At 65.9% G+C, this 54,872-nt stretch carries 58 protein-coding genes, 2 tRNA genes and 1 pseudogene (1 of these 61 running past the window's edge); 33 read left to right on the top strand and 28 right to left on the bottom strand.

Annotated features, from left to right (window positions below):
* The 6 genes from ACTJK0_RS12960 to mctP form a co-directional block, all read left to right on the top strand.
* A protein-coding gene (locus ACTJK0_RS12960) for a hypothetical protein (RefSeq protein ID WP_440745444.1) crosses the window boundary here: on the top strand, positions 1–1,221 show its 3' portion. The gene continues 60 nt to the left of window position 1, outside the view; 1,221 of the gene's 1,281 nt are visible here — the last part of the coding sequence; the start codon falls outside the window, past its left edge; its stop codon occupies positions 1,219–1,221.
* A 47-nt stretch (positions 1,222–1,268) separates the two neighbouring features.
* Positions 1,269–1,670: a ribosome silencing factor gene (rsfS, locus tag ACTJK0_RS12955; protein ID WP_110540860.1), complete on the top strand. Its 402-nt coding sequence runs from the start codon at positions 1,269–1,271 to the stop codon at positions 1,668–1,670.
* 115 nt (positions 1,671–1,785) lie between these two features.
* Positions 1,786–1,858: transfer RNA gene (locus tag ACTJK0_RS12950), tRNA-Ala, on the top strand.
* Between the two features lie 153 nt (positions 1,859–2,011).
* Positions 2,012–2,084: transfer RNA gene (locus tag ACTJK0_RS12945), tRNA-Ala, on the top strand.
* Between the two features lie 195 nt (positions 2,085–2,279).
* Complete coding sequence (locus ACTJK0_RS12940; protein WP_110540859.1) at positions 2,280–2,651, top strand: DUF3311 domain-containing protein; 372 nt, start codon at positions 2,280–2,282, stop codon at positions 2,649–2,651.
* Complete coding sequence (gene mctP / locus ACTJK0_RS12935; protein WP_440745443.1) at positions 2,648–4,324, top strand: monocarboxylate uptake permease MctP; 1,677 nt, start codon at positions 2,648–2,650, stop codon at positions 4,322–4,324. Before ACTJK0_RS12940 ends, mctP begins: the two co-directional genes overlap by 4 nt.
* A gap of 59 nt (positions 4,325–4,383) precedes the next feature.
* Here mctP and ACTJK0_RS12930 read toward each other — a convergent pair whose 3' ends face one another.
* Positions 4,384–5,751, bottom strand: a complete 1,368-nt coding sequence (locus ACTJK0_RS12930; protein ID WP_440745442.1) for a class I SAM-dependent methyltransferase — start codon at positions 5,749–5,751, stop codon at positions 4,384–4,386.
* A 46-nt stretch (positions 5,752–5,797) separates the two neighbouring features.
* Between ACTJK0_RS12930 and ACTJK0_RS12925 the strand changes: the two genes are divergently transcribed.
* The 6 genes from ACTJK0_RS12925 to ACTJK0_RS12900 all read left to right on the top strand — a co-directional run bounded on the left by ACTJK0_RS12925 (position 5,798) and on the right by ACTJK0_RS12900 (position 12,622).
* Positions 5,798–6,880 carry an FAD-dependent oxidoreductase gene (locus tag ACTJK0_RS12925; RefSeq protein ID WP_440745441.1) on the top strand — a complete coding sequence of 361 codons (1,083 nt, stop codon included), beginning with the start codon at positions 5,798–5,800 and terminating at the stop codon, positions 6,878–6,880.
* Between the two features lie 50 nt (positions 6,881–6,930).
* Positions 6,931–8,103 carry a class I SAM-dependent methyltransferase gene (locus tag ACTJK0_RS12920; RefSeq protein WP_440745440.1) on the top strand — a complete coding sequence of 391 codons (1,173 nt, stop codon included), beginning with the start codon at positions 6,931–6,933 and terminating at the stop codon, positions 8,101–8,103.
* A 203-nt stretch (positions 8,104–8,306) separates the two neighbouring features.
* Positions 8,307–9,509, top strand: coding sequence for an ROK family transcriptional regulator (locus ACTJK0_RS12915; RefSeq protein WP_110540854.1), 1,203 nt, complete (start codon positions 8,307–8,309; stop codon positions 9,507–9,509).
* Between the two features lie 5 nt (positions 9,510–9,514).
* Positions 9,515–10,867, top strand: a complete 1,353-nt coding sequence (locus tag ACTJK0_RS12910) for an extracellular solute-binding protein (RefSeq protein ID WP_440745439.1) — start codon at positions 9,515–9,517, stop codon at positions 10,865–10,867.
* A gap of 1 nt (position 10,868) precedes the next feature.
* Positions 10,869–11,750: a carbohydrate ABC transporter permease gene (locus ACTJK0_RS12905; RefSeq protein WP_110540852.1), complete on the top strand. Its 882-nt coding sequence runs from the start codon at positions 10,869–10,871 to the stop codon at positions 11,748–11,750.
* Positions 11,747–12,622, top strand: a complete 876-nt coding sequence (locus tag ACTJK0_RS12900) for a carbohydrate ABC transporter permease (RefSeq protein WP_110540851.1) — start codon at positions 11,747–11,749, stop codon at positions 12,620–12,622. The genes ACTJK0_RS12905 and ACTJK0_RS12900 overlap by 4 nt, the downstream gene beginning before the upstream one ends.
* On the opposite strand, the gene ACTJK0_RS12895 is transcribed toward ACTJK0_RS12900, so the two are convergent.
* Positions 12,619–12,816 carry a hypothetical protein gene (locus ACTJK0_RS12895; RefSeq protein WP_440745438.1) on the bottom strand — a complete coding sequence of 66 codons (198 nt, stop codon included), beginning with the start codon at positions 12,814–12,816 and terminating at the stop codon, positions 12,619–12,621. The genes ACTJK0_RS12900 and ACTJK0_RS12895 overlap by 4 nt on opposite strands.
* Before the next feature lie 148 nt (positions 12,817–12,964).
* Between ACTJK0_RS12895 and ACTJK0_RS12890 the strand changes: the two genes are divergently transcribed.
* From ACTJK0_RS12890 to ACTJK0_RS12860, 7 genes and pseudogenes are all read left to right on the top strand, one after another.
* Positions 12,965–13,957, top strand: a complete 993-nt coding sequence (locus tag ACTJK0_RS12890; RefSeq protein WP_440745437.1) for an AAA family ATPase — start codon at positions 12,965–12,967, stop codon at positions 13,955–13,957.
* Between the two features lie 7 nt (positions 13,958–13,964).
* Positions 13,965–14,885, top strand: a complete 921-nt coding sequence (locus tag ACTJK0_RS12885) for a DUF58 domain-containing protein (protein ID WP_440745436.1) — start codon at positions 13,965–13,967, stop codon at positions 14,883–14,885.
* Positions 14,875–15,345, top strand: coding sequence for a hypothetical protein (locus tag ACTJK0_RS12880; protein ID WP_110540847.1), 471 nt, complete (start codon positions 14,875–14,877; stop codon positions 15,343–15,345). The genes ACTJK0_RS12885 and ACTJK0_RS12880 overlap by 11 nt, the downstream gene beginning before the upstream one ends.
* A complete protein-coding gene (locus ACTJK0_RS12875; protein ID WP_440745435.1) occupies positions 15,336–17,321 on the top strand; it encodes a VWA domain-containing protein in 1,986 nt (661 codons plus the stop codon). Before ACTJK0_RS12880 ends, ACTJK0_RS12875 begins: the two co-directional genes overlap by 10 nt.
* Positions 17,318–18,028, top strand: a complete 711-nt coding sequence (locus ACTJK0_RS12870; RefSeq protein WP_110540845.1) for a hypothetical protein — start codon at positions 17,318–17,320, stop codon at positions 18,026–18,028. The genes ACTJK0_RS12875 and ACTJK0_RS12870 overlap by 4 nt, the downstream gene beginning before the upstream one ends.
* A gap of 321 nt (positions 18,029–18,349) precedes the next feature.
* Positions 18,350–19,312 carry a methylenetetrahydrofolate reductase gene (locus ACTJK0_RS12865; RefSeq protein WP_440745434.1) on the top strand — a complete coding sequence of 321 codons (963 nt, stop codon included), beginning with the start codon at positions 18,350–18,352 and terminating at the stop codon, positions 19,310–19,312.
* Positions 19,311–19,634 (top strand): annotated as a pseudogene (locus ACTJK0_RS12860) (5-methyltetrahydropteroyltriglutamate--homocysteine S-methyltransferase); the annotation flags it as partial. The gene ACTJK0_RS12865 and the pseudogene ACTJK0_RS12860, both read left to right, overlap by 2 nt.
* A gap of 63 nt (positions 19,635–19,697) precedes the next feature.
* On the opposite strand, the gene ACTJK0_RS12855 reads toward ACTJK0_RS12860, so the two are convergent.
* The 3 genes from ACTJK0_RS12855 to ACTJK0_RS12845 form a co-directional block, all read right to left on the bottom strand.
* The gene (locus tag ACTJK0_RS12855) at positions 19,698–20,417 is read right to left on the bottom strand and encodes a hypothetical protein (protein WP_440745433.1); all 720 of its coding nucleotides are present in this window, start codon (positions 20,415–20,417) and stop codon (positions 19,698–19,700) included.
* An 81-nt stretch (positions 20,418–20,498) separates the two neighbouring features.
* Positions 20,499–21,005: a DUF2004 domain-containing protein gene (locus ACTJK0_RS12850; protein ID WP_110540842.1), complete on the bottom strand. Its 507-nt coding sequence runs from the start codon at positions 21,003–21,005 to the stop codon at positions 20,499–20,501.
* A gap of 45 nt (positions 21,006–21,050) precedes the next feature.
* Entirely contained in the window at positions 21,051–21,968 is a 918-nt protein-coding gene (locus ACTJK0_RS12845; protein ID WP_110540841.1) for a LysR family transcriptional regulator, read from the bottom strand.
* A 96-nt stretch (positions 21,969–22,064) separates the two neighbouring features.
* On the opposite strand from ACTJK0_RS12845, the gene ACTJK0_RS12840 reads away from it, so the two are divergent.
* From ACTJK0_RS12840 to ACTJK0_RS12800, 9 genes are all read left to right on the top strand, one after another.
* Positions 22,065–23,456 carry an NAD(P)/FAD-dependent oxidoreductase gene (locus tag ACTJK0_RS12840; protein WP_440745432.1) on the top strand — a complete coding sequence of 464 codons (1,392 nt, stop codon included), beginning with the start codon at positions 22,065–22,067 and terminating at the stop codon, positions 23,454–23,456.
* Entirely contained in the window at positions 23,453–24,184 is a 732-nt protein-coding gene (locus ACTJK0_RS12835) for a DUF1365 domain-containing protein (RefSeq protein WP_440745431.1), read from the top strand. The genes ACTJK0_RS12840 and ACTJK0_RS12835 overlap by 4 nt, the downstream gene beginning before the upstream one ends.
* Positions 24,181–25,539 (top strand): class I SAM-dependent methyltransferase, encoded by a 1,359-nt coding sequence (locus ACTJK0_RS12830; protein WP_440745430.1) that lies wholly within the window; start codon positions 24,181–24,183, stop codon positions 25,537–25,539. The genes ACTJK0_RS12835 and ACTJK0_RS12830 overlap by 4 nt, the downstream gene beginning before the upstream one ends.
* 385 nt (positions 25,540–25,924) lie before the next feature.
* Positions 25,925–26,170 (top strand): glutaredoxin-like protein NrdH, encoded by a 246-nt coding sequence (nrdH, locus tag ACTJK0_RS12825; RefSeq protein WP_043451057.1) that lies wholly within the window; start codon positions 25,925–25,927, stop codon positions 26,168–26,170.
* Between the two features lie 127 nt (positions 26,171–26,297).
* Complete coding sequence (gene nrdI, locus ACTJK0_RS12820) at positions 26,298–26,780, top strand: class Ib ribonucleoside-diphosphate reductase assembly flavoprotein NrdI (RefSeq protein WP_440745429.1); 483 nt, start codon at positions 26,298–26,300, stop codon at positions 26,778–26,780.
* Between the two features lie 20 nt (positions 26,781–26,800).
* The gene (gene nrdE / locus ACTJK0_RS12815) at positions 26,801–28,921 is read left to right on the top strand and encodes a class 1b ribonucleoside-diphosphate reductase subunit alpha (RefSeq protein WP_110540837.1); all 2,121 of its coding nucleotides are present in this window, start codon (positions 26,801–26,803) and stop codon (positions 28,919–28,921) included.
* 98 nt (positions 28,922–29,019) lie between these two features.
* Positions 29,020–29,994: a class 1b ribonucleoside-diphosphate reductase subunit beta gene (gene nrdF, locus ACTJK0_RS12810; protein ID WP_110540836.1), complete on the top strand. Its 975-nt coding sequence runs from the start codon at positions 29,020–29,022 to the stop codon at positions 29,992–29,994.
* 217 nt (positions 29,995–30,211) lie between these two features.
* Entirely contained in the window at positions 30,212–30,610 is a 399-nt protein-coding gene (locus tag ACTJK0_RS12805; RefSeq protein WP_181422306.1) for a DUF4259 domain-containing protein, read from the top strand.
* A gap of 134 nt (positions 30,611–30,744) precedes the next feature.
* On the top strand, positions 30,745–31,143 hold the full coding sequence (locus ACTJK0_RS12800; RefSeq protein ID WP_440745428.1) for a DUF7793 family protein: 399 nt from the start codon (positions 30,745–30,747) through the stop codon (positions 31,141–31,143).
* 104 nt (positions 31,144–31,247) lie between these two features.
* Here the strand turns inward: ACTJK0_RS12800 and ACTJK0_RS12795 are convergent, their stop codons facing one another.
* The 7 genes from ACTJK0_RS12795 to ACTJK0_RS12765 form a co-directional block, all read right to left on the bottom strand.
* Complete coding sequence (locus tag ACTJK0_RS12795; RefSeq protein WP_440745427.1) at positions 31,248–31,988, bottom strand: alpha/beta fold hydrolase; 741 nt, start codon at positions 31,986–31,988, stop codon at positions 31,248–31,250.
* Between the two features lie 160 nt (positions 31,989–32,148).
* Positions 32,149–32,643, bottom strand: coding sequence for an SRPBCC family protein (locus ACTJK0_RS12790; protein ID WP_440745426.1), 495 nt, complete (start codon positions 32,641–32,643; stop codon positions 32,149–32,151).
* Positions 32,644–32,691: 48 nt separating this feature from the next.
* Positions 32,692–33,084, bottom strand: a complete 393-nt coding sequence (locus ACTJK0_RS12785) for a nuclear transport factor 2 family protein (protein ID WP_440745425.1) — start codon at positions 33,082–33,084, stop codon at positions 32,692–32,694.
* A 341-nt stretch (positions 33,085–33,425) separates the two neighbouring features.
* A complete protein-coding gene (locus tag ACTJK0_RS12780; protein ID WP_110540830.1) occupies positions 33,426–33,836 on the bottom strand; it encodes a hypothetical protein in 411 nt (136 codons plus the stop codon).
* 107 nt (positions 33,837–33,943) lie between these two features.
* Positions 33,944–34,165 (bottom strand): hypothetical protein, encoded by a 222-nt coding sequence (locus ACTJK0_RS12775; protein WP_110542042.1) that lies wholly within the window; start codon positions 34,163–34,165, stop codon positions 33,944–33,946.
* A gap of 566 nt (positions 34,166–34,731) precedes the next feature.
* Complete coding sequence (locus ACTJK0_RS12770; RefSeq protein ID WP_110540829.1) at positions 34,732–35,766, bottom strand: AAA family ATPase; 1,035 nt, start codon at positions 35,764–35,766, stop codon at positions 34,732–34,734.
* Between the two features lie 170 nt (positions 35,767–35,936).
* Positions 35,937–36,116, bottom strand: a complete 180-nt coding sequence (locus tag ACTJK0_RS12765; RefSeq protein WP_110540828.1) for a hypothetical protein — start codon at positions 36,114–36,116, stop codon at positions 35,937–35,939.
* A gap of 239 nt (positions 36,117–36,355) precedes the next feature.
* On the opposite strand from ACTJK0_RS12765, the gene ACTJK0_RS12760 reads away from it, so the two are divergent.
* A complete protein-coding gene (locus ACTJK0_RS12760) occupies positions 36,356–37,279 on the top strand; it encodes a phosphotransferase family protein (RefSeq protein WP_440745424.1) in 924 nt (307 codons plus the stop codon).
* Between the two features lie 16 nt (positions 37,280–37,295).
* Here the strand turns inward: ACTJK0_RS12760 and ACTJK0_RS12755 are convergent, their stop codons facing one another.
* The gene (locus ACTJK0_RS12755; RefSeq protein ID WP_440745423.1) at positions 37,296–37,862 is read right to left on the bottom strand and encodes a hypothetical protein; all 567 of its coding nucleotides are present in this window, start codon (positions 37,860–37,862) and stop codon (positions 37,296–37,298) included.
* A 101-nt stretch (positions 37,863–37,963) separates the two neighbouring features.
* Here ACTJK0_RS12755 and ACTJK0_RS12750 point away from each other — a divergent pair, with 101 nt between their 5' ends.
* A complete protein-coding gene (locus ACTJK0_RS12750) occupies positions 37,964–38,248 on the top strand; it encodes a hypothetical protein (RefSeq protein WP_110540826.1) in 285 nt (94 codons plus the stop codon).
* A 253-nt stretch (positions 38,249–38,501) separates the two neighbouring features.
* On the opposite strand, the gene ACTJK0_RS12745 is transcribed toward ACTJK0_RS12750, so the two are convergent.
* The 6 genes from ACTJK0_RS12745 to ACTJK0_RS12720 all read right to left on the bottom strand — a co-directional run bounded on the left by ACTJK0_RS12745 (position 38,502) and on the right by ACTJK0_RS12720 (position 45,020).
* Positions 38,502–39,020: a DUF2087 domain-containing protein gene (locus ACTJK0_RS12745; protein WP_440745422.1), complete on the bottom strand. Its 519-nt coding sequence runs from the start codon at positions 39,018–39,020 to the stop codon at positions 38,502–38,504.
* A gap of 93 nt (positions 39,021–39,113) precedes the next feature.
* Positions 39,114–40,634, bottom strand: coding sequence for a glycoside hydrolase family 32 protein (locus ACTJK0_RS12740; protein ID WP_440745421.1), 1,521 nt, complete (start codon positions 40,632–40,634; stop codon positions 39,114–39,116).
* 3 nt (positions 40,635–40,637) lie between these two features.
* Complete coding sequence (locus ACTJK0_RS12735) at positions 40,638–41,525, bottom strand: carbohydrate ABC transporter permease (protein WP_110540823.1); 888 nt, start codon at positions 41,523–41,525, stop codon at positions 40,638–40,640.
* Position 41,526: 1 nt separating this feature from the next.
* A complete protein-coding gene (locus tag ACTJK0_RS12730; protein ID WP_110540822.1) occupies positions 41,527–42,495 on the bottom strand; it encodes a carbohydrate ABC transporter permease in 969 nt (322 codons plus the stop codon).
* Between the two features lie 59 nt (positions 42,496–42,554).
* Positions 42,555–43,850, bottom strand: coding sequence for an extracellular solute-binding protein (locus tag ACTJK0_RS12725; protein ID WP_110540821.1), 1,296 nt, complete (start codon positions 43,848–43,850; stop codon positions 42,555–42,557).
* A gap of 147 nt (positions 43,851–43,997) precedes the next feature.
* Complete coding sequence (locus tag ACTJK0_RS12720; protein ID WP_110540820.1) at positions 43,998–45,020, bottom strand: LacI family DNA-binding transcriptional regulator; 1,023 nt, start codon at positions 45,018–45,020, stop codon at positions 43,998–44,000.
* A gap of 206 nt (positions 45,021–45,226) precedes the next feature.
* On the opposite strand from ACTJK0_RS12720, the gene ACTJK0_RS12715 reads away from it, so the two are divergent.
* Positions 45,227–46,027 carry a glycosyltransferase family 2 protein gene (locus ACTJK0_RS12715; protein ID WP_440745420.1) on the top strand — a complete coding sequence of 267 codons (801 nt, stop codon included), beginning with the start codon at positions 45,227–45,229 and terminating at the stop codon, positions 46,025–46,027.
* On the opposite strand, the gene ACTJK0_RS12710 is transcribed toward ACTJK0_RS12715, so the two are convergent.
* The 6 genes from ACTJK0_RS12710 to ACTJK0_RS12685 all read right to left on the bottom strand — a co-directional run bounded on the left by ACTJK0_RS12710 (position 45,981) and on the right by ACTJK0_RS12685 (position 50,634).
* Positions 45,981–46,928 carry an alpha/beta fold hydrolase gene (locus ACTJK0_RS12710; RefSeq protein ID WP_440745419.1) on the bottom strand — a complete coding sequence of 316 codons (948 nt, stop codon included), beginning with the start codon at positions 46,926–46,928 and terminating at the stop codon, positions 45,981–45,983. The two genes, ACTJK0_RS12715 and ACTJK0_RS12710, sit on opposite strands and share 47 nt — an antisense overlap.
* A gap of 49 nt (positions 46,929–46,977) precedes the next feature.
* Positions 46,978–47,991: an alpha/beta hydrolase gene (locus tag ACTJK0_RS12705; RefSeq protein ID WP_440745418.1), complete on the bottom strand. Its 1,014-nt coding sequence runs from the start codon at positions 47,989–47,991 to the stop codon at positions 46,978–46,980.
* 90 nt (positions 47,992–48,081) lie between these two features.
* Complete coding sequence (locus ACTJK0_RS12700; RefSeq protein WP_110540819.1) at positions 48,082–48,948, bottom strand: HNH endonuclease; 867 nt, start codon at positions 48,946–48,948, stop codon at positions 48,082–48,084.
* A 51-nt stretch (positions 48,949–48,999) separates the two neighbouring features.
* Positions 49,000–49,194, bottom strand: coding sequence for a hypothetical protein (locus ACTJK0_RS12695; protein WP_110540818.1), 195 nt, complete (start codon positions 49,192–49,194; stop codon positions 49,000–49,002).
* A complete protein-coding gene (locus ACTJK0_RS12690) occupies positions 49,191–49,610 on the bottom strand; it encodes a hypothetical protein (RefSeq protein WP_440745417.1) in 420 nt (139 codons plus the stop codon). The genes ACTJK0_RS12695 and ACTJK0_RS12690 overlap by 4 nt, the downstream gene beginning before the upstream one ends.
* Positions 49,611–49,785: 175 nt before the next feature.
* A complete protein-coding gene (locus tag ACTJK0_RS12685; protein WP_440745416.1) occupies positions 49,786–50,634 on the bottom strand; it encodes a universal stress protein in 849 nt (282 codons plus the stop codon).
* 103 nt (positions 50,635–50,737) lie between these two features.
* On the opposite strand from ACTJK0_RS12685, the gene ACTJK0_RS12680 reads away from it, so the two are divergent.
* Entirely contained in the window at positions 50,738–52,195 is a 1,458-nt protein-coding gene (locus tag ACTJK0_RS12680; protein ID WP_440745415.1) for a DUF5129 domain-containing protein, read from the top strand.
* A 53-nt stretch (positions 52,196–52,248) separates the two neighbouring features.
* Here the strand turns inward: ACTJK0_RS12680 and ACTJK0_RS12675 are convergent, their stop codons facing one another.
* Positions 52,249–52,521, bottom strand: coding sequence for a YegP family protein (locus tag ACTJK0_RS12675; protein WP_440745414.1), 273 nt, complete (start codon positions 52,519–52,521; stop codon positions 52,249–52,251).
* A gap of 372 nt (positions 52,522–52,893) precedes the next feature.
* Between ACTJK0_RS12675 and ACTJK0_RS12670 the strand changes: the two genes are divergently transcribed.
* Entirely contained in the window at positions 52,894–53,280 is a 387-nt protein-coding gene (locus ACTJK0_RS12670; RefSeq protein WP_110540813.1) for a hypothetical protein, read from the top strand.
* A gap of 46 nt (positions 53,281–53,326) precedes the next feature.
* Here ACTJK0_RS12670 and ACTJK0_RS12665 read toward each other — a convergent pair whose 3' ends face one another.
* A complete protein-coding gene (locus ACTJK0_RS12665) occupies positions 53,327–53,797 on the bottom strand; it encodes a GyrI-like domain-containing protein (RefSeq protein ID WP_110542037.1) in 471 nt (156 codons plus the stop codon).
* Between the two features lie 58 nt (positions 53,798–53,855).
* On the bottom strand, positions 53,856–54,830 hold the full coding sequence (locus tag ACTJK0_RS12660) for an IS481 family transposase (RefSeq protein ID WP_440744822.1): 975 nt from the start codon (positions 54,828–54,830) through the stop codon (positions 53,856–53,858).
* Positions 54,831–54,872: the final 42 nt, after the last annotated feature.

Genomic DNA, 54,872 nt, shown 5'->3' with positions numbered 1-54,872 from the left:
CACCAGGCAACCCAGCCTGCCACGGAGCAGCGTCCGCCTGCCGGTGACCGGCTGGCCGGAGGGCAGGCGACGCAGGACCAGGCGCCGGCCTCCGCACCCCGTGACACTTCGGCAGCGCATCCCCAGGTTCATTCCGACCCGACACCCACCCAGCGCTCCTCCCAGATCCGTGCCCGGGACCGCGCCGCCCTTCGCGCCATCAAGGAACTTGAGGAAAAGGAAGGCCAGCTCGCCGCCGGTGGGCCGCCCACCCGTCGCCAGCTTCGGCTGCAGCAGCTCAAGGAGCAGGCGCTCACTGCCGCCAACCCGGTTGTCCCGGCTGCCGCGCCGGCTCCTGCCACGACTTCCGGCGACGGCGGGGACGGCCGCGCCACTGGTCCCGCAGCCACATCCGGTCCTGACGTCCCGGCGCCGGCTCCCGGAAGCGCCCCCGAGGGCATGACCGTGGAGCAGGCCCTGGAAGCCCGGGCACTCATCGCCGCGCAGGCCAGGAACCAGCTGGCCAAAATGGAGCACATCGCCTCCACGGACCCGGAAGCAGTGGACCCGGAAATCCTCGCTGAGCAGATCGCACTCGCCGAGCGGGCCGCCGTCATGAACCGGCGGGCGATGGCCCGGCAAAAGCTTGCCGAGCAGGCAAACAGCCCCGCCGGACCCGCAAGGGAAACAGCTGCGACGGACTCCGCGTCCCATGGTTCCGCCTCCCGTGATTCGGCAGCCGGGGACAAAGCCGGCCCATCCACCGCCAACAACCTGGCCATGGTGACGCCGCTCGAGTTCGTCCAGGTGCCCGGCGTCGACCGTCCGGTCATGAAGCCGCCGGCAACATCGCACGTCCCCGTCACCACCCGGCCGGGCACCAAGGTCGCTCCTGGCGGCGGGAAACGCAAGCCTGCTGCCCGTCCCAAGGCACCTGCTGCGGATTCCGCCGCCGGCCGCTCCAAGGTCATCGCCCGTGCGGAGGCGGCAGCAAAGGCCGCCGGCAGGCCCAAGCCGGTGGCACGTCCGCAGCACCAGCCGGAGCACCAGTCGGAGGACCTCTTCGAGGACCTGCCACGCGTTCCTGCCCGGTCTGCCTACGGCCTTGATCCGCTGGATGCCGCCACTGCCGGCCTCACCCGGGCCAGGCGCAACCGCATCCTCCAGTTCTGCATCCTCGCGTTCGGGATCCTGGCCCTCGTCGCCGGCATCATCCTGATCGTCAGCGGCATGTCGCGCTGACACCTGCCGGCCGGCACCAACACCTCTTCATCAAACCAAGGAGTCCCGTGACTGCAACAGAATCATCCATCGCCATAGCCCGCACAGCCGCCAAGGCCGCCGCGGACAAGATTGCCCAGGACATCGTCGCCATGGACGTAAGTGAGCGCCTCGCCCTCGCCGACGTCTTCCTTATCGCCTCGGCCCCCAGCGAACGCCAGGTCAATGCCATCGTGGATGGCATCGAGGAGGAACTCGCCAAACAGGACCTGCGTCCCGTCCGGCGTGAAGGCCGCTCCGGCGGCCGGTGGGTACTGCTCGACTACGCCGACGTGGTCATCCACGTCCAGCACGAGGAAGACCGCGTGTTCTACGCGCTGGAGCGCCTCTGGAAGGACTGCCCGGTGGTGGACCTGGAACTCGGCGACGACACCTCGGCAAAGGCCGCCGCGGTTTCCGAAGGAGAATAGTCCCACCGGGGAAGTGAATATTCCCGATTTGGAATTTTCGGAATTGCTGTTCTAAGATATTTGAGTTGCTTCGGGGGAGACCCCGGGGGAATCTCGGAGAGAGCAGCAACTATCCGGGGCTGTGGCGCAGCTGGTAGCGCACCTGCATGGCATGCAGGGGGTCAGGGGTTCGAGTCCCCTCAGCTCCACCGGCGAGTCCGCCGGAACCACTCTGGTTCCGGCGGACTTTTCAGTTTTCCGGGCACTTTCGGGCCAAAAAACTCCCGATTGGCGTACGGCGGAAAAGTGCATTACTCTGGTCAGGTTGCTTCGGGGAATTCGACCGGAAAAGACAAGAGTACGGGGCTGTGGCGCAGCTGGTAGCGCACCTGCATGGCATGCAGGGGGTCAGGGGTTCGAGTCCCCTCAGCTCCACCGGTACAAGGAAAAGGGAACCATCACCAGGTGATGGTTCCCTTTTTTGTTGCCACTGGCAACCGATAGTGGACCAAAACCCTTCCGGCGCAGGTCAAAGCGCGGTACAACTGTGATTGAGGGCACATCGTCCCGCCTCCGGACTGCTTTGATCCAAGGCGGCGGCCGCGGGACGGGCTGACGAGGAGGTCGCAGATGTCCCACGCAGACGGCTACAGCCCGGACGGCGAAGCCTTTCCCGAGAAATCCCGCCTGACGCGGGATACCGCCATCCGCGGACCCGCGCGGCCAGCCCCCTATATAGGCGCCGGCATCCTGCTGGCCGCCGCCATTCTCCTGCCCCTGATGCCGCAGCTCTACTCGTTTGACGCGCCGCGGCTGGGCGGGATGCCGTTCTTCTACTGGTACCAGCTGCTCTGGGTACCGATTTCAGCCATACTGACCGGCTCTGCGTACTGGCTGGTCACCAAGGAAGACCGACGACGGCGGGCAGAGGCCCGTCCAGGTGGCCCGCCCCAGGCAGGCACTGCCTCCGCCGAAGCCGGGTTGGGAGGGGACCGGCCATGAACGGACGCGAGATCAACTGGACTGCCCTGATCATTGTTGTGCTGCTCTTCGTCGTCGTGGCTGTCATGGGCTTCCTGGCGGCGAGATGGCGGCGCAGCCCGGAAGTGGAGGGGCTGCACAGCCTGGACGAGTGGGGCCTGGGCGGCCGCGGCTTCGGCACCTGGATCACCTGGTTCCTCCTGGGCGGGGACCTCTACACCGCCTACACATTTGTGGCAGTCCCGGCGGCCATGTGGGCCACTGGCGCGGTCAGCGGGTTCTTCGCCGTGCCTTACACGATCGTCCTGTATCCGATTATCTTCATCATCATGAGCCGTTTGTGGTCCGTTTCCCACCGCCACGGCTACGTCACCTCGGCGGACTTCGTGGGTGGCCGCTACGGCAGCCGCTGGCTTTCCCTCGCCGTCGCGGTCACGGGCATCGTTGCCACCATGCCCTACATTGCACTGCAGCTGGTGGGGATCAAGGCGGTGCTCACCGTCCTGGGCCTGGGGAGCTCCGGCAACGTCCTGCTAACGGACCTGCCGCTGATCCTCGCCTTCGTGGTCCTGGCCGCATACACCTACACCTCGGGCCTGCGCGCCCCCGCCATGATCGCCGTCGTCAAAGACCTGTTGATCTATCTCGCCGTCATCGTGGCCGTTATCTACCTGCCCATCAAGTTCGGCGGCTGGGACAGCATTTTTGGCGCAGCCCAAACCAAACTGGGCACGGTGAACCAGGCCACGGGCAAACCGGCAGGGGTCTTTGTCCCCGGCGCGGCAAACTACTCCGCCTACTGGTCGCTGGCGCTGGGTTCGGCCATGGCGCTGTTCATGTACCCGCACTCGGTGACGGCAGTGCTGGCCTCGAAGGCCCGCAACACCATCCGCCGCAACGCCGCCATCCTGCCGCTGTACTCGCTGATGCTCGGCTTCCTGGCATTGCTGGGTTTCGTGGCCATCAAGGCGGGCACCAAGCCGATTGACCTGGACGGGTCGGTCAATCCCCAGCTGGTGGTTCCACAGCTGTTCCTCGACCACTTCCCGTCCTGGTTTGCCGGGATCGCCTTGGCGGCCATCGCCATCGGGGCCCTGGTGCCGGCAGCCATCATGTCCATCGCGGCCGCCAATATGTTCACCCGCAACATCTACCGCGACTTCATCCGGCCCGACGTTGACCCCAGGACAGAAGCGAAGGTGTCCAAGATCGTCTCCCTGGTGGTGAAGGTCGGCGCCCTGGTCTTCGTGATCGCCATGGACCAGTCGGCAGCCATCAACATGCAGCTGCTGGGCGGCATCTGGATCCTGCAGACCTTCCCGGCCGTCGTGGCAGGACTCTACACCCGGTGGTTCGACCGGTGGGCCCTGCTGGTGGGCTGGGCGGTGGGCATCATCTTCGGCACCGTCTCGGCCTACAACGTGATCAACCCGGTGACAAAGGCGCACTTCGGCGGTTCTGTGGCGCCCATCCCCGGGACGGACTTCAGTGTCTACATCGCGGTGTCGGCGTTCGCGCTGAACCTGATTGTTGCCGCCGTCCTGACCGTGGTGCTGAGGGCACTTAAGGTCAGGGGAGGCCAGGACCTTACCCGGCCCACGGACTACGAGGCCGACGAGACGGACCCCAAGGTGGTGCAGATCGAGAAAACCCAGCACTTCACCCAGCCCGGCGGTCCGTCACCGGTCGCCTAACCTGAGCTTCACCAGCCCGCCCTCCCGCCGGGTTACGTCGCGGCGGGAGGGCGCTGCCGTTACAGCCAGGCAGTCCGCCGCAGCGGCGGTTCCCCGCCGCCGGGGCGCCGCGCCAGAACCTGGTTGACCCCGGTAAGGCCGTTTTCAAAGCCGATGGCACTGGCAGCCATGTACAGCCGCCAGACCCGTGCCCGCCCGGGGCCGGCCAGGCGCACGGCCTCATCCCAGTTCTGCTCCAGCTGGCTGACCCACGCCCGCAGCGTCAGGGCGTAGTGGCGGCGCAGGGCCTGGACGTCGAGGATCTCGAACCGGGCGGTCTCAAGGGCGGACACCATCTCGCCGAGGCTGATCATTTCGCCGTCAGGAAACACGTAACGGGGGATAAAGGAATCGGGGTCCGGGTCCGTGGGGCCCGCGTTCCAGGAGATGGCGTGGTTGAGCAGCCGCCCGCCGGGCCGGAGCAGCCCGAAGAGCGCGGCAGCATAGGCAGGAGTCTGGGCCCGTCCCACGTGCTCCGACATGCCGATGGAACTGATGGCATCGAACGGACCATCCTTTACGTCCCGGTAATCCTGTACCCTGATCTCGACCCTGTCCGTGAGGCCCGCGTCCGCGGCACGCTTCCGGGCCAGGGCTGCCTGCTCCGTGGAGAGCGTTACACCCACCACGGTGACGCCGTACCGGCCCGCGGCGTGCAGCGCGAAGCTTCCCCAGCCGCACCCCACATCCAGGACGCGCATGCCGGGCTGAAGCCCCAGCTTGCGGCAGACCAGGTCCAGCTTTTCCTCCTGGGCTGCGTCCAGGCCATCGTCGGCCCCCGGGCCCCGGTGATTTTCCAGACCGCGGTCCGGGCCAGCGCCCGCTTCGGCAGTTTCCGGCCACACAGCACAGGAATAGACCATTGACGGCCCCAGCACCAGCGCATAGAAGTCGTTGCCGACGTCGTAATGATGCGAGATGGCGGCCGCGTCGCGGCGCTGCGAATGCATCCTGCCTTTCCTGGCCACCCGCGCCTCCTCGGGCGGGGGAGCGGGGTTGGGTCCGATGGCGCCGAGCCGGACCGCGGTCCGTAGGAGCAGCCAGAGCTCACCGGCGGAAAGAGGCCGGAACGGACCGGGTTCGGCGAACTTGCCGGCCGAGCTCAGCGCCGAGAACGCCGTGAAGATGTCACCCGGAGCATCAATTTCCCCTGCCACATAAGCACGGCTGAGTCCCAGCTGGCCCGGCGACCACAGCATGCGCCGCAGGGCCTTCCTGGATTTGAACTCCATCACCGGCGCGTCCGGAGGGCCCGCTTCCGAGCCGTCCCATGCGCGCAGCCGCAGGGGTATCTGTTCTGTTCCCAGTACTGCAGCCAACGCTTTTTCCAGCCGGGCAGCGTGCCCAGTGCCTGCGATTCCGGTGCGTGCGGTTCCTCCAGTATCCATGCGCCCACCCTAAGGCCGCCGCGTCCTCCACGGCTATCATGGGGACGTGATTCCTGACCCAACCGATGTGGTGGTCATCGGCGCGGGGCAGGCGGGCCTGTCGGCCGCTTACCATCTTCAGCGCCGGGGACTCGGCTATGCCGTGCTCGACGCCGAGGAAGGTCCCGGCGGTGCGTGGCGGCATCGATGGAAGAGCCTGCGCATGGCCACGGTCAATGGAATCAGCGACCTGCCGGGTATCGCCAAGCCGGAGGTGGATCCAGCCGAACCCAGTTCGGAGTTCCTGTCCCGCTATTTCGGCGCGTACGAAAACGAGCTGGGACTTGCGGTGCACCGCCCTGTGAGGGTCCGGGCTGTCCGGCGAGAAGACAATAACCCCACTGGGCTGCTGCGGATTGAAACGTCCGCCGGTGACTGGAGCGCCAGGGCCGTCATCAATGCCACCGGTACCTGGACCCGGCCCTTCTGGCCGATTTATCCTGGCCAGTCCTCGTTCCGGGGCCGCCAGCTGCATGTGGCCGATTATGTTTCCGCGGAGGAGTTCCGCGGCAAGCATGTGATTGTGGTAGGTGGCGGGATCTCGGCGGTTGGCCTGCTGGACGAGATTTCCCGCGTCACCAGCACCAGCTGGTTCACCCGCCGGGAACCTGTGTGGCGCGATGCCCCATTCGATGCCAAGGCCGGACACGATGCCGTGGCGCTGGTGGAGGAGCGCGTCCGCAAGGGGCTTCCGCCGCAAAGCGTCGTTTCCGCAACCGGACTGATCTGGACCCCTGCACTGCGGGCGGCCAAGGACCGGGGAGCCCTGGACCGGCAGCCGATGTTCACCGCCATCGAGCCCCAGGGCGTCCGCCGCGCTGACGGCAGCTTCCTGCCGGCTGACGTCATCCTCTGGGCAACTGGCTTCAGGGCGGAACTGGAACATCTCGCGCCCCTTCACCTCCGGGGGCCCGGAGGCGGGATTGCCATGGAAGGAACCCAGGTGGCAGCCGAGCCGCGCGTGCATCTTGTGGGTTACGGCCCGTCGTCGTCCACCATCGGGGCCAACCGGGCAGGACGCGCGGCAGTGGCCGCGATCCTCACACTGCCGGGCATGCCATGTCCGGCGGAGCAGGTAACGTGGGGGTGATGCCCCGGATCCCGGGGCCGGCAGGAGCGACAGAAGGCGGCAGGACACCGGTGGCAGCAAACACCCTGGCAGACATTTTCCAGGTGCTGCGCAGGCGCCCCGATATCGAGGCCCCCAACCTGCAGGCCTGGGACGCCACGGACCGGCTGCTGCTGGACACCGCTGTGCAGCTCGGCCGCGCCGGCGGCAACATGGTGGTGATCGGGGACCGCTATGGCGCACTGACGCTTGGCGCCGCGGCAGTGCTGGCACCGGCCCGGCTGCGCGTGCACCAGGACCTGGTCACAGGTGAAAGGGCGCTGCGCCTCAACGCGGACGCACTCCGGATGGAAAAGGAAGCGGCAGCGGAGGATGGCTTCGGCGCCCGCGGCGGCTTCCTGCAGCTGCCGCTGGGGCAGGAGCTGCTGGCGGAGGCAGACACCATCCTCCTCCAGCTTCCCAAAACACTCGCGGAGCTGGAGGAGATTGCCGACGCCGTGGCCCGGTACGCCGCCCCTGGCGTCCGGCTGCTGGCCGGCGGCCGGGTGAAGCATATGTCCCTAGGCATGAACGCCGTCCTGGAACGATTCTTTGTCTCCGTGCAGCCGCAGCTCGCACGGCAGAAATCGCGGGTGCTCCTTGCCAGTGGCCCGAAGAGTCCTGGCTCCTCCCCGCGCTTCCCGGTCGTTGAGCACCTTGCCGGGCTGGATCTGGAGGTGGCCGCCCACGGCGCGGTCTTCGCCGGCCCGAAACTGGACATCGGCACGCGCTACCTGCTCACGTTCCTGCCCGTAATGAAGCCGGCGCGCCACGCCGTCGACCTGGGATGCGGCACCGGGATCCTCGCGGCGATGTACGCGCGCCAGTTCCCCGGGTCGGCCGTCACTGCCAGCGACCAATCCGCGGCTGCCGTGCAGTCGGCGCTCGCCACCGCCCGCGCGAACGGGCTGGCGGACCGGATCTCCGTCCTGCAGGACGACGCACTGAGCACCTTCGCCGACGGCGCCGTGGACACCGTGCTGCTCAACCCGCCCTTCCACATCGGTGCCGGGGTCCACGCCGGTGCCGGCCTGAAGATGATCGAGGCGGCCGGGCGCGTCCTTGCTCCCGGCGGGGAACTGTGGACCGTCTTCAACCGCCACCTCGACTACCTGCCCGCCCTCGAGCGGCACGTTGGCCCCACCGTCGTGGAAGGCCGGAACCCCAAGTTCACCGTCACGCGCAGCACACGCAGGCCCCGCTGACCTCCTGTTTCACCGCCAGGTCCCGCGCAACTGGCCACGTCACCGGCCTGGCGGCGGCCGCGCCGCGCCGCTGTCCGCACATGTGGGCGGGGGCCCACCCTTAACGTACGATTCAAGCATCAGCAGGTAGCCGAAGACGTTTAGGGGACACAGTGTCTGAGATCCGCCAATCCTCTCCGAGACGCGGAACCAACTTGCCCAGGATGGGGGACTTCAACCTCACGGTCATCCTTGACGCAATCCGCAGGACATCCGGTGGGCTGAGCCGGGTGGAACTGGCCCAGATCGTTGGCCTGTCCCCACAGACGATATCGAATATTTCCCGCCGCCTCCTGGACCAGAACCTGATCGTTGAGGCCGGCAAGGAAGGCACCGGCCCGGGCAAGCCACGCACCATCCTCCGCCTTAATCCTGCCGGCATGTACGCCCTGGGCGTCCATCTGGACCCGGCCGTGACCACCTTCGTGGTGCTGGACCTGGTGGGCGCGGTGGTCCGGCATTCGCGGATCAAGACCCCCGGCGGCAACGACCCGTCCGCCGTCATCGCCACCATCGCCGCGGAAATCGCCCAGCTCGTTGCCGACTCGGGGGTGGACCGCAACCGGATCGCCGGCCTGGGTGTTGCTGCTCCGGGTCCCATCGACCTGGACAACGGCACGGTGGTGGATCCGCCGCTGCTGCCGGGGTGGGACAGGGTGGAACTGCGCGAGGCGCTTGCCAGGGCCACCGGCTACTCCGTACTCGTTGACAAGGACGTCACCAGTGCTGCCGTTGCCGAAACCTGGGCGGGCGGTCCCAGCGGTGCCGGCAGTTTCATCTTCATGTACATGGGCACCGGCATTGGCTGCGGCATCGTCCTGAACGACGAGGTGGTCCGCGGCACCTCCGGCAATGCCGGCGAAATCGGGCATATCATCGTGGATCCGGACGGCCCCCCCTGCGACTGCGGCCTGCGCGGCTGCGTGAAATCCTCCTGCATCCCGCAGGTGCTCGTGGCGGAGGCGGAAGCCGCCGGCATCCTGGACGGCTCCCGGGCCGGCGACAGCGCCGCCGAAGTCCAACAAAGCTTCTCCCGGCTGTGCGCACTCGCCGATGGCGGGGATGAACGTGCCGCCGCCATCCTTGACCGCTCAGCCGTCCTGGTGGCCCGGGCGGTCTCGGTGGTCACCAACACCCTGGACGTTGAACGGGTGGTCTTCGGGGGTCCCTTCTGGAGCGGACTGGCAGAGCGCTACCTGCAACGGATACCGCCGCTTCTGGACGCCAACAGTGACGTCCGGCTGATCCATCCCATCGAGGTGGTGGGCACAGGAGTCGGGGAGGACGTTGGAGCAATCGGCGCTGCCTCGCTGGTCCTCGAACACACCCTCGCGCCCCGCGCCCAGCGTCTGCTGCTGGAAAGCTGACCGTCATGCTTCGCTGGGTATCGAAGACAGTGTCCCTGATGGCGGCCGCGGTACTGGCCCTCGCGGCCTGCACCCCCGCCGATCCCGCCGGTGGCAACAGGACCATCAAGGTGGCGTACCAGAAGACCGACTCATTCACCGCCCTGGACAGCATGTTCCAGGACGCGAAAAAGGAGTTCGAGGCCGCAAACAAGGGCGTGACCGTTGAGCTGCAGCCCATCCAGGCCAACGACGACGACTACGGCACCAAACTTGCCCTTGCGCTGCGTTCGCCGTCCACTGCTCCGGACATCTTCTACGAGGACACCTTCAAGGTCCGCTCCGACGTGGATGCCGGGTACCTCCTGAACCTTGACAGCCGCCTTGCTGGCTGGGGTGAGTGGACCAAGTTCGACGCCGGCGCCAAGGAGGCAGGCAAGGCTGACGACGGCGGAACGTACGCCGTGCCGCTGGGCACCGACACGAGGGCCATCTGGTACAACAAGAAGGTTTTCGAGGCTGCCGGCGTCAGCCTGCCGTGGCGCCCGTCCAGCTGGCAGGACATCCTGGATACCGCCAGGAAGATCAAGGCCTCTAATCCCGATGTGATCCCGTTCAACATGTACGCCGGAAAGGGCACCGGCGAGGGGACCGTCATGCAGGGGTTCTACGAACTCCTGTACGGCACCGGAACGGGCCTCTACGACAAGGAATCCAGGAAGTGGGTCGTAGGCTCCGCCGGTTTCAAGGACTCCCTGACCTTCCTCCAGACCCTGTACCGGGAAAACCTGGCAGTGACTCCGGCCCAGGCCCTCGACCCGAACATCTGGAAAAAGGTGTTTGGCGAATGGTTCCCCAAAGCCCAACTCGGGGCAACCGTAGAAGGTTCCTACGCGCCGTCGTTCTGGCAAAAGGGCGGCAGCTACGAATGGCCGGCGTACGGGGAGGAGATCGGTGTGGCTCCGTTCCCCACCCAAAACGGTGCAGCCCCCGGGGCCGTCAGCATGTCCGGCGGATGGACCCTCGCCGTCGGCGCCGAAACCAAGCAGCCCGATCTTGCCTTCAATTTCCTCACCACCGCGCTGAATGCGAAAAACTCGCTGGCCTTCACCGTTGCAAGCTCACAGATCGCCGTACGCACCGACGTCGCCTCCGACCCCGGCTACCAGTCGGCCAACCCGTTCGTGAAAGACGTGTCCGGACTGGTGGCCGTCACCAACTACCGGCCCGCCACCTCGGAATACCCGCGGATCTCAGCTGCCGTGCAGGAAGCCACCGAAGCCGTGATCACCGGCAACAGGACCCCGGAGCAGGCCGCGGCCGATTATGACACCGCCGTGGCGGGCATCGTGGGCGGCGACAAGACCATCCGGAAGTAGCATGCCGGCCACCCCGCGCCAGCGGCAGGTGCTCCGGTACCTGCCGGTGCTACCCGCCGTCGTACTGCTGCTTGTCTTCCTCGCCGGTCCGGTGCTGTGGGCGTTCCAGGCTTCGCTCACCAATGCCGCGCTCACGGGCCGGCACGCCAGGAATCCGGAGTGGGTGGGCCTGGAGAACTACCAGCGGCTGGCGCAGGACCCCGTTTTTCCGCTCTCCCTGGGGCTGACCGTCCTGTTCGTAGCAGGGTCGGCCATTCTGGGCCAGAATGTGCTGGGCCTGGCCCTTGCGGTCCTCATGCGCCGGGCACGTCCGGCCGTCTCGGCAACCGTGGGAACGGCCGTGGTGGCCGCGTGGGTCCTGCCGGAAATTGTGGCCGCCTTCGCTGCCTACGCCTTCTTCAGCCGGGACGGCACCTTCAACCAGCTGCTGGGCCGGTTCGGAGTGCCGGGCATTGACTGGCTTTATGCCGCGCCCATGGCCGCCGCCGTGCTCGCCAACGTCTGGCGGGGAACCGCGTTCTCCATGCTCGTCTACCGCGCCGCCCTCAACAGCGTGCCGGCCGAACTCCTCGAAGCCGCCCACATGGACGGTGCCGGCCCCTGGCAGCGGTTCGCCTTCATCACTCTTCCCGTGATCCGGGGCAGCATCGCCACCAACCTGATGCTGGTCACGCTCCAGACCCTGGCCGTCTTCACCCTGATCTGGGTCATGACGGCCGGCGGACCGGCCAACGCCAGCACCACACTGCCGGTCCTGGCCTACCAGGAAGCCTTCAAATTCGGTGACATCGGCTACGGCACGGCCGTGGCCACGGTCCTCATCATCATCGGCGCCGTGTTCGGGGCAGCCTACCTCCGGCTGCTGAGGGAGCAGAAGCCGTGACCGCGGCCGTACGGGAGCGGCGGCCCCCGTACCCCGCAGCACGCCGGAGGACAGGACGGGAACGCGGCAGCGCCTGGGCGGACCTGGTCCTAGTGCTGATTGGAGTTTGCTTCCTGCTGCCACTTCTGTGGCTGGTCCTCGGTTCCCTGGATCCGGCCGCGGGACACGCCACCAGGATCCCGGAACGTCCGGGCCTGGACAATTTCGCCGCCGTGTTCACCCCTGCGCTGCTGTTCCGGCCGCTCTGGAACAGCCTGCTGCTGTCCGCCGGGACGGGCGCGGTGACACTGGCCGCGGCCGTGCTCGCCGCCTATCCGCTGTCCCGCTACCGGTCCCGCTTCAACAACCCGTTCATGTACGGCATCCTCTTCGGCACCTGCCTGCCGGTCACCGCCATCATGGTCCCGGTCTACGGCCTGTTCGTGCAGCTCCGGCTGTTGGACTCGCCGCCTGCCACAGTTCTTTTCCTCGCCGCCACGAGTCTGCCCATGGCCATCTGGATGACCAGGAACTTCATGGACTCTGTGCCGCTGGAGGTGGAGGAAGCCGCCTGGGTGGACGGTGCCTCCAGGCTGGGCGCGCTGCGGTCCATCGTGCTGCCGCTCATGCGTCCGGGCCTGGGCGTGGTGTTCATCTTTGTGTTCATCCAGGCGTGGGGGAACTTCTTCGTCCCGTTCGTACTCCTGCTGTCCGAGGACCGCCAACCGGCGGCCGTGTCCATCTTCAGTTTCTTCGGCCAGCACGGGGCAGTGGCGTACGGCCAACTGGCCGCGTTTTCGATCCTCTATTCCATCCCGGTGCTGGCGCTTTACGTGCTGGTGGCGCGCGGGTCCGGCAACGCGATGGCCCTCGCGGGGGCTGTCAGGGGCTAATCAATGTCCTCAAGCACCACCCCGAACGGCAGGGTGTCGTCCAGGTGCGCCTGGTGGCCGCTGGGGTTGTTGACCACGCGGACACCGTGCAGTCTGTCCGCCGCCGACTGCATCAGGACCGGCCTGACGGTATCGACGAAGTGCTCGCTCTTGTCGGCGAGGTATTCCTTGTAACTGGCTGGAAGCTCGATCATGGCAAAAGAATAGACCCGCTGGTCCCGCATGGGGAGGGGTGCCCATTGCCGGGCTCCGGGCGCTGGGCTTGGATAGGATGGCGGCGGGACAGGGCCGGCCCGGTCCGCGCCAAGATCGTCACCAGGGGGAACAGTGCTTTCGACCAGCATGCCAGCGACCATCCAGCCGGCGGAGCTGGCCAGGGCACAGCAGATGGCCGCCAACATCTCACGCACCTTCGATACGAAAGTGGTGGGCCAGGCACGGCTGCGGGAGTCGCTGCTGGTGGGCCTCCTGACCGGCGGCCACATCCTGCTGGAGAGCGTACCGGGCCTGGCGAAGACCACGGCCGCCCAAACCCTCGCCGAAGCCGTCAGCGCAGGGTTCCGGCGGATCCAGTGCACGCCCGACCTGCTGCCCAGCGACATTGTGGGAACCCAGATCTACGATGCAGCGAAGGGGACCTTCCGCACCCAACTGGGTCCCGTACACGCCAATATCGTGCTGCTCGACGAGATCAACCGCTCCAGCGCCAAGACCCAGAGCGCCATGCTCGAAGCCATGCAGGAACGCCAGACCTCCATTGGCGGACAGGACTACCCCCTGCCCTCACCGTTCCTGGTCCTGGCCACCCAGAATCCCATCGAGCAGGAAGGCACCTACCAGCTGCCCGAAGCCCAGATGGACCGTTTCATGCTCAAGGATGTGCTTGATTACCCCACACCCGCCGAGGAAGCCGAAGTCATCCGCAGGATCGACGCCGGCGTCTTCACCGCCGCGCAAAGGCCGCCGGCCGCCGCGTCCCTGGAGGCCATCACGGAGATCCAGCAGCTGACGCAGCGCATCTACATCGACCCTGCGGTCATCAACTACATTGTGGGGCTGGTGTACGTTACCCGGAACGCCGCCCAGTACGTCGACGGCAGGCTCGCAGGGTTCATCGAGTTCGGTGCCAGCCCCCGTGCCAGTATCGCCTTCAGCCAGGCATCCCGCGCTGTGGCCCTGCCTGACGGCCGGGACCACGTCATTCCCGAGGACGTCAGGTCCCTGGCGCACCGGGTGTTGAGGCACCGGATCATCCTGAATTTCGACGCCGTGGCGGAGCAGGTCCCGGTGGAGACCGTGATCGACGCCATCGTCGCCGCCGTCCAGACTCCCTGAAACCCCCATGGCCAGCCTCCTCCAGCGCGTCAAGTCGAAAACCGCCATCTTCGCGCACCGCAAAGCGCGCGGCATGCTCGACGGCGAATACGGTTCGGTCTTCAGGGGGCGCAGCCTGGACTTTGACGACCTGCGAGCCTACCTACCCGGCGACGAAGTCCGCGACATCGACTGGAAGGCGTCCGCGCGCCACGGCTCACCGCTGATCAGGCGCTATGTGGCGGTCCGCCGGCAGACCGTCCTGCTCGTCACCGACACGGGGCGCAACATGGCCGCGGAGGCACGGTCCGGCGAAGTGAAAAAGGACATTGCCGTGCTGGCACTGGGGGTACTGGGCTACCTGGCCCACCGCCACGGCGACCTGGTGGGCCTGGTCTGCGGCGACGCCTCGAGCACCCATCCTCTGCCGGCCAAGGGCGGCGAGGCGCACCTGGAGCGGCTGCTGCGGCACGTGGACTCGCACACCACGCTGGACGGGGCCGCCAGCAGGATCCAGGACCAGCTCGACTACGTGGCACGCAACGTCACGGGCCGCCACCTGCTCTTCGTCGTGGCCGACGAACTGGCGGGGGACCCGGCCACCGCAAAGCTGCTGCGCAGGCTCCGTGCCCAGCACGAAGTCCTCTGGCTGACCATCCGGGACGCCCACCTCGCACCCTCCGGCGGGGCAGGGGAAGGATGGAGCCCCGACCGGGATCCGGTCACCGGCCCGGATTCCTACAGCGTGGCCGATTCCTCCCTGCTTGCCCCGCCGCCGGCCCTGTCCGCCGCGGTAGCTCATGCGTATGAAAAGGCGACCGCCGACCGGGACGCCGGACGCAGGGCCATGCTCCGCGCCGCGGGGATCACGGACGGGGAAGTGGAAAGCAGCGGGGACGTCGTCACCGCCCTTTTCGCCCTCCTGGAGAGGCACCGCCGTGCAGGATAATTCCGCGTTCTACGGCCCCCTCCACTACAGCCCGCTCTGGCTGTGGTGCGGCGTGGCCCTGCTGGCACTGGTGGCAGGCTGGTACGTGTTCGTGTTTGCCGGAACCCGCACCACCCGGCGCCGCGTGCAAGGCAGCCCGCGGTCCGCCCTGACCGACCTGCCGGCGCTTAAGGCGGCCTACCTGCAGCGCATTCAGGACGTGGACCGGGAGGCGGCGGCCGGCGCCCGCGATGCACGTTCTGCGCACCAGCAGATCAGCCTCCTGCTGCGCGCGTTCGTCCGGGACGCCACCGGGGTGGATGCCACCAGGATGACCCACCAGGACCTGGCCCGGCACCCGCTGCCGGCCGCGGCCGTCGTCGTCGAAGCACTGTACCCGGCCGAATTCGGCCCCGGGCCGCCGCCCTCCGTGACGGCATCCGCGGCCAAAGCCGCAGCGGCGGTGCGGGCATGGAGCTGATGTTCTGGTGGCTGCTGCCGGTGGCGGCGCTTGCGGCCGGAGCCGCGGTGTGGGCCGCCCTCCGTCGCGGCCACCATTCCAACAGCCGACGCCGGCCCGTGGCCCACGCCGACAGGCTCACCATGCTGCCGGAATACCAGGCTGCCCTCCGCCGGTACCGGCGCCGGCTGGCCGTGGCGGGAACAGCATGCGCGGTGCTCCTTGTTTCGGCGGCCATAGCCGCAGCGCGTCCCGTTGACGTCACCACCGTCAGCTTCGGGCAGCACAACCGCGACATCATGCTCTGCCTGGACGCGTCAGGATCCATGAGCAGCGCCGATGCCGCCGTCGTGGACGTGTTCGGGAGGCTGGCCGAAAAGTTCGACGGCGAGCGGATCGGCCTGACCATCTTTGACAGCAGTGCCATCCAGGTCTTCCCGTTGACTGACGACTATGCTTATGCCCGGGAGCAGCTCCAGACCGCCAAGGACGCCTTCGACGGAAAACCCGGAAATTCCGGGTTCCTGGACGGAACGTGGAACGGCCGGGGCTCGTCGCTGATCGGGGACGGCTTGGCATCCTGCCTCAACAGCTTTCCTCCCGGAACTGCTCCGCAACGGGCGGGGCTGCAGCGGGAGGAGCCGCAGCGCTCCCGGTCCGTGGTGCTGGCCACGGACAACTTCCTCTCCGGCAAACCGATCCTGATCCTGGACCAGGCATCCCAGCTGGCCCGGGAACGGTCCGTCCACGTCTACGCACTGAATCCGGGTGACCTGGACTACGGCGCCGGCAGTGACCAGCCGGGGGCCCAGCTGCGTGCCGCCTCCGAATCAACGGGCGGTGCCTACTTTGCACTGGACAATCCTGATGCAGTGGCCGGCATCGTAGGCGCTGTGGAGCAGACCGAAACGGCAGCGATCCAGGGGGCGCCGCGCGCCGTGTTCTCGGAGGTCCCGGGCCTGCCGCTCGCTGTTGCGCTGCTGGCCGCGCTGGTCCTGTGCCTGGCCTTCTGGCGGCTGCAGGGCCTCCGGGCACACCGGCGGGCGTGGCTGCGGCGGGGCGCCGTGGTCCTGCTGCTCCTGGCGGCGGTACTGCGGCCCGGCCTGCCCGGCGGATCCGTGCCGGCCGCAACCGCCGACCTGAACGTGTTCTTCGTGGTGGACACCACCACCAGCATGGTGGCCGAGGACTACGGCAACACCAGCCCACGGCTGGACGGCGCCCGGAAGGACATCATGGCCATCGCGGAACAGCTGCCCGGCGCCCGCTTCTCGGTGATCACCTTCGACACCACGGCGCACGTGCGGATGCCGCTCAGCACCGACACCCTGGCCCTGCAAACCATCACGGACGTCCTGGAACCGCAGGTGACGGCCTACGCGAGGGGAAGCAACATTGCGGCGGCCCGGCAGGTGCTCGCTGAGCGGCTGGCGGCCGCCCGGGACAACCAGCCCTCCCGGCCACGGCTGGTGTACTACCTGGGTGACGGCGAACAGACCAGCGGCAAGGAACCGGAAGCCATGGCATTCGACGCCGGGCTGGTGGCCGGGGGAGCGGTGCTGGGCTACGGAACGCCTACTGGCGGCCGGATGAAGGAAAACACCGGTTTGACGAAAGACACAGAGGATGGGTACGGCGGCGGGACTGGCGGTGGCGGTCCCGCCGGGCGCGGCGGAGGGTATGTCCAGGACAATCGCACCGGCAGTGCCGGCGACGCCTTGTCTGTTATCGACGAGGGACGGCTGCGCACCATAGCGGACCAGCTTGGCGTGCCGTACGTGCACCGGGACGCGGGGGGTGCCGTGTCGGACGTGATGCAGAAGGCGCATCCCGGCGCGGTGGAACGGGCCGGCAGGGACGGTTCCGTGGCTGCCGCTGCGGAGCTCTACTGGCTCCTTGCCGGCGGCGCTTTCCTGGCCGCCTTGCCGGAGGCCGCAGGCATCCTGCGGCAGTTGCGCCGCCTCCGGCCGATCCGCCACCAGGAGGCGGCACGGTGAGCGACAATGTCCGTCGGCGCCGGATGCTGGGATGGTCGGCATTGCCGGTGCTCCTGGCGTTGTGCGTTGCCGCCAAACTCCTCAGCGTGGGCGTCCTGGGCGGCCAGGCGGCGTCGGGTTTCGCCGCGGGTGACGCCCGTGCCGTGGACGCCGCTGCCGGCGGACTGGGCATCGCCAACGTTGTTGAACCGCACAAAGGCCCGTTCGCTTCCGGTGACGCCGCGGTGCTGGACGGGGACTACGGTGCTGCCAGGACCCGGTTTGGACAAGCATTGGGAATGGCCCCGGACGGTTCCCCGGACTCGTGCCTCATCCGAGTGAACCTGGTGCTCGCGATTGAACGACTCGGGGACCAGCGCCTGCAGGCCGGGGACCCGGCGTCGGCCGTCCTTTTCTTCACGGATGCGCTCGCGGCGGCGGGCAAGGCACCCGAAGCCTGTGGTTCTGTGGCACCGGATGCGGACGGCCGGCTGGCGGAGGCCAGGGACCGGCTGGAAGGAAAACTGGCTGCCGCCGGCCAGCCGGCTGGCCAGCCGGCAGCACCAGCGGAGGACTCCCCGCCGGACGGGACCCGAGACGCACGGCAAAGCCAGCTGCAGCAACTCCAGGACAGCGCGCGGGAGGCGGAGCGGGAAAGGAACAGCGGCCGGGAACGGGAGAAGTACCTGGACGGCGACGGCGGAGCGGCGCCGGGCCGCCCCTGGTAGCAGCTGGCGAAGGAAATTCTGTGGACCGGGAAAAGATCCTGTAAAACTGCGTCTTAATTCGGTCCAGACTTGTACCGGCCCCGGACAGCCGCCTAGAGTCGTACACAAGTTACCGCGGTAACGTGTCAGCGATCCTCCGTTGCGGAGGGTGTGGGTGCCCCCATGTGGGCCTGACATTTGCTCACGGACTACTTCATTCAAGGCGTAGCAGTCGCTGCGTCCCTGGTGGAGGCCCTCCGTGTTCCCCAAACTCAAATTCATTGGCGGTTTCCCTGATTATCCGTCCGGGATACGCCAATGGCCCAAAAGCCAAGGACGCAAATGTCACCACGAAGCCTTATTGACGCACACCCCAACCTCTCCGACACCGCCCCGGTGGCGCTCTCCTACGAGCTGTTTCCGCCGCGTTCGCCTGCGGCCTCCGAAACCCTGTGGACCACCATCCGGGAGCTGGAAACCACTCAGCCGGACTATGTCTCCGTGACGTACGGTGCCAGCGGATCCAACCGGGACACCGCCGTCGACCTCATCAACCGGCTCCTGCTGGAGACCACCCTGCGGCCGCTGGCCCACCTGACCTGCGTGGGAAACACTCCCCAGGAACTGGCCGCCGTTGTTGGCGAACTGCTGGACACCGGGGTGCGGGGCATCCTCGCCCTTCGGGGAGACCTTCCCAAGGACGCCAGCGCGCCGGCAGCCGGATCACTGCGGTACGCCCAGGACCTGATCGAACTCATCCGCCGCGTTGAGCAGCGTCGTTCGGCCCTGCTCTGTGCCGGAAAGATCGCAGTGGGCGTTGCGGCCTACCCCGCGAGGCACCCGGAGTCGCCCAGCGAAGAGCATGATGTTGAGGTCCTGCTGGCCAAGCAGCGCTCCGGGGCAGACTTCGCCATCACCCAGGTGTTCTTCAAGACCGAGCAGTATGCGGACCTCCTGACCCGCGCCCGCCGCGCCGGCGTGACCATTCCGATCATCCCCGGTGTCATGCCCTTGACCAGCCTCCGGCGCCTCCGCCGGCTGGGGGAATTGACCGGCGTGGAGCCGGTGCCGGAACTCATGGAACGCCTTGCCGCCGCCGACACTGACCTCGAGCGGCTGCACATCGGCGTCGACGCCACCGTCGACCTCGCCAACGCCGCCCTGGATGCCGGCGCCCCCGGCATCCACATCTACACCTTCAACGAACACCAAAGCGCGCTGGACGTCCTGGACAAGCTCGCCCTTCCGCGGCACAGCCGCAACGGCAGCCGGCGTGCGTCCAGCGCCACCCAGCTCGCCAGCTGACCAGCCGCTGGGCGAAACCGCGAACCAGGTGGGCCTGGCGCTGCGCGACGAGATCGCGGAGCTCGAGGGGGCCGGCATCAAGGTCATCCAGGTGGACGAGCCTGCCCTCCGCGAACTGCTGCCGCTGCGCAAGGCGGACCAGGCCGGCTACCTGGACTGGTCCATCGGTTCCTTCCGCCTGGCCACCGCCGGTGCCGCCGATGCCACGCAGATCCACACCCACCTCTGCTACTCCGAATTCGGCGTCATCATTGACGCGATCGACGGCCTGGACGCGGATGTGACCTCGATCGAGGCTGCCCGCTCCCGCTTGGAGGGTGTCCAGGCTCAACACCCGGTGGTTGGTTGGGTCTGTCGAAACCTTGAGAAGCGGGTGAACGGCCGGTCACATCACGTGACCGGCCGTTGCCGGCTGCCGCTTCATCCGCCACGCGCTGACTGCAAGCCACACGGCTGAGACCACGACCGCCACGATCGCCACGAGCGTCGGCACGGAGTTCGCTGCCGAAAATCCCGATTCCCCGATGATCCACCCCTGCACCAGGTAGGCGAGGCCCGACACCGCCAGCAGGTACCCGGCAATCCGGGAGACCCGGTGCGCCGCGGCCACGGCGATGCCGAGCATGACCATCGCGGCACCCAGCAGGATGCTTTGGTAGCTGCGCATGCCCCACTCCAGCCAGCGGATGCCCTCAGCCGTGGCAAAACGCGATGCCTTTTCCGGCTCCGGAGCAGCCGCCCACGCGTCGACGGCCTGTTTCAAAGCCACCCCGTCCACAGCCTGCAGGGCCGCATAGAGTGCCACCGCGGCAGCGGCTGAAAGCGCCCCGAAGCGTGTGGTCCACGCCAATCCGTGACGTTGCACCCCGCAAGCCGTGGCCATGGATATCAGCCCGGCCCCCACCAAGGCCATGCCAACGAACTGGCCCAGGTGCACCCCGGTCCAGATGCCGCTGTTGGCATAGGCGGTGAACGAAGCAACGTGGTCGTTCGCGTCGTGGGACTCCGCATGCAGCACGCCCGCCAGAATCGAGACCACTACGCCGGCGAGAAGCAACGACGACGCCAACCGCCAGGTCTTCCGCCCGCCATCAACGGTCTCCATGGCCCGCCCACCATCCTTATCTCCGGACGTCACCTATGTATGCGGGGTCCTCCGGTCTCCGGCGATGTGTGAGCCCGCGGCTCAGGACTCCCAGACAATCTCGTCGTCCACCACGCCGTCCTGGTCGGCGGATGCCACCAGGACCTCATCGGTGAAATGCTCGCCCAGGGTGAAATCCAGGACGAAGTAGCGTTCCGGCTGGCCCGGGTAGATCCCCACGTGCCCCAGCTTGAGGGCTTTCAGGAAGACATCATTAGTGAGCTGGCTGCGGTCCTGGACGCCGAAGACCTTGTGCAGGTGCTCTTCCTTGAGGGCGTTGCAGTGGAAATGAAGGTACTCCTGGGGGCTGGTGCCCTCCTGCTCCAGTTCTTCTGCAATCATTTCCCGGACTTCGTCAACGAGCTCGGGCAGGAAGCGGAGCCGGTACTCAACCTTGCGGAGCGCGGCCTCATCGAAGTGGTCGTGGGCAGTGACGTTCAGGTCGAGTTCCAGCGGGTGGCCGCGCAGCTCGTGCTTCGCGGCGAAGAGATGGTCCACGCCGTGGTTGAGCTCGATCTCCCCAAAGTGCTGGCTCGCTACCTTGTTCATAGTCTCAACATAGACCCGAAGGGCAGACCATTCCAGCGTTCGGGGCTAATTCACTGCGGTGCGCATCCCGGCGAGGGTTTCGGCCAGGAGGTCGACGAAAAGCTGCACGCGTGCCGTCTTACGGTCATTGATGAGCAGGGCGAACACGTTCCGGGCCAGCCGGATTTCCGGTACGTCCAGCACCACCACCCCCGCCGGCTTGTTCCGCAGCGCGAGTTCCGGCACCAGGGCGGCGCCCAGTCCCGCGGCGGCCATTTCCAGGCTGGCGTGGAAATCGTCGCTGTGCGCCACCACCCGCGGATGCAGGTTGCAGCCCGCGAACAGCCGTTCGATCACCATCGCGTCACTGGTGCCGGGATGATGCATTATCCACGGCATTTCGGACAGATGGTCGGCCGCCACCTTCGCGTCGGCCCGGAATCCCCAGCCGGCCGGCAGCACCACGCGGAAGTCGTCGTCACCGATCCATTGCCGGTTGATGGTGTTCGGCCAGGCGAAGCCGGTCTGGCCCACCTGGAACACCACGGCAAGGTCCAGGTCGCCGCCGGTGCGCAGCCCCTGGATGGTCTGGCCGGGCTCGGCCACCGACACCCGCAGGTCAATGCCGAGCTTCTTCCACGCCGGATTCTTCAGGATCCGCGGCAGGACATACGTGGCAAGGCTGGGAAAGATCCCCAGCCGCAGTTCCTGGCTTTCCGTGTCCTGCGTCCGTGAGGCGGCAGCCATCAGGGCCTCAATGTCCGTGAGCACCTTCGCGGCGTGCCGGGTCATGACGACGGCGGCTTCCGTGGGAATCACGGCCCGCGCCGAGCGCTTGAAGAGGGTTACGCCCGTTTCCCGCTCCAGCGCGGACATTTGCTGCGAGACGGCGGAGGCCGTGTAGCCGAGCGTCGCGGCCGCGGCGGCGAACGAGCCCAGCCGGGTGACCTCCAGGAGGGTCTTCAGGTGCACGGGGTTTACCACCAGCCCACAGTACTGCACCCATCCGTTGCCGGGACGGCACCGAATAGTCCTCTGTATACCCGGCAACAGCGGCAAATGTTCAGCAGAGGAGCATGAATGTCACCCAACCCAGCAGGAAGCGCAGGCGGACCGCGGCGCGTGGCCGTCATCGGCAGCGGCGTGGCAGGCTTAACGGCCGCCTACGTACTGAACCGCCAGGACCACGTCACCCTGTTCGAAGCGGATTCACGGCTGGGCGGTCATGCGCACACGCACGACCTGCCGCAGCCCGACGGCCGCGTCATCGGCGTCGACACCGGGTTCATCGTGCACAACGAGCGGACCTACCCCACTTTGCTGCGGCTGTTCGCCGAACTCGGCGTGGAAACCCAGGACTCGGAAATGAGCATGTCCATCCGGTGCGACGGCTGCGGACTGGAGTACGCCGGCGCCCGGGAAGGAGCCCGCGGCATCATTGCCCGGCCCTCAAGCCTGCTGCGCGGACGCTACCTCCTGATGCTGCTGGAGGTCACCCGTTTCTACCGGAAGGCGAGGGAACTGCTGAGGACCGCGCCGCCGTCGGCCGTCAGCGGTGATGTGCAGGTGCCGGAACTGACGCTTGGCGCGTTTCTCGAACGGGAAAAGTTCAGCCCCTACTTCATCTCCCACTTCATGACCCCTGTGGTAAGCGCCGTGTGGTCGTGTGACCCCACCACCGCCCTGGCCTATCCTGCACGCTACCTGTTCACGTTCCTGGGCCACCACGGCTTGCTGGGGGTCAAGGGGTCGCCGCAGTGGCGGACTGTAACCGGCGGTTCAGCCCGGTACGTGGAGAAGCTCGCGGCGACGCTGGCGGACGTCCGCCTCAACACGCCCGTGACAGCCATCCGGCGGACCCTTGACGGGGTGGAGCTCGCAACGGCCAACGGGCTGGAAGACTTCGACGCCGTCGTGATTGCCACCCATCCGGCGCAGGCCCTCGGATTCCTGGCCGACGCCACACCGGAGGAGAAGGAAGCGCTGGGCGGGATGCCCTACTCGGTGAACCACACAGTGTTCCACCAGGACCCGGCGGTCCTGCCCAGCTCGGACAACGCCAAGGCGTCCTGGAACTACCGGCTTCCGGACTGCGATGCGCGGCCGGACAAGGTCCTGGTGAGCTACGACCTGACCCGGCTCCAGCGGCTCCGGCCAGCCGACGGGCGGCCCTACCTGGTCAGCCTGGGCGAATCCGAACTTATCGCCGACGACGCCGTGCTGGAGCGGATGGTCTACGAACACCCGCAGTACACCCCCGAATCGCTCCAGGCCCAGCAGGCAATCGCTGCACTGGCCGACAACCGCATTGCCTACGCCGGCGCCTACCTTGGCTGGGGTTTCCACGAAGACGGGGCGCTCTCCGGGGTACGCGCCGCCGAAAGGCTCGGCCGCACCTGGCCGGCAGTCCACGGAGCCGACGCTGCCAGCGGCGAGGGGGAGCGGGAACTGCTGGCCCCCGAACCTGCATGATGATGCACGCCTCGATCTACCGCACGTCCATTTCACATGTACGGCGCTCCCCGCTGAAAAATGCGTTCACCTACAGGAGCTACAGCTGGTTCGTGGACTTGGACCACCTTCCGCGCCTGCCGTTCCTGCTGCGGCCGCTGGCGGTATTCCGCGCCGGGGACCACCTGGGTGACCCCGCTGCCACCCTCCGGACCAACGTGGAGCGCTATCTGCGGAGCCAGGGCATTGAGCACGACGGCGGCCCCATCCACATGCTTACCAGCGCCAGGGTTTTCGGCTATGTCTTCAACCCGCTCACCCTGTTCTGGTGCTACCGGTCCAGCGGGGAACTGCAGTGCGTGGTGGCCGAAGTCCACAACACCTACGGAGAGCGGCACTGCTATCTGCTGCGGACCGACCCCGCCGGCCGCGCCTCGGTGCCGAAGGCATTCTACGTTTCACCCTTTAACGACGTCGACGGGCAGTACCGGATGAAGCTTCCGGCGCCCGGAGACCGGCTGGCGGTGTCCATCATTTTGGAGCGGGAAGGGCACCGGCCCTTCGTCGCCACCATGGACGGCCGGCGGCACCCGGCCACCGTCCGGAACATCCTGGCAGCCGCCATCCGCGTCCCGGCCGCGCCGCTGCTGGTATCGGCCCTGATCAGGGTGCAGGGCATTAAACTCTGGGCAAGACACCTTCCCGTCGTTGCCAGGCCACACCACACCTCACAGGAGGCAGTTCAATGACAATGACTGACGACAATGGAACCGCTGCAGCCGTGGACGGGAGCGTTCCCTACACCGTGCCCCAGGCCCCCGCTGTCATCGACTCCGCAGTCTGGCCGGGGATCGCCAGCGTGCCGGACGGACTGAAGGCCGGAATCGCTGCCCGGGTTGCCGACGGCATCTTTAGGGCCGCCGTCCGGCGCCTTCCACTCGAAGTCCGCTACCCGGACGGGCAGGTCCTTGGGTCCGCTCCGGCAGGAAGCGCCGTCCCGGTCATGGCCATCCACCGCCCCGATGACTTCGCACGCCGGCTGGGTGACGGCGGGCTGATCGGCTTCGGCGAGGCCTACATGGCAGGGGACTGGGACGCCGAAAACCTCACCGCCGTCCTGGAGGTCTTCGCCGCAACGGCAGGAACCCTGGTTCCCGGGTACCTCCAGAAGCTCCGGGCCCTGTTCCTTCCCCGCCAGCCGCGCAGCGAACGCAACTCCCCTGAAAACACCCGGTCCAACATCTCCCGGCATTACGATCTGTCCAACGAACTGTTCGAGACGTTCCTTGACTCCACCATGTCGTACTCCAGCGCACTGTTTCCCACCCGCAACGGCTCGCCCGGGCACCCCACACGCGATGGCTTCGCCGCCGCCCAGCGGGCCAAGATCGACCGCCTGCTGGACAAGGCCGGCGTCGGACCCGGAACCCGGGTGCTGGAAATCGGCACCGGCTGGGGTGAGCTGGCGCTGCGCGCCGCCGCCCGCGGAGCCACCGTCTACTCGGTCACTCTGTCCAGCGAGCAGCAGGAGTTGGCGCGGAAACGCGTTGCCGACGCCGGCTACACCGACGTCGTGACCATTGACCTCAAGGACTACCGGGCCGTGGAAGGGGAGTACGACGCCGTGGTGTCCGTCGAGATGATCGAGGCAGTGGGGTACCAGTACTGGGCCACGTACTTCCAGACCATCCAGCGCGTCCTGGCCCCGGGCGGCAAGGTGGCAATCCAGGCCATCACCATCGCGCACGACCGCCTGCTCGCCACCCGCACCGGGTACACCTGGGTCCACAAGTACATCTTCCCCGGCGGTGTGATCCCCTCGGTGCGTGCCATCGAGGACATCACCGAGAAGCAGACGGGCCTGCAGGTCCGCGAACGGTTTGCCTTCGGTGAGCACTACGCCGAGACGCTGCGCCTGTGGGAGGAACGCTTCATGGAACGGCAGGACGAGGTGGCCGGGCTCGGCTTTGACGCAGTCTTCCAGCGGATGTGGCTGTTCTACCTCTGCTACTCCCGCGCGGGCTTTGCCTCCGGATACCTCGACGTGCAGCAGATCGTCCTTGACCGGAAGAAGATCCTTCCCGGTACGGGAGCCGCCAAATGACGGCGGCGCTCGTTTGCGGCGGGCCGGCCGCTTTGTAGGGCGCGGCCGGGGTGCGTTTGCTCACNTTCCGTGGGTCACCCGGAACCCCCTTTTTGCTGCCCCGGCGGAAGCCGGGGAGGGGCCCGACACGCCGTCTTTTCCACGACACGCGGGAGGCTTAATTGTGGCTAAGTACTCCACAGGATGTGGATTGCGTCCGCAAAAACACCGGGATCACGGACATTTTGAAGCCGCCTCCCTGTGGATTAACGGTGCATTAAATGACATACTTGTAATACATCATCTTGGGGTTCCAAAGAGGCGTCTGCACTACATGTAGTATCTACATACAGCTTGGGCCGGGACACCGGACCAGCCGAAGATTTCGACTAAGGGGACAGCGACCATGACCGTAACGGTTTACACGAAGCCTGCTTGTGTTCAGTGCAACGCCACCTACCGGGCGCTCGACAAGAAGGGCATCACCTACCAGAGCGTTGACATCTCCCAGGACGCCGAGGCACTCGAGCGCCTGAAGGCACTGGGCTACATGCAGGCACCCGTCGTGGTCACCGACCAGGACCACTGGTCAGGCTTCCGCCCGGACAAGATCGAGGAACTGGCGCTTTCTGCCGTTACTTCCGTCGCCTAGGAAGTCCGTTCTTCCTGCCGGCAACCAACAACCAGCTGAGGTGACATCCATCGCGGCACCAGCAGTACAGCAGGGCCATGCGGCTGAGTCGACGCACTCGGCTGCTGGACTCCACACGGCTCAGCGTGTGGAAGCCTCACCGGCCCTGCCATTCGGCGGTACGGTGCCGGCAGGGCCACCGGCGGTCATTGCCGACAGCCAGCTCATCTATTTTTCCTCCTCATCGGAGAACACCAGCCGCTTCGTGGCAAAGCTGGGCCGCGATGCGGCCCGGATTCCACTCTTTGCCAAGGACGCGCCGCTTGTCGCCGCCCGGCCCTATGTGCTGGTGGTGCCCACCTACGGCGGCACCGGGGGAGAGGGATCCGTCCCCAAACAGGTCATCAGGTTCCTGAACAACCCGCAGAACAGGCAGCTGCTCCGCGGCGTGATCGGTGCCGGCAACACGAATTTTGGCGACAACTACTGCATGGCCGGCGACATCATCGCTGCCAAATGCAGGGTTCCGCACCTCTACCGCTTCGAATTAATGGGCACGCCAGACGACGTGACCCGGGTCAACAAAGGATTGGACACGTTTTGGACACGACTGTCGCAGACACAGAAGTAACCAGGGCAGAGAAGCCCGAGATGCCGGCCGCGTACAAGGGCCTGGGCTACCACGAGCTGAATGCCATGCTGAACCTCTACGGTCCCAACGGTGAGATCCAGTTCGGCGCCGACCGCGAGGCCGCGCACCAGTACTTCCTGCAGCACGTTAACAACAACACCGTGTTCTTCCATGACCTCGAAGAGAAGCTCGACTACCTGGTGAAGAACCAGTACTACGAGCGCGAGACGCTGGACCAGTACACGATGAACTTTATCCGTGAGCTGTTCAACCGCGCCTACAAGAAGAAGTTCCGCTTCGAGACCTTCCTGGGTGCCTTCAAGTTCTACACGTCCTACACGCTGAAGACGTTCGACGGCAAGCGTTTCCTGGAGCGCTACGAGGACCGCGTGTGCATGGTTGCCCTGCACCTGGCCCGCGGCAACGAGCAGCTTGCCCTGCAGATGGTGGATGAAATCATCGACGGCCGGTTCCAGCCGGCCACCCCCACGTTCCTGAACGCGGGAAAGAAGCAGCGCGGCGAGCTGGTCTCCTGCTTCCTGCTCCGCATCGAAGACAACATGGAATCGATCGGCCGCTCCATCAACTCCGCCCTGCAGCTGTCCAAGCGCGGCGGCGGCGTGGCGTTCGCCCTGACCAACATCCGCGAGGTGGGCGCTCCCATCAAGCAGATCGAGAACCAGTCCTCCGGTGTCATCCCCGTGATGAAGCTCCTCGAAGACAGCTTCTCCTACGCCAACCAGCTCGGCGCACGCCAAGGTGCCGGTGCCGTGTACCTGCACGCCCACCACCCGGACATCTACCGGTTCCTGGACACCAAGCGCGAGAATGCGGACGAGAAGATCCGCATCAAGACCCTCTCCCTGGGCGTCGTCATCCCGGACATCACGTTCGAGCTGGCCAAGAAGGACGAGGACATGTACCTGTTCTCTCCCTACGACGTGGAACGCGTCTACGGCATGCCCTTCTCCGACGTCTCGGTCACCGAGAAGTACTACGAGATGGTGGACGATTCCCGCATCAAGAAGACCAAGATCAAGGCGCGGGAGTTCTTCCAGACCCTCGCCGAGATCCAGTTCGAATCCGGCTACCCGTACATCATGTTCGAGGACACCGTGAACCGGGCCAACCCGATCGACGGCAAGATCATCATGTCCAACCTGTGCTCTGAGATCCTCCAGGTTTCCCAGCCCACCACGTACAACGATGACCTGTCCTACGCGGACACCGGCAAGGACATTTCCTGCAACCTGGGCTCGCTGAACATCGCCAAGACCATGGATTCGCCGGACTTCGGCCTGACCATTGAGACCGCCATCCGTTCGCTGTCGGCCGTGTCGGACATGTCCAACATCACCTCGGTGCCGTCCATTGCCAAGGGCAACGACCAGAGCCACGCCATTGGCCTGGGCCAGATGAACCTGCACGGCTACCTGGCCCGTGAGCGGGTTCATTACGGCTCCGAAGAGGGCCTGGACTTCACCAACATCTACTTCTACTCGGTGGTGTACCACGCCGTTCGCGCCTCCAACCTGCTGGCCATCGAGACCGGCCAGACGTTCGGCGGCTTCGAGAAGTCCAAGTATGCGTCGGGCGAGTTCTTCGACAAGTACACGGAGCAGGAGTGGGTGCCGCAGACCGAGAAGGTCCGTGAGCTCTTCAAGAACGTCCACATCCCCACGCAGGCTGACTGGCTGGCGCTGAAGGCTTCCGTCATGGAGCACGGCATCTACAACCAGAACCTGCAGGCCGTCCCGCCCACCGGCTCGATCTCATACATCAACAACTCCACCTCCTCGATCCACCCGGTGGCGTCCAAGATCGAGATCCGCAAGGAAGGCAAGCTGGGCCGCGTGTACTACCCGGCGCCGTACCTGACGAACGACAACCTGGAGTACTACCAGGACGCGTACGAGATCGGCTACGAGAAGGTCATCGACACCTACGCCGCGGCTACCCAGCACGTGGACCAGGGCCTGTCCCTGACGCTGTTCTTCAAGGACACCGCTACCACTCGCGACATCAACAAGGCCCAGATCTACGCCTGGAAGAAGGGCATCAAGACCATCTACTACATCCGTCTCCGCCAGCTCGCGCTGGAAGGGACTGAGGTTGAGGGCTGCGTCAGCTGCATGCTGTAGTTGTAGCTTCAACTGAACTGTACTTGTACGACGGCGGGTGCCCGCCCGCCGTCGTACGCTTTAACTTAGAGAAAACCACCCAACGCATAGGGGATGACATGACCGAGAAGGTCAAGCTGCTGAGCCACGTCGAGGCCATCAACTGGAACCGGATCCAGGACGACAAGGACGTGGATGTCTGGAACCGCCTGGTCAACAACTTCTGGCTGCCGGAGAAGGTGCCGCTGTCCAACGACGTCCAGTCGTGGAACACGCTGACGCCGGCCGAGCAGCAGCTCACCATGCGCGTGTTCACCGGCCTGACCCTGCTGGACACCATCCAGGGCACTGTTGGCGCCGTCTCGCTGATTCCGGATGCGCTGACCCCGCATGAGGAAGCCGTCTACACGAACATCGCGTTTATGGAGTCGGTGCACGCCAAGAGCTACTCCTCCATCTTCTCCACCCTGGCCTCCACCAAGGAGATCGACGAGGCATTCCGCTGGTCCACGGAGAACGAGAACCTTCAGAAGAAGGCCCAGATCGTCATGGACTACTACCAGGGCGACGATCCCCTGAAGCGCAAGGTGGCCTCCACTCTGCTGGAGAGCTTCCTGTTCTACTCCGGCTTCTACCTGCCGATGTACTGGTCCTCGCGGGCCAAGCTGACGAACACGGCTGACCTGATCCGCCTGATCATCCGCGACGAGGCCGTGCACGGATACTACATCGGTTACAAGTTCCAGCGCGGCCTGGAGAAGGTTTCCGAGGAGAAGCGCCAGGAGATCAAGGACTACACATTCGAGCTGCTGTTCGAACTGTACGAAAACGAAGTGCAGTACACGCACGATCTGTACGACGGCGTGGGGCTGGCTGAGGACGTGAAGAAGTTCCTGCACTACAACGCCAACAAGGCCCTGATGAACCTGGGCTACGAGGCGATGTTCCCGGCTTCCGTCACCGACGTGAACCCGGCCATCCTTTCGGCCCTGTCGCCGAACGCTGACGAGAACCACGACTTCTTCTCCGGATCGGGTTCGTCCTACGTGATCGGCAAGGCCGTCAACACCGAAGACGAGGACTGGGACTTCTAGGCCAACCGCTTCCACAATGCTGACCAGCTCTTTAGAGCCGAAACGGCCTCGCGTGCTTAGGCGTGCGAGGCTGTTTTGTGATGCCGACAGCTGATAGCTGCACCCATGGGTCAAGTCCAGCAGGACCGGACACGCCCAACCTGGCGGTTGCGGGTGACGACCATCGGGACGTCCTCTGGCATATTGGTGCCAGCAACCAGACACCGAAAGGGCAATGATGGGCGCATGGGGTTACCTGCCGTTCGAGAACGACGACGCGCTGGACTGGCTGGACGAGCTCGAAGCCGGCGGGGCGGACGTCATCCGCAAGGCGCTGGCGAAGGCGGGCGACAGGTATGTTGAGGCACCGGACGGGGCGGTAGCTGTCGCCGCCGCGGAAGTCACCTCGGCCAGCCAGGGCAACCCACTGGGAGAACTCCCCGAGAACGTCGCTGACTGGGTGACAGCCCACGGGGCGGAAATCACCGCCGAGGACGTGGAAATGGCGCTTGAAGCGGTCGCACGGGTTGCCGGGGAGAAGTCCGAGCTGGCAGAGCTGTGGGACGACGCCGACGAACCCGAATGGCGCGAATCCCTGGACGACCTCGCAGAGAGGCTGCGGGGGTCGCTACGGTAGCGGCCCGAATTACCGGTGTGTGCTCAGCTGATCTTCGCCCCCAAAGTTGATGCCCTGCAAGAATGCCGTTTCCCCTGTGACTTGACGCCACTGGGCTATGGTCAAGAGTGGGTTGGATCTCCAAAGGGGACGGCATGAGCAAGGTGGACATCAAAGGCAAAGGCACGATGGAGTTGTCCGGTGGAGTCCTCATACTGCGCTGGAAGCGAGGGGCATACATCGGCATCGACGTGGCGAGGGCTGCCCTCGAAGCAATCTCCACCCTGGGTCACGGCGCCAGGGTGCCGATGCTGGTCGACATTCAGGGTGTGACCCACTCTGCGGCCGCTCGCAAGGTCTTTCCCCACTCGTCCAGCGTCTCGCGCATGGCACTATTGGGTTCCTCGCCCGTCGATCGGGTGGTCGCCATGTTCCGCTTGCCTCTCCTGCCGACAGGGTTCCCGATCAGGTATTTCACATCTGAGGACAAGGCAATGACGTGGCTGCTTGAGCCCTCGGGGGAGTCGGGCACGGAGCTGGGCTACAGCCATTAGGCGCCCACCGGTCACTCGCAGCCAAGAGGTCCGCCTGATTCCCTGGCGGAAAGCAGGCCGCGACGCACAGGGAGACCGGGCCCGGGGCCGCTCCGTTTGCCGCCTCAGCTGCCCGCTGGGCGGCCGGGAGCCGAAAAGTTCAGCTCTTCAAGGATCACGTGAGCTATTACATCGGGGCGGTTGAAGAGCATGAAGTGGTCGGTATCTATGTCCCGGACATCCGCCACGGCTTCCCGCGCCCATGCTCTTGCTTCTGAGCTCGTCAGGTTGTCCCTGGCACCGAGCAACACGGTTGTGGGAATCTCTGCCCATGCCTGGGCCGGTACGGGATCGCTGCGCGTCTTTTTCGTGGCAAATCGGCGCGGGTGGTCTTTCAGGAATGCGCGCACATCGTCGGGGAGTTGTAAACCGGCTTCGTCTTCGCTGAGCCACCAGTCGCCGTCCAGGGCGTGCCGCCCTTGTTCGTCATGGAGCATGTGCTCCATCGAGTCCACCCAGCCCGCATCGCGGACATCAGGCTGCAGCTTGAGGGGAGGGGATGAGACATACACAAGCCGGGCCACGTTTTTCATACGGTGAGCGGCAATGCCTACTACATCACACCCATAAGACCAGCCGACAACAACGGTGGGGGCCGGGCTGGCAGCGATAGCTGCACGGACCTCCCCAGCATCCTCCAACAGTCCCGCATTGGGAGAACGGTGCGACGGAAGATCCGGCGCGACCACCTGCAGGTCGGGTTGTTCTTCGAGTGCGCGTTGGACCCACGCCCAGTCTTCGGGGACACCCCACATGCCGTGCACGAGAACAACGCCCCTCGGCATTGAGCCTTGCTTGTCATCCATGGCCTGAAGATAGTCCCGGGCGAGTCCCGGCCGAAGAGCATAAAGGCCCTACCGCCGCCGGTGCTGCGAGTCGATGCGGGCCAAAGCGTGGAACAGCGAAGTCTCGGCTGGCCTGATGCGGCGGCTAGGCATGCATAGACTCACCGAGTAACAGCCGAATTCAAGCTCGTAACTCCTCACGCGACGTGTTGGCAACCAACCGCGCGCCCAGATACGCGGCCAGCCGGGTTCCGCCTTTGTCCATGATTTTGTGGTGGTTCCAGGCGAAGAGCGGGCGGAGCAGTGGCGCCGTCAGGTTCATCCAACGACGGGTGGTGCGCACATGCCAATAGTAGAGGGCGGTGGTTATATCCCCCTCCTGGGAGAGTTCCCATCGGCCTGTCCCTTCCAGCTGCCCGGTTGATCTGGACTCCAGGAGCCGGGGCGGGTCCTGGTGTACATTTTCAACGGTGAAGGACAGCGAGTACGGCAGTTTGCCTGTGATGGTGAACCGGTAGGCCCGCCCCGCCCCGTCAGGGTCGCCGGGCGCAACCTGGGCGACCCTGGAGATATATGGGAACCACTTGGTGTAGGTCCTGGGGTCGGAGACCGCGTCCCATACGGTCTCGATGGGAGCCTGCAGCTCCCAGCGCGTCAGGAACTTGTAATCGCTCATCAGCAGCTCCTTTGAGGCATCATTCCCGGGTGCGTTCCCTTAAGGTTCTCAGGACCAGAACTCTGATAGCTGGGCCGTGTCCTCCGCCATCTCCAGGACCTCGGTCACCATTCCGCCGGAGATGGTGAAGACGATAACTGCCCGCTGATCCAGGGACTTACCATCGCGCTCCGCGTGGTTGGACTGCACTCCGATCGTGTACCTGTCGCCCGCCGCGACATCCTCCAGGGTGAGCTTGAGTGTCCCCTGGGACCGTGAGAACAGCTCACCGAAGTACGCCAGGATTTCCCCGACGCCCTTCTTGTCTCCTGACAGGCCACCGGTTCCACCGGTATGCCAGACCGCGTCTTCGGTGAACAGCTCCCTGAGCGTGTCCATGTCGCCCGCGATGAATGCGTCATAGCCGCGCCGCACCAGTGCGACGTCTTCCTGTGCTCCCATTTCACACACCTCTGTCGTTGTTGTGGGAATTTGGCGTGGCAACTGTAGGCCCAGGGACCGGGCTTGTCGAGAGGCGAACGTCCCCGGATAGCACGGCAACCTTTTGATGCCCCGGGGGCGAAACTCCGCACCAGAGGACCGAAGTTGGCCCGGGCTGGACCGTGCGGCACTGTGTCCCGGACACGGGAAGGGCGCGCCCCGTTCGCTGAGCGCGCCCTTCGCTTTCCCATATCCCCAAACCGATCCCCACCGGCTACATCCATCATAAGTATGCTTAGCATTGTGCGCAAGCCAATTGCGCATTCGTCGGGTAACGGGCACCAATAAGTAGTCGCCGCTCCCTAAGGCAAGCGGCTCATGCCCCTCACCACGGCATCAATGAGCATCTCGTCCAGCGTGACCCATGTGGAGGCCCAGCCATGCCAGTAGGAACTGCGGATCCACTCCTCCCGTACTGGTCCGTTGTTGCCGGGCGGCCGGCCCTCAAAGTGCAACCGGTACAGTTCGGCATCCGTGGCAACGGCGAGGCAGGTGTCGGGAAACAAGAGCCAGCCCAGGACGGAGGACCGGTACCTTCGGTGGCCGTTGTAGACCTCCAGCGGCAGCGGGTGGATGCCGCGCGCCTGGGCAGTCTGGACGAAATCGTTCAGGCGTCGCCTGAGCGCCTGCTGCTGTTCAGCTTCACCCGGCTCGAGCCGGGCTGCGCGGTGAAATTCCGCCCTCGGCCTGTCCCGGTCTTGGGAAAGTCCCATGCCCGCATAATTCCACAACGGTTCCCTCCTGTGTACCGGCTAAGTCCCCCCAAATTCGGCTGAGAGCTGCGGAGGCGAGGTGGGAAAGTGCGCTGAGCTGGTGCCGATTATCGCCCGCGGTCCAGGAACCAGGACGGATCCAGGTCGGTTTCGGGCCGGCGTCGTAGCCTTTTGAAGAGCGCGATGAACGGGAGCAGTAACACTTGCAGCACGCCGCCGGCGATCAGCAGGGCGACGAGCAAGACAATGACCGGCAGGTAGAGGAGGGCTACCCCGCCCATTGCGGCCACGTAGCCGGCGAAATACCCGAGGATCGTTCCTGTATCCATGATTGCTCCCATGAACTGGCGCGTTTAGTGACGGACTCTCCGGAGCCTCAGCCTGTGCCGCGGCGCCGGGCTCCTGGTGACGGAACGGACCGGGCGCCACGGCCTGTGCGGGCGATAACTGGTGAGCTCCGGGGGCGGGGGAGCCGAAGCAACCGCTGAGGACCCTTTCCTGCGACGTCGCAAGGTCAGGAGAACAAGCAGGGTCAGGCCAATCCACGCAAAGGCAGCAACGAATATCAGCGCCACAGTCTGAGCCGTGCTCATGACGGGACTTTCCGGGAAAGCGCGGAGTGCTGCAGCGCCGGCTCTTGTACTGAATGGTCAGCGGTGGGCATGGTGCCTGTCCTGGTTTTCGGTGGCTACCCGTGGGCTGACTGCATAGCGCGGTAGATCAAGTGTCCGCCTATTGGGACCGGGCGGCAAGGGGATCGGGCCTACACAGTGGCCCCTTTAACCAGGGGTGGGCCGTCGGAGGCAGAATCCCGGGGAGGCCCCCGCCAGGAAGGCCATCATGAGTCCCACGCGCGCGGCGCGGCCGGCGTGTCTGATGGCAGCCGTGGACCGGGTCAGGCCAGCCAGCGCCACCAGCGTGGCTGCTCCGGTTCCGGCGCCGGTTCCGGTTCCGGCTCCTCGCCCAGGGCCAGTGCGGCTTCCACGATGTCGTCCGCGGTGAGCGTCATCACGGCCTCGCGGTCGAGCGCGTCGAGACTTTGTTCCTCGTCGCGCGACAGCCGCAGCGCCTGGCGGTTGAGCGCCTGCTCGAACAGTGTGCGGGCGAACCGGGCGTTGCCGGAGTCCTCGCCCGCGTGGAGCCCGGTAAAGATGCGGCGCAGCATCTGGTCCGCATCCGGCTCCAGCATGTACTCGTGCTGGGCCAGCATCTGGTGGAAGATCGTCTGGAGCGCGTCCACGGAGTAATCGGGGAACGTGATCTCGCGGGCGAACCGGGAACGCAGCCCGGGATTCGAGAGCAGGAAGGCCTCCATCAGCCGCGGGTACCCTGCCACGATCACCACCAGGCGGTGGCGGTGGTCCTCCATCCGTTTGAGCAGGACCTCGATCGCCTCCGGGCCGAAGTCCATCCGGCCGTCCTCCGGGGCCAGCGCGTAGGCCTCGTCGATAAACAGGACACCGTCCAGCGCGCGCCGGATCACCCGGTCCGTCTTGATGGCGGTCTGGCCAACGTACTGCCCCACCAGGCCCGAACGGTCCACCTCCACTAGATGGCCTTTCTGCAGCAGACCGACCGCGCGGTACATCTCGGCCAGGAGCCGTGCCACGGTTGTTTTGCCCGTGCCTGGGTTTCCCAGGAACACCAGATGCTGTGATGTGGCCACCTCCGGCAGGCCGTGCGCCTTGCGGCGCGCCTGGACCTGGAGCAGTGCCACGAGGGCCCTAACCTGTTCCTTCACGGACTCCAGTCCCACCAGCGCGTCGAGCTCGGCCTGCAGCTCAGACAACGGCCGGGCCGGCCCGGGCCTTGCACCCATGAGATCGCCGACAATGTCGTCGACGCGCTCCGAGCCGGGCAGCTTGAGCTGATCGGCCAGGTGGCCGATGGTTTCGCGCAGGTCGTCGAGCGGGTTACGGCTGAGAGCCATGCATCCACTGTAATACTCGATTCCCGGCCGTGGTGGAGTTGGTACCACCAGCGTCGAGTCCCTCGTGGTCGTCGCACTAGGCCTGAAAGGGCAGCCTCAGCTGGCCAGAGCCACCGGCCCTGCTTTCGATACTGGCTACGGAACCAGGAACTTTCGACTCAGAGATCTTCTCAGGAGGCACCCAGCGACGTCTGGGATTCCCTTTGATCGGAGCCCTGGATCTTCCCGCTCTTGACGTCAGCAGGTGGCCGTCGCCGGGCTTTGGCCAAGGCAACCAGCAAGGTCAGGATCGTGCCCATCCAGGCAAGCCCAGTGAGGAACACCAGGCCGATCGCCGCTAAGGGGTGCATGGCGAAAGTCTAGGACTGAAGCACTGGCGGACCCGGGTGAAACTCCGCACTGTTAGTTCGAAAATATAAGCTCCGTAACGGTAGTTGGTGTCCGGATGCGGAAAGGGTGCGCCCCGTTTGCTGAGCGCACCCTTCGATTCCCCTCGCAGTCGCATCCCCATCCGACCGCGTCCATCATAAGCATGCTTAGTAATGATTGTGCAAGTACCTTGTGCATTGCCCGCTCCTAGAATGAATGGGTGGACCTTTCGGATCTCGGCGCACCAATCGGGCCGATGATTCGCGTCCACGGCGGGTTCGCCAACCGGATGTACCGGCTCGACACCGACCAGGGGTCGTTTGCGGTGAAGGAGCTGAACCTTTTCGACCGCCGCTGGACCTATCGCCTTGACGACGTGTTCAGGTTTGAGCGTGCGGCTTTCGCTGCCGGCATTCCGATGCCGGAGCCGATCTTGGCCAGCCACTCCACGCTCGTTCACCGCTGGGTCGAAGGGGAGAAGGTGCCCGAAGCGCCCGTGCCGGCTGCGTACGCGTTTGAGATCGGTGAGGTCCTGGCGCGCATCCACGCGCTCGACGTCGCGTGGCCCCGTAGGCCGGTCGAGGACCACCCGTCACGGGACTGGTCCGAGCTCGCCGCACGGGCGTCGGCGACCGGTCAGCCGTGGGCGGACGAGCTCGCTTCCCAGGTCGGGACGTTCCTCGCGATCGCCCACTTCGTCGACACCTGCGAACGCCCAGGCCCCGTCGTGCTTACCCACAGGGACATCCAACCGTGGAATCTGCTCGCCCGGGAGGGCCGGCCGGTGGTACTCGACTGGGAGCTCTCGGGGATGCTGGACCTATCCGGTGAGCTCGGTTCCACCGCGCTGGGCCTCGCGAAGGGACCTGGCTTCGATGACCTCAGGGCCCCCATCTTCCGCTCGGTTCTTGACGGCTATGCGGCGGGGGGCGGAGCGCTGCCGCCGCCAGGTCCAAGCTGGTTTGTGTTCATGATCGGCGGCTGGCTGGGGCACCTGAGGTGGAACATCCTTCGGTGCCTTGCCGCTGTCGAGGCGGGCACCGGTCCTTCCCTCGCGCTGTCACACGAGTCCGTGCGCAAAGGGTTGAGCGGCCTCCCCGATCTGTTCGGCCGACTTCCGGAGCTGGAGATGTTGCTCATGTGACGGAGGCGACCGGACGCTAGCCTCCGGTCACCCGCACTCCGCCCACCGCTCCTGTCCAAGGGGTGTCTGCAGAAGTGGGCAGGGACAGGTGCGCGGAAACATAGCCCTGCTGAAGTGTGATGACCTCAGATGCGGATCCCGGGCAGTCCACCGTGAGCTCGACGGGCCAGAGCGTGACTTTGGGATTCTCCTGCCGGATGAAGACCTTGGCATTGGCAGCACCGACACAGGCAGCAGTGACCGTGTATGGTCCCGCCTGGGACACCTGTTCCGTAGTGCCGAAGCCCCGGGCGGGACCATCCAGCGGGCCCTGCTCGAAGAGGAGGGTCGGCCCCGGCACGGCCTTAAGCAGGGCCTCGAGGTCCTGGTAGTTTCGCACCCCGCGGTCAAGGACCTGAGGGTCAGGAGGTTGCCCTGCGGATTCGGTCATTGGTTGAGGTTCAGCTGTGGCCGTGTCGTCGGCCTCCGCTGCCGGTGTATGCACCGGGTCCGGGTAGTCGTAGGAACAGCCGCCTGTTCCCATCAGCGGAACCAGCAGGCACAGGGACAGGGTGACCCCGGGCCGGATGCCTTTTATTCCCACGCTTCCATGGTCGCCATGCCCTCCCTCTGAAGCAACCATTTGCTCAGGACACGACCCCTTTTGTGCGCAGCCTCGTCGGGGCCCAGGAGGACGATGGAGGCATGACGGCTCCTACTGTAGAGGCGGCGATCCACGAATTACTGGAGCTCGCCTGGAATGTTGTCTACGACTTGCTCGAGGAGCGGGGGCTGCTCGGCGAGGGATTGTTCGTTGAGGAGTACACCGGCATCCATTCCTGGCTGGACGGCCCTGCCAGGTACACCATCATCCACTCCCATGCGGTAGCGGTGCTCTTTGTGGACACCCGGCCAGTGGATGCCGTCGCCTTCCACCACGATCTCCTCGGAGCCGACGACCCTGCCGGCTACTTCACGCTTCCTGGCTGAACACAGCCCTTCGGAACGGGCGGCCAGTGCCGTGCCCCATGCCCGGATGGAACTAAAGGGATGGGCCGGCGGCGGTTTGGGGGGGGCTGCATCCTCGGTCTCCCGGATGCGGTGCCGCCGGCCCTGTCCTTTTTGTAAGGCCCCGCCCCAGCGGCAGGATCTTGCCTCCAAGGTAGGCCCCGTTCCCAAACACCAGCCCACATTCGCCGCAGCTTTGGATCAAGACTTGCCATGGATTCCGGTCCCGCCGGGCCTACTCCGCCAGCGAGTAGGAGGAACCCGAGGCCGTACGCTGCAGCAGGCCAAAGTCCACCAGGTAGCGGCGAAGCAGCACCACGTCGTCGGTATAACTGAGGAGCCGTTCGTTGACCTGCCGCTCGGTCAGCTGTTCCCCGGGCAAGATCACCTCGCCCGCGATCTTGGCCAGGAGCGCCCGCCGCTCCCCGGCGTTGGCCGGGTACCGTTCAATCCGCCCCAGCCGCAGGAACCTGTCCAGCCCCGTCCGCGGCTGCCGCCGGGGCTGCTGGGTGAGCAGGTCACGGAAGACCGCGTCCGCCGCCACCAGCCCGTCGCGTTCATCCTCTTCCACAAGACCGGACTCGAGCAGGGCAGCAACCGCCCTGTTCCGCCGCTGTTCCTTGACCCCGGCCAGGACGTCGGCCGGGGCGGTTCCCAGCACTATCTGCGCGTAGGCAGTCCTCGCATCGGCGTTGCCAAGCGTTGCCACCACCCGGCGCCAGTGCGGGCCGCCCATTCTCCTGCCTCCGGCCATGCCCTCTCCCTCCCTTGCCGCTGTCCCGGCGCCTGGCACCGGGATATGCGGGGAGATCGTAGCCCTGATGGGCAGGTTCGGGAAGTGCAGGGGTTAGAGTCCGACGACGTCGAAGGCCACGAGGTGCGCGCCCTCGCCCTCGGCGAAGATCGCCAGCGCCGTGGCTTCCTCGGACGGGAAGACCAGGTCCGTGATGGTTGCCAGCCCATCCTGGGCGAACACCTCAAGGGAGCATCGGTCCACATAGACCCGCAGCCGGAGGCGGCCGTCCTGGAGGGGCACCGCCACGGTTTCCACCGAAGGGAAGGCTTCATGGAAATCCACATGTCCCGACTCCGTCCGGTCCAGGCGCAGCGTTCCCCGGGTCACGTCATAGCTGATCAGCGTCCGTTCGGTGCCGGACATCCGCACCAGGAGCCCAACCTTGTCCGCGGTGCCCGGCTGGAACTCCACGTCGATGCGCGCGGTCTCCGCTGTTCCCGGGACCGGCAGGACCCCGGCCGCCAGCGCCTGCGGGCCGAGCCGCACGGATGGGGACCCAGTCCCGGTAAACGGGTCCACGGCGTGCTGCCGAAGGACCGGCCTGCCGTCCACGCGGGTGAGCGAGACTTCCCTCGGCAGCGACATGGCGCTCCGCCAGTCTCCGGTGGGTGTGGAAGCGGCGTAGTCCCAGTTGTTCATCCACCCGATCATGATGCGGCGTCCATCCGGCACGTTGCTGAACGAGACTGCTGCGTAGTAGTCCCGCCCCCAGTCCAGCCAGCCGTACTCGCGCATGCGCGAGCCGTCCTCCTGGAGCCCATCCGTGACGGTCGATCCGGACCGGAACGCCACGCCGTCGAACTCTCCAATAAAGTACTGTCCTGCCGAGCCGCCGGCGATGCCTCCCGGGTTGATGTTCACCACCAGGACCCACCGCGTGTCCGCCGGGTCGCCGTCAACGGGCAACTCGAAGAGGTCCGGGCACTCCCACACTCCGCCGGTGGCGTTGGCGGGCCCGAAAGTGCTCAGGTACTCCCAGGCCTTGAGGTCCGCGGACTTGTACAGGACCACCTGCCGTTGGACCGCCTCGACGGCCACCATCACCCAGTAGCTGCCTGCGCCGCCGTCGTACCAGAAAACCTTGGGGTCCCGGAACTCGGCCGACGCCCGGTCCAGGACGGGATTGCCGTGGTACTTGGTCCAGGTCGTGCCCTCGTCCACGCTGTAGGCGAGGGACTGCGCCTGGCGGCCTGCCAGCGGTGATGCGTCACTGTAGGCGCTGGTGTAGATGGCCACGAGCGGTGGCGTGTCCGCCGTGCCCAGGCCGCTGGTGTTGTGCCTGTCGAACACCGCCGAGCCGGAGAAGATGGCTTCCTGGTGGTCGCAGGGGATGGCCACCGGCTGCTCATCCCAGTGCAGCAGGTCCTGCGAGGTGGCGTGGCCCCAGGACATGTTGCCCCACTCGGCGCCGAAGGGGTTGTGCTGGTAGAAGAGGTGGTAGGTGCCGTTGAGGTGGACGAGCCCGTTGGGATCGTTGAGCCAGTTGCGCCGGGCAGAGTAGTGCCACCGGGGCCGGAAACGGTCCGTGCCCGCAACTGCCGCGACCTCGGCAGCGGCCGTAAGTGAAGCCATGGATCAGCCCTTCACGCCGCTGGAGGCGATGCTGTTGACGAATGAACGCTGGAACGCAATGAAGAGCACCACCACCGGAACCGTGATGAGGGACGCGTAGGCCATCACCTCGCCCCAGGAAACGTTCAGCTGAAAGAAGTACTGGATGCCGATCATGACGGGCCGCAGCTCCTCGGACTGGACCACCATGAGCGGCCAGAGGTAGGAGTTCCACGCCGGCAGGAAGGTCAGGATGGCCACCGTGGCGGTCGCCGGACCCGCTAGCGGCATGACCACCTGGCGGTAGATCTTGAACCACCCGGCCCCGTCGATCCGCGCGGCCTCGTCCAGTTCCTTCGGGATGGATTCGAAGTACTGGTGGAACAGGTAGATGGAGAAGGCGTTGGCGATGAACGGGATGATCTGGACCTGGTAGGTGTCCAGCCAGCCCTTGGAGAATTCGATGCTGAAGCCGTTCAGTTCGAAGTAGGGGAGCTGGTTGACCCACCACACCAAGGGCAGGGCCAGGGTCTGGAACGGCACGATCAGGGTGGCCAGGATCGCGGTGAACACGATCCGCTTGCCGCGGACCTCCATGCGGGAGAGCGCGAATGCGCACAGGCTGTTGATGAAGATGCCCAGCACCACCGTCACGGCGGAAACCCCGATGGAGTTGATCAGGAACCGGGCGGCGGGGACGCGGTCGAAGACGGCGGCGTAGTTGTCCAGTGAGATGTTCCCGATTGGCAGGAAGGCCGCCACGGAGGACATGTCACCGAAAATCTGCTGGTCCGGCTTGAGGGAGGACACCAGCATGAACACGATGGGGAAGACTGCGACGGCGGCGAACAGGATGCGCACAGCCATGGTTCCGAAGCTCCCCAGCTTCGCGGGTGTGAGGGTCGGCAACATGTCAGTCCTTCTCTCGGGTCAGGTAGCGCTGCACTGCGGAAATCAGCAGCACCAGGACGAAGAATACGAGCGAGATAGCCGAGGCGTAGGAGGTTTCCTGTTGTTTGAATCCGGACCGGACTGCCTCGTAGATGATGGTGGTGGTGGAATCCAGTGGGCCGCCCTGGGTCATGACGCTGACCTGGTCAAAGAGTCCCAGCGCCTGGATGGTGATGGTGACCAGGACCAGGCTGCGGGTGTGCTTCAGGCCCGGCCAGGTCACATAGCGGAACTGGTGCCAGCGGCTGGCGCCGTCCAGCTGCGCTGCTTCGTACAGTTCACCGGAAATGCTCTGAAGTCCGGCCAGCCATATGATCATGTGGAACCCCGCTGCCTGCCAGATGGACAGGGCGATGATGGCGGGCATGGCAGTGGCGGGGTCGTTGAGCCAGTCGGCACCCTGGATGAGCCCGAAGCTGAACGTGGAGAGCAGCTCGTTGATCAGGCCTTCACGGCGGTACATGAACATCCAGAGCAGTGACACCACCACCATTGAAGTGACCACAGGCAGGAAGTAGATGGTTCGGAAGAAGTTCACGCCGCGGAACTTCTTGTTGATGAGCAGTGCCAAGGCCAGGGCCAGGGCTGACTGCACCGGCACAACGACCACCGCAAAGTACGTCACGTTCAGCAGGGCACGCCAGAACGTGGGATCGGTGAAGAGCCGGACAAAGTTGTCTGCCCCTACAAACTCCACAGGCCGGGGTGAGATCAGGCGGGCGTTGGTGAAGGCCAGGCCGAAGCCCAGGATCGCCGGCAGGAACACGAACAACAGCAGCAGAACGGCGGCTGGGGCGATCATCCCCCAGCCGCTGAGCTGTTCGCGGAGGAAGCCGGGGCGGGGGCGGCGGTTCCGGGTGGCAGCGTTGTTGTGCCTTGCTGCAGCCGGATCGGCCTCTGCTGGACGGGTGGGAAGCGGGCTGAGGGTCATGGGAGTCTCCTTGACAGGACCTGGGGTNTGCCGCCGTCGTCGAACCCCAGGATCTCTGGCTATTTCTGGTAGCCGCCGTTGGACTTGATGTTGGCGTCGATCGCTTTGGCTGCCTTGTCCAGTGCACCCTTCGCGTCCGCTCCTGCAAGGATGTCCTGGGTTGCCTTGCCGAATTCGGTGGCGATGAAGGGGTATGCGGGGGTCTCCGGGCGCATTACGGCGTAGTTGCGGGAGAATTCCATGAAGACCCGGTTTGGGCCACCTTCGGCGAACGCGGGAATCAGGGCGGCGGCTTCATTTGTGGCGGGGATGCCTCCCGTTGCCTTGATGACGGAAGCCACGTTTTCCGGCTTGAGGGAATAGGACAGGTAGTCCATCGCGGCATCGGTATTGCTGCAGCCGCTGGTGACGCCCCACTGCCAGGAGGCGCCGCCGATCTTGGGACCGTTGCCCAGGTCCACGCTGGGCATGACCGCCAGATCATCTCCCAGGGCCTCCCGGGTCTTGTCCCCTGCCCAGGAACCGGTGTAGAGGATGCCGCTCTTGTTGTTCAGGAAGTCCTGGGTGGAATCTTTCCCGCTCTTTGTTGCCATGAAGCCCTGATCCGCCAGCCCACGGAACCACTTGGCCCATTCGACAGCCTTGTCACCATTCAGGGCTCCGTCGGCCGACTGATAATCCTTGCGGTTGATCAGGTCTCCGCCGAAGGACTGCAGGAATGGCGAGTACGCATAGGGCAGCCACTCGCCCGTTCCGGCAGTACCCATATCCAATGGGTAATCCCATTTACCCAGCGCCTTGAGTTTGGTCAGTGCATCCTGGAACTCGTCCTTCGTCCATGGCTTTTCAATGGTGGCCACGCGGACGCCCGCCGCAGCGAGATCGGATTTGCGGGCAAACATGGACAAAGCGACGTCGCCGTACCCAACCGCGTAGGTCTCGCCCTGCCATTTGGCAACCGTGCTGGGGAGGTTCTTGGAAAGGTCCGCGGTCAGTTGGAGCGGCTTCAGGTAGCCGGCCCAGGCCCAGTTGGGGACGTTGGGACCGTCAATGTCCACAATGCAAGGGAGGTTTCCGGCCGATGCGGCCCCAACAACGGAATCGTTGTAGGACTCCTGCGGGAAAGCCTGCACCTTGATCTGTGCCTTCGCACCGCTGCTTTTGTTATAAGAGTCCACGATCGACTGGGTCGCGGCCAGTTCCGCCGGGTTTCCGGCGGCGTGCGTCCACATGGTGATCTCTTTGGGGCCTTCGGTTGTGGACGAGGAACTGCCCTTGCCGCAGCCGGCAAGGCTGGCGGTGAGGGCGGCGGCAGCTATGCTGGTCGCCAGGATCTTCGTGAACTTCTTGTTCATGGGTCAGTCTTTCTGCTTGGACAGCGGGGATTGATGGAGGGTCCTGCAGGGAACGCGGCCGCTGCAACGGCTGCGTTCCCGTTTTTTGGGGGGGTGTTACTGAGGGTCAGCTCCGCTTCGACGGCTCCGGCCCGGTCATTGGGTGGCTTACTCCAGGGGTGGAGCCACAGATCCCCGCTCCACGAGTGGGCAAGCGATCTTTTCCTGAATACGGAGGGCACCCGGGTCCTCAAGTTCATTGAGGAGTTTGAGGACCGCCCACCGGCCCATTTCGTAGTGCGGGAGTGCCACGGTGGACAGCCCTGGCCAGAGGGCATCCGCGATGAGTTCGAGGTTGTCCACCCCCACAATTGAGACTTCGTGCGGTACGTTGAGGCCCAGGTGGCCGGCCGCCTGGTAGGCGCCCATGGCCATCTGGTCACTGAAGCAGAACAGCGCGGTGGGCCGTTGCTTGCGGGACAAGAGCTGCAGTGCGGCCTCCCGCCCGCCTGCCGTGCTCGGATGCGCGGCCACGAGGCTCACTTCCGGCAGTTCCAGCCCGGAGCGGACCAGGCCTTCGCGGAACCCTGCAAGGCGCTCGTGGGCAGCGGGAATATCGTCCTCGTTATTGATCATGGCGATTCTGCGGTGGCCTGCCGTCACCAGGAGTTCTGCGGCAGACTGGCCGGCGCCAAATTCGTTCGGCACCACCGAGGACAACCGGGGATCGTCCGTAGCGGCATCCAACACGACGGTGGGCAGACCGTTGAGCTCCCCGGGTACGGATACCAGCTGGTGGAACATCCGGGCGTAGATGACGCCATCCACCTGGTGTTGCTGCAGGGCCCGGATTTCCTGGCGTTCGAGTTCGTTGTCCAGGCCGGAGTTGACCACCATCAGCAGGTGTCCGTGCTCGGAGGCTGCATCCTGTGCACCCTGGATCATGGCGCCCGCAAAAGGGGTGGTGGTGATCTCATCGCTGACCAGCCCGAGGATTTGGGAGCGCTGGTTGCGCAGTCCGCTGGCCAGCCTGTTGGGGGCGTAGCCGAGTTCTCCGGCTACCGCTTTGATGTGCTCAACGGTGCGTGCGTTGACCCGTGAACTGTGGGTTTCGCTGAGGGCATGCGACACCGTGGTTACGGAGACGCCGGCCGCTTTCGCTACATCCCGGATGTTCACCTTGGTCGCCATCGACTGCATTCCTTTGCAAAACGTTTTGTATGTTGTGTGCATCACTATATGCAAAACGTTTTGCAGGTGTCAAGGGTGGGGACTATGCCCTCTTTGAGGCGGGAGGAGGCGGCCGGTCATGCCGGATGATCCGAAAGACCTGCCCAACGTCAAGGACCTCGCCGAAACGGTGCCTGCCTGACGCCGGCGCCGGTAGGCTGCCCGCTATGGATACCGCCACGCCGATCACCGTCGTCATACCGACGCACAACGATGCCAGCCAGCTGAAGACATGCCTGGCTCTGCTGGCCGCGCAGACCAGGCCTGCTGACGAAATCATCGTGGTGGACAACTCCAGCACCGACGACACTGCTGCAATCTGCGCAGACGCGGGCGTCCGCCGCATGCCGGTGGACCTGCCGGGCATCCCGGCCACGGCGGCTGCCGGGTTTGATGCAGCAGCCGGGGCAATCATCGCCCGGCTGGACACCGATTCCCGGCCGCCGGCCGACTGGCTGGAGCGAATCGAGCGGACCCTTGCTGCGGCCCCGCCCCTCACCGCCCTGACCGGGCCGGGGGTCTTTCGCGGTGGGAACCCCCTGGCCCTGCTGGCCGGCCGGTGCCTGCTGCAGGGCGGTTACTTCGGCCTGATTGGTTTCCTGCTGGGGCATCCTCCCGTCTATGGATCTAATTTCGCGCTCCGCCGGGAAGTGTGGGCCGGGATAAGGACAGTTGTGGTTCGGGACAACGCGCTGGTCCACGACGACCTGGATATTTCCTACCGGCTCCGGCCTGGCATGGACGTGATTTACGATCCCGCCCTGAAGGTGGGCGTATCCGCGCGTCCCTTCACCAGCTGGGCTGCTTTCCGGCGCCGGCTGGTGCTGTCGGTCGTCACGTTCCGCGTCGAATTCCAGTACCAATCACCCCTGCGCCGGCGGCGCGAACGTTCCCGCAGCCGGCAGCCGCGTCGGCAGGCAGTTACCCCTCCTCAGCCTTGGCGCAGAGGGCCAGGAGGTCGCGGCTGAACTGGTGCGGGGAGGTTTCGCAGGGGCTGTGGCCACCCCTGTAGACCCCGATCCGGGCCCGGATGGCCTGGGCGAACAGGCGGTGCAGCTGAAGCGGCCACAGGTCGTGTTCGCCCACCGCTACAAACTTTGGCAGGGGCGCCTCCGCCAGTTGCTGCCGGGGATCAGGAACATTCTGCATCAGCGTGTAGATGTCCCGCACCGATTCCCGCCGCGTGAACCGGAACCGGTGGTCCACAAACCGTTGCCGTCCGGGCGGCACGTGGGCCACCCTGCCGCTCCGGATCCCCCAGATCAGCAGGGCGGCCCCGGCCCTGCCGTTCACCCATGTGCTGAACCGGCCAATGCGGCTGACCCCCCTGAAGCTCTGACCCGTCTCCGGCGGGCAGCTGAGCAAGGTAAGGGACCTGAAGAGGTCGGGCCGTTCCACATAAGCCAGCTGGGCAATGATGCCTGCGAAGGAATAGCCCACCACGTGGACAGGGGCGGTGGTGGATTCCAGGACTGCCAGGAAGTCGTCCACGAACAGCCGGTAGTCGTAGTGCTTTCGGGGCGGCACCAGGTTCTCCGGGCCCGCTGCCGCTGATTGGTACTGGCCTGCCAGGTCGTAGCTCAGCACAAAGTAGCCCGCGTCGGCAAGGTCGGGCATCATGAGTGAAAAATCCTCTTTGGAACCTGTGGCACCGGGGACAAGGACGACGCCGGGATCCGCGGGGTTGCCCAGCGTCATGGCGGCGAGCTTGCCACTGGGAACGTCGATGGTGCGGTGGGCCGCGCCTGCCGGCGGCAGGAACCAGTCGACGTCGCCCAGCTGGGCGTCCAGCAATGCGGCGGCATCGACGAGGGCGGAACCGAATTCCTCGGGACTTACCCCGTATTCCCTCTGGTCCGGATCCGCCATGGTCCCAACATAGTCCAGGCGGGTGGCCGGGCACCCGGAGCGGCCGGTATCAGGCCACGTCCCGGACAAAAGCGTGCAGGCGCCGGTACACTTCCTGGGATTCCGGATAGCGGTAATCCTGTTGCCAGGTGTGCTCGGTGTTGGCGCTGTCCCAGGGGTAGATCAGGGCATCCACGGGGACGCCGTGCTGCCGAAGCCGTTCGATGAAATTCAGGTTCGCGTGGTAGAAGTAATCCCGTTCCGAGGTGGTGACGAACACCGGGGGATGGCTCGCATCCAGCCATTCGATGGGGGACAGGAACCCTGCCGCCGTCTTTAGGCCAGCACCTGTCCTGCGGGCCGAGGGCCCCCTGCTGCTGCGTGCCGGGGACAGGTCTGTTGCCGCCGGACCGGTTGCCGCAGCCGCGGCGGGCACGAGCATGCGGACGAAGTTGAGGCTGAGGACAAACCCGGCCTGGAAGAACACCGAGAAATCAACCGCACTGCAGTGTTGCACCAGCCCTTTCAGGTACACCGCGGGAACGGCCGGCTGAAGGGAGTAGTGCGCCGCCAATTCCGGGCGCAGGGTGGCAGCCGTCAGCAGGGCGGCGATCTGGCCGCCGGCCGAGTCCCCTCCCAGTACCAGGCGGCCAGGATCCCCGCCATATTCCCCGATGTTGGCGGCAACCCAGGCCAGTGCGGCGTTGGCGTCGCCAAGCACGTGTCCCATGTGGAACCTGGGCGCGTGCCGGTAATTGACATTGACCACCACCATCCCGCCCAGCACCTGGTTGGCGCAGTACTTGGTGAGTGCTGCCTTGTCCCCGGACGTCCAACCCCCGCCGTGGAAGTAGACGTAGACCGGAAGCGGCCCGCCAACCACGGCCGACCCGCCGTCCGATATGGCTGGCGCGTCCAGTGGTGCAAGCACGTCGAGGCGGTGGGAGCGGAGGCCGTCGCCCACATAGTCGATGTCATGCATGTAGGAAACGGTGGTGATGGGGTCAGCATTGAAGCGCGCCTGTTCGCTGGCGCTGACCGAGCGCATCACGAGCCGCCACGTCCACACAGGGACGCGGCGCATTACACCTCGGGCTCTCCGTGCAAAGGGCAACGCCCCGGCGGAACGTGCGGCCAACGACATCCCTGCAATTTTACCGCCGGCGCCTGGATCCTATGCCGGGCCGCCAAGGATCCGCCGCGCATCTTCCTGCGCCCTGAGGTCCGCATCGCTGACCACCCTGCCCCTGATATGGCCGGCGCCCGACATCATGTCACGGAGTTCGGGAATGGTCCGCGGCGGGTTGGTGCCGTGCGCCACCGCGTGGCAGTTCCGGCAGAGCGGTACGAGGTCGGCTATCGGGTCAAGCTGGTAACCGCTGTCAAGCATGGCCGGTGGGACGACGTGATGTATGGCGATGGCATCCGCGGCCAGCTCGCCGTAGGCGGATTCGAACGAAAAACCGCACGCGGCGCAGGATGTGCCGTGGAAGGCCAGGCAGGCCCGCCGGGCATCGCCGTCCCGTTCCCACCGGTTCACCAGGACAGCACTGGTGGCCTCCGGCGGCAACGTACCGGCTGCCACCTCGGCGGGATCCACTGCTGCCGGCCCGTAGTCCCGCCACAGCCTGCGCAGGACGGGTTCGTACGACGGCGGCACGGTCACCAGGGGCGGCCCGCCGGCCCCGGCCCAACAGCCGTCCGGGATGGCCGCGCCAAGTGTGCCGGGACGTATCTGCTCACCGAGCGGGAGCACGGCGTCGAATACCACTGCCACGAACCAATCAGTGGCACCCGGGACGCTCCCTGCGGCAGCCTGGTAGGGTGCGGACGAAATCCAGCCGTGGCCAATGAGTCCGCTGCCTGCATCATTTGTGCCCTGGAGCAGGAGCCAGGCCTCGGTTCCGGGCTGGAGGTCGGGGCAGAACCCGAGGCGCCATCGGTCCAGGAACCTCCCGGAGTCCGCCAACCGGCCCACGAGGCCCGGGTAGTTCCGACGGAGCAGCCTGTCGGCGGAGCAGCGGAGAATTACTGCAGCCATTGCCCACCGGATCCTGCCACGCGGCGTCGACTCCCGTGCCAACGCAAGGGGCTAGATCGGTTCCTTGGCCAGGGCCTTGGTCCTGGCAGGTGTCTCGCGCCCCAACCGTTCATCCAGCGTGACGCGGAGCCTGGCCGCGGCGACCTGGACACGGTGCTCGGCAGGGGTGGTCTTCTTCCCGGCAGGTTTGGCTGCGGCGTTACGGGGAGCATGGACATAACCGTGGTCGGGCGACGTTGCGCTCATGGTCCAACCTCCTTGGTACTGTCGTTCTCCGTCGTTCCATTCTCGCCCAACTTCCCGCCGTCGTCCACGAACGCACTCTCCTGTCCGGGGTCCATTTCGGTTTCAGCATCGTCGCCGTTCTCGTCGCCGCCGACGCTCTTCCATGCGATGTCGAACAGCTCGAGCTCCTCCGTTCGGGCCAGTTCGCTCCGCGCCAGCACCTCCAAGGTGGCCAGCCCCAGCGCCTTTGTCCCTTCATCCGGATCCAGCGCCCGGTCCAACGCCCACTGGGTCCGGCGCCACCACTCCGACCGGCTGTCCGCCTCAGTCTTTTGCTGCAGGGCGTTGGCGTCCGCTTCGCGTTTCTGGTCCAGCGCGGTCTTGTCGGCTGCCGTGCGTTGCTTGAGCGTGCGCCAGTTGATGTAGAAGGCCAGCAACGCGGCGATGAGAACGGTCAGCGGTCCCAGCCCGGCAAGGATGACCCACCGTCCGCCGGCCCCGAATGGACGACGACGTCCAGCGGGCCGGGGGAGGGAACAGGGGTTACGGTCCCAGCCTAGGCGGAGGTCCCGCTGGCGGTGCGGAGGACACCCTTAAGGAAGCCGGCCCTGGTCACGTGCCATGCCGCGAGACGAGGACCGGTCCACGGGCATGGTGCAGGACCGCGTGGGCGGTTGAACCGATGGTCTCCCTGAGGATCCCCCTGCCCTGGGAACCCACCACCACAATCCTGGCGCCGCCGGCAGCCTCGATGATGCCATGCGGGACGGAATGGTCCCGGACCAGCGTGCCCTGGACGTGAACGGACGGTGCCATGGCAGTTGCGTGGGCCCGGGCGGCATTGAGGACCTGCTCCGGATCGGGGCCGGGTCCGCGTGCACGGCGGAAGTAGCCGGGCGGTTCGTGATGGACGTGAACCACCTTCAGGGGCACCTGCCAAGCAGCGGCAAGGCTACAGGCATCCGCCAGTGCCGAGGGGGAACCCGCGGCGTCGACGGCGGCGACGACCGGTCCCCCCGGGTGGAGGTCCTGCCGGATCACGGCGACGGGGCACGCGGCAGCCGCCGCCAGTTCCAAGCTCACGGAGCCCACCAGAAGGCCGAGGAAGCCGCCCAGGCCGCGGCTTCCCACCACGAGCAGGTGTTCATTGGTAGAAATGTCCACGAGAAGCTGCGCGGGCAGTCCGTGAACCAGGCTGCTCCTGATTTCAACCCCCTGCACTTCCGCTGCCGCCTGCGCCACCCCCTCGTCGAGGACGGCCTGCGCGGACTGCTCCAACCCGCTGCCTGAGACGCCCGGAACCGGACCAAGGTGCCTTGTCAGCAGCGGCCACAGGGAACAATGCACTACATGGAGGGGGCGCTTTGCGGCCGCTGCATGCCGCGCCGCCCAGCGGACGGCTGCCGCGGCCTCAGCCGAGCCGTCGTAGCCGGCAACGACACAACGTCGATCCTGCGTCAAACCTGCCGCGCTCCTGCCTGGAACGGCTGTCAGCAGCGGGACCTTAGCCCCTTTGGCGGGCCCGCCACATGGTTCCATCCTGATTCTAGGCAACGGGAGGGACATGGTCAGCGTGGTGGGACGGATTGCGGTGGTGCTGCTTGCCTTTGCTGCCTGGCTGGTGGGCAGCGGAGGTGCCGCCAGCGCTGTGGCTCCTTCAGCCGTCGTGGTGGAGGACACGGCAGGTGTGCTTGACCAGAATACGCTGCTCCCCGCCGTCGAACGCATCCAGTTCTACGAGCCCACCCGGGTGGCGATCTACACGTACAACGGAAAGGCCGAGGACAACCTCAATGAGGAGGTCCTCCGGTTCGCCCGGACCCGGCACCCCGAGTGGATCAGCGCGGACGGACAGAAATGGGCTGACGGGTTGTTCATTTTCGCGCTCGACCCGGTGGGACGCCACGTGGGCACGTATATGGGCGAGGACCGGAAAGTCTCCCTGGAGCAGCGCAGCGACATCCAGGACGCCTCGAAGGAACTGTTCCGTGACGCGCAGTGGACGGACGGCACGGTGGCCGGGATCCGCCGTGCCGCGGAACTCATCAACCAGCCCTGGTACCGCTCAACCCCGTTCCTGGTAACAGCATGGGTGACCGGTGGTTTTGCGGCGTTGGGGGCAGCGGCATGGCTGATCGTGCGGGGCGTGACAAGGGCAGCATGCCGCAGGCAGATTGGACGCGGGGACCGGAGTTACTCCAACGTCAGCATGGACCTGGACGTCACAGAGCTGAACGCGTCCACCATTCCCGGTTCATCGCGGTACGGCAGCCAGGTGCTGGAGAAGCACCGCACGTTCCTGGGCCGGTATGCCGCTGCCACGGAGCTGTCCAACCGGGTTCACGCGCTGGGGAGACGGTCCCTGAGCAGCAGGAAGAGCCTCAAGCTTGCGCGGCAGTTCGCAGACGCCGCTGCCGAGCTGGATGCCCTGGATGACGTCATCGCCGACAGCAATGCCCTGCTGAACCGGGCCGGCACCTGGCCCACCGCCTGGGACCGGCAGCTCGCGCCGTTCCGCAAGGACCTGGCAGGGCTGGAGCAGCTTCTGGCCAAGCGCCACGGCCAGGGGGATTCGGCCACGGCCACCGCCCTGCGGTCCTTCCGTGATGAAAGCCTCCGGGAGGTTGAACGGTGGACGGCGGAACTTGCGGACGGGCGGATCAGCCCGGAGACCGCGCTCGACAGGCTTTACGAAGCGCGCTCGCGGCTTTCGGAGCTGCTGGAAAACCATGCCGAGACGGTGATCCAGGGCTTCGCCAGGAACGAGCGCGAAGCCGCCATGATGCGTGAGCAGATGGAGACGGCCCACGGCGGCCTGGACCGCCACAGGCAGCGAACCTACGAGCCGAGCATCCTTGGCACGGTGTACCCGTCCTACACGTTCTTCTCCGTGGCCACCTTCAACTCCGGCTTCAATACCGGGGTCAGCAGCGTCAACTCCGCCAGGGGAGGCGGCAGCACCACAGGGTACGGCGCCAGTGGCGGAAGCTTCTCGGGTTCCGGAAGTTCCTCGAGCTTCTAGCACCAGAAGCAGCCTTTGGCCCCGGGGGAGGCGGGGCCAAGCCCGGTGCCTGCTCAGGCGGCGCCCAGGGAGCCCAACGCGCGTACCCCACGCCGGGGAGCGTGGCGGGCCTGGTGTGGGGAAGCGCGGAAAATTCCCGGCGCCGGCAGCTGGACGTCCCGGATCAGGCCGGTCCCGGCACACTCCCGGACCTCTTCTATGGCAGCGGCCGCCGCCCGTTTGTCGGTGAACTGGCCGGAAACCGCCAGCACGTGCCCATCCGGCATCACCATCCGGAACCGGATCCGGGAATCTTCATCAACAAACAGTTCGAACGTACCTGCCATATGCCTTGTTCTCCTCAAGCGTCCTGCCGCCGTGTCCGGCGTCGTCATTGACGCCGGGGCGGGCTGGCCGACTTCCGGCCCTAGCAAAACCGGGGACGCACACCCCAGCCACGGTGCATCTTCCGGCCCCAACAACCCTCCCAAAGGACCATGCCCGGTCATAGGGACCAAAGTCCCTGATCCACGTCGCGAAAGATTCTAGCGGGCCACGCGCGACAGGTCGGCAACGTAGTTCTGCTTGTTGGCGGCAATGAACTCCACGGTCCCGGATCCGCAGCCTCCGGCAGGCCGGGACAAAGGGCCCTGTCGCATCCACCCCTGCCCCTGGCAGACTGCGGAGCTGGGAACGTACCGATTTTCCCGGAGGAAGACATGACAACCGAACGCCCGCAATCCGGCTCTGCTGACCAGCCCGGGGCTGGCCCGGGCAGTACAGACCCGGAGGAACGGCTGAGCGTTGAGCTGGAGGATGCGGCCTCCCGTAAGTGGTGGGCGCGGATCCTATACACCCTCGGCTCGCAGTACGGGCGGACACCGCTCCGGTTCGTGGGCAGGACCGGCGACGGCCGCCGTCTCTACGTGAGCGACACCTTCCCCGGTCCGCCGCTCAACGCGACACCGCCGGAGGAAGCCTGGGCTCCGGGGATGCAGGCCAGCCTTCACCAGCTGTGCGAGGACATTACGCGGGATGGCTGGTCCGAAACAGGCCGGGGCCTGCATCCCTGGGATCTTACGTTCAGCCGGCGGAAGGCCTGGTAAACCAGACCACCACGTCGTCGGGTGGTCCCTGCCGGGTGACGGGATCCTAGGCGACCGGCCAGATCACGCGCGTCTGCCACGTAGCGGGATCCGGCTGCTTCAGCGGGTCGGAGAGGTAGTACTCCCACATGTCGTTACCAGGAGTGGCGCCTTCGGCCTGCATGTGTTCCCTGATGGCGTCGTACGTGGTCCCGAGCTGGTCGTAAGGCCCGGTGTGGATGGCTTCAAAGGCGTCGGTGTCAGGAAGCACCCCGCTGGCCACCTCGCCGGTTCCATGAAAGTTTCCCTGGATGGGAAAACCTGCTTCCACATCCACTGACGCTCCCGGCATGCCATGGTAAAGCGCGAACGGCGGTCCGGCCGGCCTGGCGCCCTGCGTCTGGACGGCGGCCATGACGGCGCCGAAGGCCCGGTCGAAGAAGCCTGTCAGTGAGTCCATGGGAACGCGTTCGCGGACCACGGCCACGGTCTGTTCAGTGATGTGCACCCTGTGCGGCTGCTGGCCATTGTCATTCATGCCACCAGCCTTGCCGTTCCGCTGGCGGGGTGACAGTGCCATAGGACTCTAGGTGTACTCAGCCAGTAGGTTGGTTGCACCTGCTGATGGGTGGTTTGCCTCCGAGGCTGCCGTGCGGCCGGTGGTTGTTGTAGAAGTTTAGCCAGGGCTGCAGCGCGTCGGTGCGGGCCTGGTTGGATGTGAAGGGTTGGCGGTAGGCCCAGCATTCCTGGAGGGTGCGGTTGAAGCGTTCTGCTTTGCCGTTCTGCCAGGGATGGCGGGGTTTGATCAGGATATGTTTGGCACCCAAAGCAGCCAAGGCGTCCTGGAAGTCGCGGGAGAGCCGGTAGGCGAAGGCGTTGTCGGTCATGACACGCCGGACGGGTGCGCCGTTCGCTGCCATGGCGGCGGCGGCCCGGGTGAGGAACCCGGCGCAGGTCGGGCCTTTCTCGTCGGGCAGGACCTCGGCGTAGGCGAAGCGGGTGTAGTCGTCCACGGCGACGTGGACGTAGTCAAAGCCCATCCTCTGATGCGACTTGCGGTGGTTTGCCGCGCTCTGGGAAGGGTCGGCCCGCCACCCCCCGCCGTCAGGGATCCGGCCAAGTTTCTTGACATCGATATGGATCATGTCCCCTGGGGCGTCTCGTTCGTAGCGGCGGTCGGTAGCCCGGGACGCGCGGATCCGTTCCCCGGTCACCGGGTCCAGATCCCACAACCTGGGCATGCCCGCCCTGGCCAAAATCCGGGAGACCGTCCGGGCGCTCGTGCGGCAGCGCAAAGCCAGGTCCGTTGGCCCTTCGCGGTGCTCCACGCGCTGGGTCAGGACATCGGCAACGACTTCCGCCGAGGTGGCGTGGGGGCAGGATCTTGGTCGGGAGCTGCGGTCCTCGAGGCCGTCCCAGCCGTGGGCACGGTACCGGCTGAGCCAGCGGTGCGCGCAAGTCCGCGAGATGCCCATTTCCTTCGCCACGTGAGCGACGGGACGGCCGGCGAGGACGCGCTCGACGAGGATCCGCCTACCATTCGGAGTCAGACGGGCATTACGGTGAGACATGAGGACCTCTTAGTCGTTGGCTGTGTGTGGTAACCACCAACC

Origin of the sequence: Paenarthrobacter sp. 22069 (genome assembly GCF_052046035.1) — a bacterium.
Classification (GTDB): Bacteria; Actinomycetota; Actinomycetes; order Actinomycetales; family Micrococcaceae; genus Arthrobacter.
The sequence above is the reverse complement of the archived record's forward strand: the minus strand, read 5'-3'. Positions and strand labels throughout refer to the sequence as shown.

What these genes read in the sequence shown, in the direction of transcription:
- ACTJK0_RS12905 (WP_110540852.1), top strand. Translation starts at nt 10,869, where the DNA reads ATGCCGGCCACCCCGCGCCAGCGGCAGGTGCTCCGGTACCTGCCGGTG.
- ACTJK0_RS12725 (WP_110540821.1), bottom strand. Translation starts at nt 43,850, where the DNA reads ATGAACAAGAAGTTCACGAAGATCCTGGCGACCAGCATAGCTGCCGCC.
- ACTJK0_RS12910 (WP_440745439.1), top strand. Translation starts at nt 9,515, where the DNA reads ATGCTTCGCTGGGTATCGAAGACAGTGTCCCTGATGGCGGCCGCGGTA.
- ACTJK0_RS12850 (WP_110540842.1), bottom strand. Translation starts at nt 21,005, where the DNA reads ATGAACAAGGTAGCGAGCCAGCACTTTGGGGAGATCGAGCTCAACCAC.
- ACTJK0_RS12940 (WP_110540859.1), top strand. Translation starts at nt 2,280, where the DNA reads ATGTCCCACGCAGACGGCTACAGCCCGGACGGCGAAGCCTTTCCCGAG.
- ACTJK0_RS12770 (WP_110540829.1), bottom strand. Translation starts at nt 35,766, where the DNA reads ATGGCTCTCAGCCGTAACCCGCTCGACGACCTGCGCGAAACCATCGGC.
- ACTJK0_RS12805 (WP_181422306.1), top strand. Translation starts at nt 30,212, where the DNA reads ATGGGCGCATGGGGTTACCTGCCGTTCGAGAACGACGACGCGCTGGAC.
- ACTJK0_RS12765 (WP_110540828.1), bottom strand. Translation starts at nt 36,116, where the DNA reads ATGCACCCCTTAGCGGCGATCGGCCTGGTGTTCCTCACTGGGCTTGCC.
- ACTJK0_RS12700 (WP_110540819.1), bottom strand. Translation starts at nt 48,948, where the DNA reads ATGGCTGCAGTAATTCTCCGCTGCTCCGCCGACAGGCTGCTCCGTCGG.
- ACTJK0_RS12790 (WP_440745426.1), bottom strand. Translation starts at nt 32,643, where the DNA reads ATGAGCGATTACAAGTTCCTGACGCGCTGGGAGCTGCAGGCTCCCATC.
- nrdH (WP_043451057.1), top strand. Translation starts at nt 25,925, where the DNA reads ATGACCGTAACGGTTTACACGAAGCCTGCTTGTGTTCAGTGCAACGCC.
- ACTJK0_RS12715 (WP_440745420.1), top strand. Translation starts at nt 45,227, where the DNA reads ATGGATACCGCCACGCCGATCACCGTCGTCATACCGACGCACAACGAT.
- ACTJK0_RS12865 (WP_440745434.1), top strand. Translation starts at nt 18,350, where the DNA reads ATGTCACCACGAAGCCTTATTGACGCACACCCCAACCTCTCCGACACC.
- ACTJK0_RS12735 (WP_110540823.1), bottom strand. Translation starts at nt 41,525, where the DNA reads ATGTTGCCGACCCTCACACCCGCGAAGCTGGGGAGCTTCGGAACCATG.
- ACTJK0_RS12915 (WP_110540854.1), top strand. Translation starts at nt 8,307, where the DNA reads ATGGGGGACTTCAACCTCACGGTCATCCTTGACGCAATCCGCAGGACA.
- ACTJK0_RS12875 (WP_440745435.1), top strand. Translation starts at nt 15,336, where the DNA reads ATGGAGCTGATGTTCTGGTGGCTGCTGCCGGTGGCGGCGCTTGCGGCC.
- ACTJK0_RS12695 (WP_110540818.1), bottom strand. Translation starts at nt 49,194, where the DNA reads ATGAGCGCAACGTCGCCCGACCACGGTTATGTCCATGCTCCCCGTAAC.
- nrdF (WP_110540836.1), top strand. Translation starts at nt 29,020, where the DNA reads ATGACCGAGAAGGTCAAGCTGCTGAGCCACGTCGAGGCCATCAACTGG.
- ACTJK0_RS12665 (WP_110542037.1), bottom strand. Translation starts at nt 53,797, where the DNA reads ATGAATGACAATGGCCAGCAGCCGCACAGGGTGCACATCACTGAACAG.
- nrdE (WP_110540837.1), top strand. Translation starts at nt 26,801, where the DNA reads ATGCCGGCCGCGTACAAGGGCCTGGGCTACCACGAGCTGAATGCCATG.
- ACTJK0_RS12680 (WP_440745415.1), top strand. Translation starts at nt 50,738, where the DNA reads ATGGTCAGCGTGGTGGGACGGATTGCGGTGGTGCTGCTTGCCTTTGCT.
- ACTJK0_RS12745 (WP_440745422.1), bottom strand. Translation starts at nt 39,020, where the DNA reads ATGGCCGGAGGCAGGAGAATGGGCGGCCCGCACTGGCGCCGGGTGGTG.
- ACTJK0_RS12750 (WP_110540826.1), top strand. Translation starts at nt 37,964, where the DNA reads ATGACGGCTCCTACTGTAGAGGCGGCGATCCACGAATTACTGGAGCTC.
- ACTJK0_RS12740 (WP_440745421.1), bottom strand. Translation starts at nt 40,634, where the DNA reads ATGGCTTCACTTACGGCCGCTGCCGAGGTCGCGGCAGTTGCGGGCACG.
- mctP (WP_440745443.1), top strand. Translation starts at nt 2,648, where the DNA reads ATGAACGGACGCGAGATCAACTGGACTGCCCTGATCATTGTTGTGCTG.
- ACTJK0_RS12855 (WP_440745433.1), bottom strand. Translation starts at nt 20,417, where the DNA reads ATGGAGACCGTTGATGGCGGGCGGAAGACCTGGCGGTTGGCGTCGTCG.
- ACTJK0_RS12895 (WP_440745438.1), bottom strand. Translation starts at nt 12,816, where the DNA reads ATGATCGAGCTTCCAGCCAGTTACAAGGAATACCTCGCCGACAAGAGC.
- ACTJK0_RS12675 (WP_440745414.1), bottom strand. Translation starts at nt 52,521, where the DNA reads ATGGCAGGTACGTTCGAACTGTTTGTTGATGAAGATTCCCGGATCCGG.
- ACTJK0_RS12930 (WP_440745442.1), bottom strand. Translation starts at nt 5,751, where the DNA reads ATGGATACTGGAGGAACCGCACGCACCGGAATCGCAGGCACTGGGCAC.
- ACTJK0_RS12720 (WP_110540820.1), bottom strand. Translation starts at nt 45,020, where the DNA reads ATGGCGACCAAGGTGAACATCCGGGATGTAGCGAAAGCGGCCGGCGTC.
- ACTJK0_RS12780 (WP_110540830.1), bottom strand. Translation starts at nt 33,836, where the DNA reads ATGGGACTTTCCCAAGACCGGGACAGGCCGAGGGCGGAATTTCACCGC.
- ACTJK0_RS12890 (WP_440745437.1), top strand. Translation starts at nt 12,965, where the DNA reads ATGCCAGCGACCATCCAGCCGGCGGAGCTGGCCAGGGCACAGCAGATG.
- ACTJK0_RS12835 (WP_440745431.1), top strand. Translation starts at nt 23,453, where the DNA reads ATGATGATGCACGCCTCGATCTACCGCACGTCCATTTCACATGTACGG.
- ACTJK0_RS12775 (WP_110542042.1), bottom strand. Translation starts at nt 34,165, where the DNA reads ATGGATACAGGAACGATCCTCGGGTATTTCGCCGGCTACGTGGCCGCA.
- ACTJK0_RS12660 (WP_440744822.1), bottom strand. Translation starts at nt 54,830, where the DNA reads ATGTCTCACCGTAATGCCCGTCTGACTCCGAATGGTAGGCGGATCCTC.
- ACTJK0_RS12830 (WP_440745430.1), top strand. Translation starts at nt 24,181, where the DNA reads ATGACAATGACTGACGACAATGGAACCGCTGCAGCCGTGGACGGGAGC.
- ACTJK0_RS12705 (WP_440745418.1), bottom strand. Translation starts at nt 47,991, where the DNA reads ATGCGCCGCGTCCCTGTGTGGACGTGGCGGCTCGTGATGCGCTCGGTC.
- ACTJK0_RS12710 (WP_440745419.1), bottom strand. Translation starts at nt 46,928, where the DNA reads ATGGCGGATCCGGACCAGAGGGAATACGGGGTAAGTCCCGAGGAATTC.
- ACTJK0_RS12670 (WP_110540813.1), top strand. Translation starts at nt 52,894, where the DNA reads ATGACAACCGAACGCCCGCAATCCGGCTCTGCTGACCAGCCCGGGGCT.
- ACTJK0_RS12730 (WP_110540822.1), bottom strand. Translation starts at nt 42,495, where the DNA reads ATGACCCTCAGCCCGCTTCCCACCCGTCCAGCAGAGGCCGATCCGGCT.
- ACTJK0_RS12795 (WP_440745427.1), bottom strand. Translation starts at nt 31,988, where the DNA reads ATGGATGACAAGCAAGGCTCAATGCCGAGGGGCGTTGTTCTCGTGCAC.
- ACTJK0_RS12885 (WP_440745436.1), top strand. Translation starts at nt 13,965, where the DNA reads ATGGCCAGCCTCCTCCAGCGCGTCAAGTCGAAAACCGCCATCTTCGCG.
- ACTJK0_RS12785 (WP_440745425.1), bottom strand. Translation starts at nt 33,084, where the DNA reads ATGGGAGCACAGGAAGACGTCGCACTGGTGCGGCGCGGCTATGACGCA.
- ACTJK0_RS12800 (WP_440745428.1), top strand. Translation starts at nt 30,745, where the DNA reads ATGAGCAAGGTGGACATCAAAGGCAAAGGCACGATGGAGTTGTCCGGT.
- ACTJK0_RS12840 (WP_440745432.1), top strand. Translation starts at nt 22,065, where the DNA reads ATGTCACCCAACCCAGCAGGAAGCGCAGGCGGACCGCGGCGCGTGGCC.